60 protein-coding genes and 1 tRNA gene (2 of these 61 running past the window's edge) are annotated in these 54,756 nt (G+C 45.5%); 31 read left to right on the forward strand and 30 right to left on the reverse strand.

What is annotated here, in order from left to right:
* Positions 1–381, forward strand: the 3' portion of a protein-coding gene (locus tag ACZ5XY_RS06455; RefSeq protein ID WP_464740032.1) for a putative RNA methyltransferase. It extends 603 nt beyond the left edge of the window; only the last 381 of its 984 coding nucleotides appear in the window; its start codon lies beyond the left edge, outside the window; the stop codon is at positions 379–381.
* A gap of 33 nt (positions 382–414) precedes the next feature.
* On the opposite strand, the gene ACZ5XY_RS06460 is transcribed toward ACZ5XY_RS06455, so the two are convergent.
* From ACZ5XY_RS06460 to trhP, 7 genes are all read right to left on the reverse strand, one after another.
* Positions 415–1,530: an RNA-guided endonuclease InsQ/TnpB family protein gene (locus tag ACZ5XY_RS06460; protein ID WP_464740034.1), complete on the reverse strand. Its 1,116-nt coding sequence runs from the start codon at positions 1,528–1,530 to the stop codon at positions 415–417.
* Positions 1,531–1,654: 124 nt separating this feature from the next.
* Complete coding sequence (cls, locus tag ACZ5XY_RS06465) at positions 1,655–3,109, reverse strand: cardiolipin synthase (RefSeq protein WP_464740036.1); 1,455 nt, start codon at positions 3,107–3,109, stop codon at positions 1,655–1,657.
* A gap of 424 nt (positions 3,110–3,533) precedes the next feature.
* A complete protein-coding gene (locus ACZ5XY_RS06470) occupies positions 3,534–4,667 on the reverse strand; it encodes a GTPase (protein WP_464740038.1) in 1,134 nt (377 codons plus the stop codon).
* Positions 4,668–4,772: 105 nt separating this feature from the next.
* On the reverse strand, positions 4,773–5,675 hold the full coding sequence (locus ACZ5XY_RS06475) for a helix-turn-helix transcriptional regulator (RefSeq protein ID WP_464740040.1): 903 nt from the start codon (positions 5,673–5,675) through the stop codon (positions 4,773–4,775).
* A 178-nt stretch (positions 5,676–5,853) separates the two neighbouring features.
* On the reverse strand, positions 5,854–6,168 hold the full coding sequence (locus ACZ5XY_RS06480) for a hypothetical protein (protein ID WP_464740042.1): 315 nt from the start codon (positions 6,166–6,168) through the stop codon (positions 5,854–5,856).
* Between the two features lie 167 nt (positions 6,169–6,335).
* Entirely contained in the window at positions 6,336–6,605 is a 270-nt protein-coding gene (locus ACZ5XY_RS06485) for a YfhL family 4Fe-4S dicluster ferredoxin (protein ID WP_464740044.1), read from the reverse strand.
* A gap of 45 nt (positions 6,606–6,650) precedes the next feature.
* The gene (gene trhP, locus ACZ5XY_RS06490; protein ID WP_464740046.1) at positions 6,651–8,036 is read right to left on the reverse strand and encodes a prephenate-dependent tRNA uridine(34) hydroxylase TrhP; all 1,386 of its coding nucleotides are present in this window, start codon (positions 8,034–8,036) and stop codon (positions 6,651–6,653) included.
* Positions 8,037–8,224: 188 nt separating this feature from the next.
* Here trhP and ACZ5XY_RS06495 point away from each other — a divergent pair, with 188 nt between their 5' ends.
* Complete coding sequence (locus ACZ5XY_RS06495; protein WP_464740048.1) at positions 8,225–9,157, forward strand: DMT family transporter; 933 nt, start codon at positions 8,225–8,227, stop codon at positions 9,155–9,157.
* A gap of 104 nt (positions 9,158–9,261) precedes the next feature.
* Here ACZ5XY_RS06495 and ACZ5XY_RS06500 read toward each other — a convergent pair whose 3' ends face one another.
* Positions 9,262–9,960: a hypothetical protein gene (locus tag ACZ5XY_RS06500; protein ID WP_464740050.1), complete on the reverse strand. Its 699-nt coding sequence runs from the start codon at positions 9,958–9,960 to the stop codon at positions 9,262–9,264.
* A gap of 234 nt (positions 9,961–10,194) precedes the next feature.
* Between ACZ5XY_RS06500 and ACZ5XY_RS06505 the strand changes: the two genes are divergently transcribed.
* Both ACZ5XY_RS06505 and ACZ5XY_RS06510 read left to right on the forward strand, forming a co-directional pair.
* Positions 10,195–10,890, forward strand: a complete 696-nt coding sequence (locus tag ACZ5XY_RS06505) for a M15 family metallopeptidase (protein WP_464740052.1) — start codon at positions 10,195–10,197, stop codon at positions 10,888–10,890.
* A gap of 239 nt (positions 10,891–11,129) precedes the next feature.
* The gene (locus ACZ5XY_RS06510) at positions 11,130–11,393 is read left to right on the forward strand and encodes a hypothetical protein (protein WP_464740054.1); all 264 of its coding nucleotides are present in this window, start codon (positions 11,130–11,132) and stop codon (positions 11,391–11,393) included.
* Positions 11,394–11,632: 239 nt separating this feature from the next.
* Here the strand turns inward: ACZ5XY_RS06510 and ACZ5XY_RS06515 are convergent.
* Positions 11,633–11,723, reverse strand: a tRNA-Ser gene (locus tag ACZ5XY_RS06515).
* Positions 11,724–11,967: 244 nt separating this feature from the next.
* Here ACZ5XY_RS06515 and ACZ5XY_RS06520 point away from each other — a divergent pair.
* From ACZ5XY_RS06520 to ACZ5XY_RS06530, 3 genes are all read left to right on the forward strand, one after another.
* Entirely contained in the window at positions 11,968–12,804 is an 837-nt protein-coding gene (locus tag ACZ5XY_RS06520) for a DNA/RNA non-specific endonuclease (RefSeq protein WP_464740056.1), read from the forward strand.
* Between the two features lie 27 nt (positions 12,805–12,831).
* Positions 12,832–13,095, forward strand: a complete 264-nt coding sequence (locus ACZ5XY_RS06525) for a hypothetical protein (protein ID WP_464740058.1) — start codon at positions 12,832–12,834, stop codon at positions 13,093–13,095.
* Between the two features lie 159 nt (positions 13,096–13,254).
* Positions 13,255–13,638 carry a DUF2147 domain-containing protein gene (locus ACZ5XY_RS06530; RefSeq protein WP_464740060.1) on the forward strand — a complete coding sequence of 128 codons (384 nt, stop codon included), beginning with the start codon at positions 13,255–13,257 and terminating at the stop codon, positions 13,636–13,638.
* A gap of 86 nt (positions 13,639–13,724) precedes the next feature.
* Here ACZ5XY_RS06530 and glnK read toward each other — a convergent pair whose 3' ends face one another.
* The 3 genes from glnK to ACZ5XY_RS06545 all read right to left on the reverse strand — a co-directional run bounded on the left by glnK (position 13,725) and on the right by ACZ5XY_RS06545 (position 16,605).
* The gene (gene glnK, locus ACZ5XY_RS06535; protein WP_464740062.1) at positions 13,725–14,063 is read right to left on the reverse strand and encodes a P-II family nitrogen regulator; all 339 of its coding nucleotides are present in this window, start codon (positions 14,061–14,063) and stop codon (positions 13,725–13,727) included.
* Positions 14,064–14,208: 145 nt separating this feature from the next.
* Positions 14,209–15,081, reverse strand: a complete 873-nt coding sequence (locus ACZ5XY_RS06540) for a universal stress protein (protein ID WP_464740064.1) — start codon at positions 15,079–15,081, stop codon at positions 14,209–14,211.
* Positions 15,082–15,105: 24 nt separating this feature from the next.
* Positions 15,106–16,605: a SulP family inorganic anion transporter gene (locus ACZ5XY_RS06545; protein WP_464740066.1), complete on the reverse strand. Its 1,500-nt coding sequence runs from the start codon at positions 16,603–16,605 to the stop codon at positions 15,106–15,108.
* A 241-nt stretch (positions 16,606–16,846) separates the two neighbouring features.
* Here ACZ5XY_RS06545 and murD point away from each other — a divergent pair, with 241 nt between their 5' ends.
* Both murD and ftsW read left to right on the forward strand, forming a co-directional pair.
* The gene (murD, locus tag ACZ5XY_RS06550) at positions 16,847–18,238 is read left to right on the forward strand and encodes a UDP-N-acetylmuramoyl-L-alanine--D-glutamate ligase (RefSeq protein ID WP_464740068.1); all 1,392 of its coding nucleotides are present in this window, start codon (positions 16,847–16,849) and stop codon (positions 18,236–18,238) included.
* A gap of 170 nt (positions 18,239–18,408) precedes the next feature.
* On the forward strand, positions 18,409–19,608 hold the full coding sequence (gene ftsW, locus ACZ5XY_RS06555; protein ID WP_464740070.1) for a putative lipid II flippase FtsW: 1,200 nt from the start codon (positions 18,409–18,411) through the stop codon (positions 19,606–19,608).
* Between the two features lie 8 nt (positions 19,609–19,616).
* Here ftsW and gluQRS read toward each other — a convergent pair whose 3' ends face one another.
* The 6 genes from gluQRS to ACZ5XY_RS06585 all read right to left on the reverse strand — a co-directional run bounded on the left by gluQRS (position 19,617) and on the right by ACZ5XY_RS06585 (position 24,667).
* Positions 19,617–20,663, reverse strand: a complete 1,047-nt coding sequence (gene gluQRS / locus ACZ5XY_RS06560) for a tRNA glutamyl-Q(34) synthetase GluQRS (protein ID WP_464740072.1) — start codon at positions 20,661–20,663, stop codon at positions 19,617–19,619.
* Between the two features lie 115 nt (positions 20,664–20,778).
* Positions 20,779–21,219 (reverse strand): RNA polymerase-binding protein DksA, encoded by a 441-nt coding sequence (dksA, locus tag ACZ5XY_RS06565; protein ID WP_464740074.1) that lies wholly within the window; start codon positions 21,217–21,219, stop codon positions 20,779–20,781.
* A gap of 246 nt (positions 21,220–21,465) precedes the next feature.
* Complete coding sequence (locus ACZ5XY_RS06570; protein ID WP_464740076.1) at positions 21,466–22,311, reverse strand: metallophosphoesterase; 846 nt, start codon at positions 22,309–22,311, stop codon at positions 21,466–21,468.
* Between the two features lie 168 nt (positions 22,312–22,479).
* Positions 22,480–23,286, reverse strand: a complete 807-nt coding sequence (locus tag ACZ5XY_RS06575; protein ID WP_464740078.1) for a metal ABC transporter permease — start codon at positions 23,284–23,286, stop codon at positions 22,480–22,482.
* Positions 23,283–24,089, reverse strand: coding sequence for a metal ABC transporter ATP-binding protein (locus tag ACZ5XY_RS06580; protein ID WP_464740080.1), 807 nt, complete (start codon positions 24,087–24,089; stop codon positions 23,283–23,285). Before ACZ5XY_RS06580 ends, ACZ5XY_RS06575 begins: the two co-directional genes overlap by 4 nt.
* 56 nt (positions 24,090–24,145) lie before the next feature.
* Entirely contained in the window at positions 24,146–24,667 is a 522-nt protein-coding gene (locus ACZ5XY_RS06585) for a transcriptional repressor (RefSeq protein ID WP_464740082.1), read from the reverse strand.
* Between the two features lie 392 nt (positions 24,668–25,059).
* Here ACZ5XY_RS06585 and ACZ5XY_RS06590 point away from each other — a divergent pair, with 392 nt between their 5' ends.
* From ACZ5XY_RS06590 to ACZ5XY_RS06650, 13 genes are all read left to right on the forward strand, one after another.
* The gene (locus tag ACZ5XY_RS06590; RefSeq protein ID WP_464740084.1) at positions 25,060–25,857 is read left to right on the forward strand and encodes a metal ABC transporter solute-binding protein, Zn/Mn family; all 798 of its coding nucleotides are present in this window, start codon (positions 25,060–25,062) and stop codon (positions 25,855–25,857) included.
* Positions 25,858–26,112: 255 nt separating this feature from the next.
* Positions 26,113–26,535, forward strand: a complete 423-nt coding sequence (locus ACZ5XY_RS06595) for an ATP synthase subunit I (protein ID WP_464740086.1) — start codon at positions 26,113–26,115, stop codon at positions 26,533–26,535.
* A gap of 441 nt (positions 26,536–26,976) precedes the next feature.
* Positions 26,977–27,843, forward strand: coding sequence for a F0F1 ATP synthase subunit A (atpB, locus tag ACZ5XY_RS06600; RefSeq protein WP_464740088.1), 867 nt, complete (start codon positions 26,977–26,979; stop codon positions 27,841–27,843).
* Between the two features lie 33 nt (positions 27,844–27,876).
* Positions 27,877–28,125 carry a F0F1 ATP synthase subunit C gene (atpE, locus tag ACZ5XY_RS06605; RefSeq protein WP_464740090.1) on the forward strand — a complete coding sequence of 83 codons (249 nt, stop codon included), beginning with the start codon at positions 27,877–27,879 and terminating at the stop codon, positions 28,123–28,125.
* Positions 28,126–28,286: 161 nt separating this feature from the next.
* Complete coding sequence (locus ACZ5XY_RS06610) at positions 28,287–28,757, forward strand: F0F1 ATP synthase subunit B (RefSeq protein ID WP_464740092.1); 471 nt, start codon at positions 28,287–28,289, stop codon at positions 28,755–28,757.
* 12 nt (positions 28,758–28,769) lie between these two features.
* On the forward strand, positions 28,770–29,390 hold the full coding sequence (locus tag ACZ5XY_RS06615) for a F0F1 ATP synthase subunit delta (protein WP_464740094.1): 621 nt from the start codon (positions 28,770–28,772) through the stop codon (positions 29,388–29,390).
* Between the two features lie 75 nt (positions 29,391–29,465).
* Entirely contained in the window at positions 29,466–31,010 is a 1,545-nt protein-coding gene (atpA, locus tag ACZ5XY_RS06620) for a F0F1 ATP synthase subunit alpha (protein WP_464740096.1), read from the forward strand.
* A 154-nt stretch (positions 31,011–31,164) separates the two neighbouring features.
* Complete coding sequence (gene atpG, locus ACZ5XY_RS06625) at positions 31,165–32,046, forward strand: F0F1 ATP synthase subunit gamma (protein WP_464740098.1); 882 nt, start codon at positions 31,165–31,167, stop codon at positions 32,044–32,046.
* A 36-nt stretch (positions 32,047–32,082) separates the two neighbouring features.
* Positions 32,083–33,516 (forward strand): F0F1 ATP synthase subunit beta, encoded by a 1,434-nt coding sequence (atpD, locus tag ACZ5XY_RS06630; protein ID WP_464740100.1) that lies wholly within the window; start codon positions 32,083–32,085, stop codon positions 33,514–33,516.
* Between the two features lie 90 nt (positions 33,517–33,606).
* On the forward strand, positions 33,607–34,023 hold the full coding sequence (locus ACZ5XY_RS06635; RefSeq protein WP_464740102.1) for a F0F1 ATP synthase subunit epsilon: 417 nt from the start codon (positions 33,607–33,609) through the stop codon (positions 34,021–34,023).
* A 309-nt stretch (positions 34,024–34,332) separates the two neighbouring features.
* On the forward strand, positions 34,333–35,043 hold the full coding sequence (locus ACZ5XY_RS06640) for a response regulator (RefSeq protein WP_169393333.1): 711 nt from the start codon (positions 34,333–34,335) through the stop codon (positions 35,041–35,043).
* A gap of 205 nt (positions 35,044–35,248) precedes the next feature.
* Positions 35,249–36,937 (forward strand): ATP-binding protein, encoded by a 1,689-nt coding sequence (locus tag ACZ5XY_RS06645; protein WP_464740104.1) that lies wholly within the window; start codon positions 35,249–35,251, stop codon positions 36,935–36,937.
* A gap of 37 nt (positions 36,938–36,974) precedes the next feature.
* The gene (locus ACZ5XY_RS06650; protein ID WP_464740106.1) at positions 36,975–37,154 is read left to right on the forward strand and encodes a hypothetical protein; all 180 of its coding nucleotides are present in this window, start codon (positions 36,975–36,977) and stop codon (positions 37,152–37,154) included.
* A gap of 12 nt (positions 37,155–37,166) precedes the next feature.
* Here ACZ5XY_RS06650 and ACZ5XY_RS06655 read toward each other — a convergent pair whose 3' ends face one another.
* A complete protein-coding gene (locus ACZ5XY_RS06655; RefSeq protein WP_464740108.1) occupies positions 37,167–38,657 on the reverse strand; it encodes an ATP-binding protein in 1,491 nt (496 codons plus the stop codon).
* A 227-nt stretch (positions 38,658–38,884) separates the two neighbouring features.
* Between ACZ5XY_RS06655 and rpsP the strand changes: the two genes are divergently transcribed.
* The 4 genes from rpsP to rplS all read left to right on the forward strand — a co-directional run bounded on the left by rpsP (position 38,885) and on the right by rplS (position 41,072).
* Positions 38,885–39,148 carry a 30S ribosomal protein S16 gene (gene rpsP, locus ACZ5XY_RS06660; protein ID WP_464740110.1) on the forward strand — a complete coding sequence of 88 codons (264 nt, stop codon included), beginning with the start codon at positions 38,885–38,887 and terminating at the stop codon, positions 39,146–39,148.
* A 57-nt stretch (positions 39,149–39,205) separates the two neighbouring features.
* Positions 39,206–39,739 carry a ribosome maturation factor RimM gene (gene rimM, locus ACZ5XY_RS06665; RefSeq protein WP_464740112.1) on the forward strand — a complete coding sequence of 178 codons (534 nt, stop codon included), beginning with the start codon at positions 39,206–39,208 and terminating at the stop codon, positions 39,737–39,739.
* A gap of 24 nt (positions 39,740–39,763) precedes the next feature.
* On the forward strand, positions 39,764–40,516 hold the full coding sequence (gene trmD, locus ACZ5XY_RS06670) for a tRNA (guanosine(37)-N1)-methyltransferase TrmD (RefSeq protein ID WP_464740114.1): 753 nt from the start codon (positions 39,764–39,766) through the stop codon (positions 40,514–40,516).
* A gap of 151 nt (positions 40,517–40,667) precedes the next feature.
* Positions 40,668–41,072 (forward strand): 50S ribosomal protein L19, encoded by a 405-nt coding sequence (gene rplS / locus ACZ5XY_RS06675; RefSeq protein WP_464740116.1) that lies wholly within the window; start codon positions 40,668–40,670, stop codon positions 41,070–41,072.
* Positions 41,073–41,197: 125 nt separating this feature from the next.
* On the opposite strand, the gene ACZ5XY_RS06680 is transcribed toward rplS, so the two are convergent.
* Positions 41,198–41,758, reverse strand: a complete 561-nt coding sequence (locus tag ACZ5XY_RS06680; protein ID WP_464740118.1) for a DUF4442 domain-containing protein — start codon at positions 41,756–41,758, stop codon at positions 41,198–41,200.
* A gap of 218 nt (positions 41,759–41,976) precedes the next feature.
* Between ACZ5XY_RS06680 and ACZ5XY_RS06685 the strand changes: the two genes are divergently transcribed.
* Together ACZ5XY_RS06685 and uvrC are read left to right on the forward strand one after the other, a co-directional pair.
* Positions 41,977–42,327 carry an HNH endonuclease gene (locus ACZ5XY_RS06685; RefSeq protein ID WP_464740120.1) on the forward strand — a complete coding sequence of 117 codons (351 nt, stop codon included), beginning with the start codon at positions 41,977–41,979 and terminating at the stop codon, positions 42,325–42,327.
* 139 nt (positions 42,328–42,466) lie between these two features.
* Positions 42,467–44,302: an excinuclease ABC subunit UvrC gene (gene uvrC, locus ACZ5XY_RS06690; RefSeq protein ID WP_464740121.1), complete on the forward strand. Its 1,836-nt coding sequence runs from the start codon at positions 42,467–42,469 to the stop codon at positions 44,300–44,302.
* A gap of 36 nt (positions 44,303–44,338) precedes the next feature.
* Here uvrC and ACZ5XY_RS06695 read toward each other — a convergent pair whose 3' ends face one another.
* Genes ACZ5XY_RS06695 through lgt form a run of 3 tightly spaced genes read right to left on the reverse strand, consistent with a single transcriptional unit; the run spans position 44,339 to position 46,735 of the window.
* Entirely contained in the window at positions 44,339–44,914 is a 576-nt protein-coding gene (locus ACZ5XY_RS06695; protein ID WP_464740123.1) for a dihydrofolate reductase, read from the reverse strand.
* A 32-nt stretch (positions 44,915–44,946) separates the two neighbouring features.
* Positions 44,947–45,807 carry a thymidylate synthase gene (locus ACZ5XY_RS06700; protein WP_464740125.1) on the reverse strand — a complete coding sequence of 287 codons (861 nt, stop codon included), beginning with the start codon at positions 45,805–45,807 and terminating at the stop codon, positions 44,947–44,949.
* Between the two features lie 43 nt (positions 45,808–45,850).
* Positions 45,851–46,735 (reverse strand): prolipoprotein diacylglyceryl transferase, encoded by an 885-nt coding sequence (lgt, locus tag ACZ5XY_RS06705; protein ID WP_464740127.1) that lies wholly within the window; start codon positions 46,733–46,735, stop codon positions 45,851–45,853.
* Between the two features lie 123 nt (positions 46,736–46,858).
* Here lgt and ACZ5XY_RS06710 point away from each other — a divergent pair, with 123 nt between their 5' ends.
* On the forward strand, positions 46,859–47,671 hold the full coding sequence (locus tag ACZ5XY_RS06710) for an NRDE family protein (RefSeq protein WP_464740129.1): 813 nt from the start codon (positions 46,859–46,861) through the stop codon (positions 47,669–47,671).
* Positions 47,672–47,784: 113 nt separating this feature from the next.
* Here the strand turns inward: ACZ5XY_RS06710 and ACZ5XY_RS06715 are convergent, their stop codons facing one another.
* The gene (locus ACZ5XY_RS06715; RefSeq protein ID WP_464740131.1) at positions 47,785–48,306 is read right to left on the reverse strand and encodes an RNA pyrophosphohydrolase; all 522 of its coding nucleotides are present in this window, start codon (positions 48,304–48,306) and stop codon (positions 47,785–47,787) included.
* Between the two features lie 282 nt (positions 48,307–48,588).
* Here ACZ5XY_RS06715 and ACZ5XY_RS06720 point away from each other — a divergent pair, with 282 nt between their 5' ends.
* Both ACZ5XY_RS06720 and ACZ5XY_RS06725 read left to right on the forward strand, forming a co-directional pair.
* Positions 48,589–49,002 carry an OsmC family protein gene (locus tag ACZ5XY_RS06720; protein ID WP_464740133.1) on the forward strand — a complete coding sequence of 138 codons (414 nt, stop codon included), beginning with the start codon at positions 48,589–48,591 and terminating at the stop codon, positions 49,000–49,002.
* Between the two features lie 9 nt (positions 49,003–49,011).
* Positions 49,012–49,437, forward strand: a complete 426-nt coding sequence (locus ACZ5XY_RS06725; RefSeq protein WP_464740135.1) for an MAPEG family protein — start codon at positions 49,012–49,014, stop codon at positions 49,435–49,437.
* Between the two features lie 13 nt (positions 49,438–49,450).
* Here the strand turns inward: ACZ5XY_RS06725 and ACZ5XY_RS06730 are convergent, their stop codons facing one another.
* The 6 genes from ACZ5XY_RS06730 to hisI all read right to left on the reverse strand — a co-directional run.
* A complete protein-coding gene (locus ACZ5XY_RS06730; RefSeq protein ID WP_464740137.1) occupies positions 49,451–50,461 on the reverse strand; it encodes a tRNA dihydrouridine synthase in 1,011 nt (336 codons plus the stop codon).
* Between the two features lie 56 nt (positions 50,462–50,517).
* Entirely contained in the window at positions 50,518–52,014 is a 1,497-nt protein-coding gene (locus tag ACZ5XY_RS06735; protein WP_464743801.1) for a UvrD-helicase domain-containing protein, read from the reverse strand.
* Positions 52,015–52,163: 149 nt separating this feature from the next.
* Positions 52,164–52,946, reverse strand: coding sequence for a twin-arginine translocase subunit TatC (gene tatC, locus ACZ5XY_RS06740; RefSeq protein ID WP_464740139.1), 783 nt, complete (start codon positions 52,944–52,946; stop codon positions 52,164–52,166).
* Entirely contained in the window at positions 52,943–53,584 is a 642-nt protein-coding gene (tatB, locus tag ACZ5XY_RS06745; RefSeq protein ID WP_464740141.1) for a Sec-independent protein translocase protein TatB, read from the reverse strand. Before tatB ends, tatC begins: the two co-directional genes overlap by 4 nt.
* A 28-nt stretch (positions 53,585–53,612) precedes the next feature.
* Entirely contained in the window at positions 53,613–53,867 is a 255-nt protein-coding gene (tatA, locus tag ACZ5XY_RS06750) for a Sec-independent protein translocase subunit TatA (RefSeq protein WP_464740143.1), read from the reverse strand.
* Positions 53,868–54,020: 153 nt separating this feature from the next.
* Positions 54,021–54,756 carry the 3' portion of a phosphoribosyl-AMP cyclohydrolase gene (hisI, locus tag ACZ5XY_RS06755; RefSeq protein ID WP_464740145.1) on the reverse strand. Its footprint extends 110 nt past the window's final position, so 736 of the gene's 846 nt are visible here — the last part of the coding sequence; its start codon lies off the right edge, out of view; it ends in the stop codon at positions 54,021–54,023.

Consider the following 54,756-nt stretch of genomic DNA (forward strand, 5'->3'; position numbering starts at 1 on the left):
ATCAGCAGTATTTTTAGCCCCATTTTGCCCAAAGCTTTTTTTGAGGTGCTAGAAATGGGCGGCTATTTGGTCATTGCCAAACCGGCTCAAGGACATCTTGAAAGCCTTCGGCAAGCGCTTTTTGAGGACGTTCGCGAGCACGATTCGGACAAGTTTTTACAAGACTTAGCGCCGTATTTTGAGCTTATTAAGCGCTTTGAAGTTGCCACCCCTCTTGAATTATCAGCAGATGCCCTTGCTGACTTATTAACCATGACGCCGTATAGCTACCGCGCTAAGCCTGAGCGCCGGCAAAAATTGCTAACGTTGGCAGCAAATTCAGCCTTTCTTACGCAGGCGCGATTTGTAATTTTTGTGCTGAAAAAAACAGCGGCTAACTGATAAAAGACCGCTGTTTTTGACTTCTTCCCCTCTCTAAAGTGAGGGGATTCCTTCTGCAAGACGGTCAAGCCCGACCGCAAGAATGTTCCTTGCCGCGTTGATATCGCGGTCATGAGTGACACCGCACTCACAAGTCCATTCTCTTATTCCAAGACCTTTACGCCCTTTAGGGCTACTGTCACTGATTTGGCAACAGCTGGAACAGGTTTGGGTAGTGTAACGCTCATTCACAATCTCAAAACGGCAACCTGCATGCTTGCATTTATAGTCCAATTGCCGTTTGAGCTCAAACCAACCCGCATCGTAAGTCGATTTGGCAAGATTGGTTTTCCTAGAAGTGAATGATTTTGATTTTACGTCACCAACCACAATCAGCGAATTATCTTTAACTAATTGGGTGGTGAATTTATGAATTAAGTCTCTACGGGTATTTTTAATCTTGGCATGAATGGCTTTAACGCACTTTTTGTTGTTAGCACGTTGGGCGGTAGCCAATTTCGCCGCCCATTTTTGGGTTTGTTTGATGGTCAGGGTATCGCCATCTGAGGTAGTCGCCGCGTCTTTGAGTCCTAAATCAATGCCAACTTTGCCGCTACCGCTTTGGGCTTTGGCGTCAGTTTGAGCTTTGGCTTTAACCGTGATACAGGCGTACCATCTACCCCTCGCGTCTTGAACCAGCTCAAGAATATTGATTTGATATAAGCTTAGATTGTAGCTGTCAAACAATTCAATAATCAGCTTTTGACCTTTAGCCAGTGACAGCTGAATGGTTGATTTAAGCGCCTTTTTACCGCTTTGTCGTGTGGCGAGGTGTTTGATGGCACTCTTTTTAAACGGTATCCAACCTAAGCTTTTTTTGCCTGTCTTAGGCTTATTGGTTCGCCATCGAAGCTTGGCTTTTTTAAACTGCTTTCGGCTTTTGGCGTGGGTTTCACTAATCGCTTGAATGGTTTGCGAGTGCAATCCTAAAAACTCGCCGCTACCTTTGGTATATTCGGCTAAATCGTAAGCACTAAAAAACTTTCCAGTTTTTTGTAAGTGCTTTAAACTCAACTCATTGACATAGTTCCAAACAAAGTTGACCGAACCACTTATGGCGGTCAGTTGTTTGGCGTGTTTGTCTTTAAGCCGGAGTTTAAGGGTTTTCATAATTTGATTTTGATAGATTTGGTGAGTCTTAGCAAGCTTAAAGCCGCTTTAAACGTCAACGACTGTCGCCTGATATCCATGCTTAGAGAGGCATGGTTTTACGGCGACTTTAGATAAAAGACAGTTATAAAATAGGTCCCATAGTCGCCACAACGTTGTTCCAAATTCGGTGCGGTAGCGACCAGTTTTTAACTTCTTCAAAGGTGATTGCGTCAGAGTCGGCAAGGTAGTCTGCTTGGCGCTCGATGATATCTTGGGTGACTTTTTGGTCGTAAATCAAAATATTATTTTCATAGTTTAAATCAAAACTGCGCAAGTCAAGGTTGGTTGAGCCAATCAGGCTGATTTGACCATCAACGGTTAAGGTTTTGGCATGAAGCAGCCCCAAATTGTATTCAAAAATCCGAACGCCGGCATCAAGCAGCTGAAAATAATGGCTGCGACTGGTGGCGGCAACGACAAATGAGTCGTTGTTTTTGGGGAAAATCATGGTGACTTTCACGCCGCGCTGAGCGGTGGCGCACAAAATGCTCACCAGTGAATAATCGGGAACAAAATACGGCGTTGAGATGGTTAATGTCTCTTGCGCCTGACTGATGAGCGCCCCTAAAAACTGCGGCGAGGTGGCGCGTTTTTGCGTCGGACCGTCGGCAAAGACTTGCGCGACAAAGCCGCCATGAATCTTGGTGGTGTCGTAATCAAAGCTGTCAAGCGGGGTGTCAGGATTGTGCATGAGCCAGTCGCTGGCAAACAGCAGCTGATTTTGCGCGACAATAGGACCTTCAACCCGAAGCATAATGTCAATCCACGGCGCGTATCTGGGCTTTTCGCGAAACTCAGGGTCAGCGCAGTTGCGGCTGCCACAATAAGCAATGCGACCATCAATCACGGTGATTTTTCGGTGATTGCGCAAATCAATCCGGCTAAACAAAATCACTTTAATAAAATTGGTAAAGGGTAGGGCAACGCTGACTTGAACGCCGGCGTCTTTCATCTCTTGCCAAAGCTTTGAATGCACAAACTTTCGCGACCCCAAGCCATCGACCATCGCCCGACAAGTCACGCCGCGCTTTGCCGCCCGAATGAGCGCTTTTGCCGTCGCCGTTCCCATCTCATCTTCAAGCCAAATATAATACAGCACGTGAATGTGGTCGGTTGCCGCGTCAAAATCGGCAATCATGTGTCGGCGCGTGTCGTCAGCGTCTTTCATGAGGGTAGCTGCATTCCCTGTCACCGGAAAATAACCGGTCACCAGCCCTGAATAGGCAAACGCCGCTTGATATTCAGGTTTGATGGCGTGGTGCAACACCTCGTCATGCTTGCCCAATACGTCAGGGTGCTGACCGTGAAGCGAGTCGATAATTTGCTGATGCTTTTTAGCAAATTCAGGACCTAAATGCACCTCGCCAAACAGCCAATAAACCACCACCCCAAGATAAGGCAATAAAAACAGCACCACAAGCCATGAAAGCCGAGCCGGAGACGTCAAATCATCCCGCGCCAAAATCCGCAGCGCAATGATGATGAGCAAAATAAAGTGAATAAATAAAACAATATTAATAAATAAAGAGTAATCCATGTCGCAAGCGATAATCCGTTAAATAACGAAATTATAGCCTAGGCGGCGTAAATTCTTGCTGACTTTTGAGGGGATAATTGTAGAGATTGGTTTAACAATCGCTTTGATAAGGCTAATCAATGGCTAATTGACGACTGGATAAAACGGCTTTCCCCAATCCATTTTGTCGTGATGGCTCATCATGAGTTGCAAAACCAGTGGCAACAGACTGGCTAGAATGGCGCCGCTGTCTTTAATTTGGGCGCGGTTGACTTGACTGCCGTGGGTAGCGCCACCGTGAATAAGCTGATTGCGAAGGGTATAAAGGCGGTCAAAAACGATGGCTATTATAAGTTTTCTTTTTAATGGAATTTGTTTGCATTACTAAAAAGATAAAAAACGATACTTAATCGCTTTTTATCTTTCTGAGATCTAAGTATTAATTTTATACAAACCGAGAGATAAGAGCCATTAGGCTAGATTTGTCGCGTGAGCTTACTATAGTCCAAACCTCTTTTAAACCTAGATCTTTCAGGACGCCAAATATCTTATTATACTGGTCTTTTATTTCAGTTTTATCATCTAAGTTATATCCATTTTCGTAAATCCAGTTTACCGTGCTTAACATTGCAATAGTAACACCTACTGCAACACCTGCCGCTGCAACATCAACAATACCTGTAGGCGGTAATAGAGATTTTGCTACTAAAAATAAACTAGAACCAATGCTTTGACTGGCAAATAAAGGAATGATAGCAATAGCTGATTTTTTACTGAGGATTTCACCTGTATAAACATAATGAATAGACATAATAGCAGTTGCTTGAATGCCAGTAATATAGACAGCGCTTCCAGGAATAAACGCTGCACCAGCAGCAGCTACTAATGATGAATATATAATTCGTTTGGCAATGACGGATTTCTTTTCCATTTCTCGAGCTAATATCAAGTCTTTGCCATATTTTTTCAAGAAATCTAATATATCTTCTTTTAAGTTATCTACACCGCGAATATCTAAATCCATATCTTCATCATAATCAGGGTCATAGCCTTCAGTACATGTCGGATATATTTTAGCATCTGTATCTAAATCTAATGCTTTGTACCATTGATTTATAACTTTATCTAAAGCTGATTTCTTTTTGTCAAACTCATCAATTTTATTCAAAACCACGAATACTTTTTTACAGTATAATTTTAACTCTTCATAATGATCTTTTTGAGACTCGTCAGCAGATCCAGAAACTACAAGAATTCCAACATCGATATCATTCAATGCAAACCTAGTTTCCTCACTATTTTCTTTTTTAATATCACCTAATCCTGGCGAATCCATAATTTCAACATTTTTTCCCAACCTGAATTTTCTCGTTTTAACTGTGACACCCGATTCGGCTCCTACTTCTGCTAATACATTTTCTCGTCCTCTATTAAAAATAGCATTAAGTAGAGAGCTTTTCCCTGTGCTCACTTGTCCTACAATAGCAACAATGACTTTTTTATCTAAATCATTTTCTAATTTATCAAAAAGCTCATCTGTATCCTCTTGGCTATAAGACTCTTTTTTATTTAAGCTCATAAAGCAATTCCTTAGTATAAATTAAAGTTAAAAAATTATTAATTTTTGAAAATTAAATTAATAATAGGATATATAGCTGAGTGTTAAAAATAGTTGGATAAAATTTCATGTAGCTAAATACTCTCTCAACCGACTTTCCATCTCCCCCTGAACCTCCGCCGGACTAATAACCCTGACATGCGGGATCCAGTATTGAACAATCGGGATGACTTCGCGCGGATGCACATTTCTGCAAGCAAGCAGCAAATCGCCACTATCAAGCTTGCGAACCAGCTCTTGATTGGGAAGCAAATCGCGGCGCTCAAAATATCCGGCGACTTTACTTTCAACTTGGATGACAATTTCGCTGATATGATTGTCAAAAAACAAACTGTCCGTTTCCACAATGCTGTCTTTAACTGCCAAATCGCAGTCAAAATGTTCATCGGTGACGGTCAATTGGCTAATTCGGGTAAAGCAAAACGTCCGCGTCTGCTCATGCTGGCGACCGACCACATACCAGATGCCATTTTTATTGAGCAGATGATACGGCTCAAGGCGATAGCGCTTGGCTTGAGTGTTTTTGGCGCTGTCGGTAACTTTTCGGTAGCTAAATTCCATGGTTTGGCATTGCTGAATGGCGGCGGTGATGGCAGTAAAGTCGTCTGTATGCTGCTGAATGTTTTCATAAGCAAAGCCTTTGACCACTACGCTTTGATTAAGCTTGTCATGAAAAAATTGCCGGTCTATTTTTGGCAGCAAATCTTGAACGCTGGCAAAGCGCGCAAAGCGTTTGATTTCAGTTAAGTTTAAATAACCCACCTTATTGCTATTGAGGCGATAAAATCTTGCGCCCCACTCTTCAAAGTCCAAATGGGCAAGGCGCTCTTTAAAATCACGTCTCAGCGTTCGCATGGAAACGCCATAATCCACAGCCAACTGCTCTAAATCTAAACGTTCGCCATTGTTGAGCCGGACGATAATATCAGTCAGTCTTATGGCAAGTCGTTCGTGGTTCTTTTGGCTCATGGGAGTTCTCTATACGTTTGCTTACCTTTAGTTGCAAATCGTTTCTAAATTGATACACAAACATAATTATACACTTTTTTTTATAATTATTAATCTTATTAATAAAATAATTTCTAATCTTTAACTGATGACAGGGGGGAATTGATTTTATAAGTTCTTATCGCTTTTGAACTTAAGCTTAGTAAACGAGCCGTTTATTTTGCCAGTGCCGGTAGTCTTTTTCATAAAAAATTACGGGCGCAATTCGGCGCTGACCAGTAAGTTTTGAGAGACTTTGCCGCTGCTTAATGATGGCGCGACCCTTAAAACGTAAGAATTTAATAAGCCCTGTTGGGTCTTCAATAATAGCCGTGCCATTGATGTCAAGCTGATAGCCCGAATCATAAATCAGCCAAATCGGTGTTTGAACGTCAAAATGGGGTTGACGATCACTGACAGCTATTTTGGCTAATTCATTGTTTTTGTTTGCAAAAATATCTTTGAATAGGGACATAAAACGCCTCGGCTTTAATCATTTATCGGCAAGGTTTAGGAACTTATTGCTAACTTTTCAACGATTGTAAGTCAGCTTAGTGACAAGTGGTGTCCTAAAAAAAACGTAGCTGAAAAAAAGCCCTCAATATTGAGGGCGATAGCTTGACTTAAAAAATATATAAAAATTTAGACGTTAATAGCCTTCCCCCAAATCCTTTGATATTTCGCTAACAGCGCATCTGGCGTTTCAAAATGCGCCTCATCTTTAACAATACAATCAATCGGGCAGACCTTATCGCAAGTTGGCTCGTCATAAAAGCCGACGCATTCGGTGCAAAGCTCAGGATTTATCACATACGTTTTTTGACCTTTTTGGTCGTAAAAAATGGCATCGTTTGGGCATTCGGGTTCGCAAATGTCGCAGTTGATGCAATCTTTGGTTATTTTTAACGCCATGATGAGTCCGCCTTTTTGACCGAGTTTGAGAAAATCTTCTAAAAATTAAGAATAAATTGGCGCGTTAATATTTTTCATGATTAAGGAAAACTGTAAATCGTCAGCGCTTAAGTCCTGAAACGGATTGCGGATTGTTGCTTGCCAGCCTGAGCCAAGCGCGGCGTCAATCGCGTTGCCTTTGTTATCCCAAAGTTCGCTTAAAATGGTGGTCAAATTGCCTTTTGGGGTCATAATTTCAATCGTATCACCAATGCTTAATTTATTTTTAATCTCAAGGGTTAATTTGTCTTGACTGACTTCAATGACTTCAGCAACGAATTGTTGTTGGTCAGTTTTGGATGCGCCAAAGTCATAATTTTGGTAGCTGCTATGGACGTGGCGGCGCAAAAAGCCTTCGGTATAGCCGCGATTGGCAAGACCATCAAGGGCGGTAATCAAGCTTTGGTCAAAGGGCTTTCCTGCCACCGCATCATCAATCGCTTGGCGGTAAACTTGAGCCGTTCGGGCAACATAATAGTGCGATTTGGTTCGACCTTCGATTTTAAGCGAATGAACGCCCATGTTAACAAGATCGGGAACCAGCTCGACCGCGCGTAAGTCTTTGGAATTCATGATATAGGTGCCGTGCTCGTCTTCAAACATTGCCATCAGCTCGCCTTTGCGGTTTTGCTCCTCTAAAAGGACAACTTGGTCAGATGGCGTATTGATTGGCGCAAATTGTTGAACGCTTGAATTTTTAAGCTCATTTTGAGCGCTTGTTAGCGGAACAATATCGCCAGTTTCATTTTCAACCGCTTGATAAGTATTGTAATTCCAGCGGCAAGCGTTGGTGCAAGTACCTTGGTTGGCATCGCGTTTGTTGATGTAGCCGGACAGCAAGCAGCGACCCGAGTACGCCATACAAAGCGCGCCGTGAACGAAAACTTCGATTTCCATGTCGGGAACATGATCGATAATTTGCCCAATTTCTTTGATGGACAGCTCTCGCGAGACAATCACGCGGCTGATTCCCATGGATTGCCAAAATTTGACCGTTGCCCAATTCACCGCGTTGGCTTGAACCGATAAATGAATGTCAATGTCAGGAAAGTTTTCGCGAACCATCATGATCATTCCGGCGTCCGACATGATGAGCGCATCCGGCTTCATCTCAACAATTGGGCGAATGTCCTCGATAAAGGTAGCAAGCTTGGCGTTATGAGCTTGAATGTTAACGACGACGTAAAACTTTTTGCCTAGATTGTGAGCATACTCTATCCCGCGGCGCAAATTGTCCTCGTCAAAATCGTTATTGCGAACCCGAAGGCTATATCGCGCCTGACCCGCGTAAACGGCGTCCGCACCATAAGCAAAGGCATACTGCATATTTTTAAAGGTTCCGGCAGGGCAAAGCAGCTCAGGTAAACGAGGGGAAGTTGGCGATGGGCTCATGCAGTTTCCTGATAATCAAAAAAGAACAGCCAAAAGATAATAAGCGCTATTATAAAAGATGTTCAGGGCGGATAACATCAAATCATTAAAATAATTGTGGTTTTATTGAAAATAAATCACAAGCTTATCATGCTTGCCGCGATAGAGCATGGTACGCTGTTAACTTTGCTCATATTAAGGACATTGGCATGGGGAATCATCAATCAAGGAAGTTTTCGCGACAACATTGGTGGCTGATTCCTTTTGGCTGTTTGTTGTCAGGCGGTATGCTGCTTGGGATTTCGACCAACTTAGCCAAATTTGCCATTACCATTGGGCTCACGCCGCTTGCCTTTTTATTCTGGGCACTGTTAGGCGCGGCGGTGCTGCTAACGCTGCTGTCTATCCTTCGCCGTGAGCGCTTGCCAACGAGCGCCCGCGCCATTGAATATTATATCGTTGCTGCTTTGGTCGGCGTTTCGGGGTCAAATCTGATATTTTTTTCTGCCATTCCGCACGTTGGCGCAGGATTTGTGGCGATGATGATAGCCTTGCCGCCGCTGCTGACTTACCTTGGCGCGTTGGCGCTTGGCATTGAGCGCTTTAATAGCTTGCGCGCGTTTGGCGTTGCAGCCGCCCTTTTTGGCGCAGGGGTTTTGGCGGCGCATAAATTTTCGGCGCCAAATACCAGTGCGATTTGGGTTATTATTGCGCTTTGTGGTCCTGTGCTGCTTGCCATTGGTAATATTTATCGGACATTGCGCTGGCCGGATAACGCCCGACCCAGTTCGCTTGTGCCGGGGATGCTCATTTCAGCGGCGTTACTTTTAGCCCTCATGGCACTGTTGCCAAACTTTTCTTTGGCAGTTAATTATCATAATGCAAAAACGCTTGCCATTATCGCAGTGCAATCGTTTATTTTTGCCGGTCAGTTTTTATTATTATTTTTATTACAAAAAACGGGTGGTCCTGTTTTATTAAGCTTGCTCGGGGCAGTTGGCGCGGTGGTTGGCGTTCCGGTGGCGGTATTTTTACAAGGCGAGCGACCGCCAGAAGGTTTGCTACTTGGTGCAACTTTAATTGCGATAGGCGTAGCTGCCGTGACTTGGGGCGGAATTCAAGCGGCAAAATCAAAAAAATAAGCGGATAACAAATCACTTTGTTGATGAAAAAAATTGCCACCCAAAGATTTTTTGAATGGCAAGGCTAAAATAAGTTTGGATAATAAGGTTAAAAGTTTTAACCATTAATTACTGGTAAACGTAATCACCTGATTGCCGCTACCGGCAGGCGGGGTTAATGTCACTTTACTGGCAAGAATATCGCCGCGAGCGTTGATTTTGTAGCACTCGCTTGATGTGCCCTCGCGCGGTTGACTGGCGATTAAATTGTCCGTGGTATCGATGCAAAACCAAGCGGTGTTGTTGCTATCGCGAGCAAGCGACCAGCTTTGATTGTAGGTGCCGATTTTGCTTCGCATGCTGCTGTCGCGATAAACGTCCTCTTTAATCAGCATGTTTGAGGCGCCAACGCTTGCCAGTTTCGGAATTGCGCTCTTTTGCGTGGCGATGGAGTATTGACCTTGATTGTCGGTAAAGCCGTAAAAGGTCAGCGGGCTTAGGGTAAAATAGTTGGTTGCTGCTGAGCGGTTGATCACTTGACCGTTCATTTTGTTAATCGTGCTGATTTCTGCTGCTTGAACCGTGCGGTTGTTAAAGCGCATGTTGCCTTTTGGGGTCACGCGAATGTCAGCGGTCATCGTTTTATTGCCAACGTTTGCGGTTAACGTTTCGCTTCTTGATTGGGTATAAATGTTTAAAATCGCCGTTTCAACAGGGAATTGGCTGACCATATTCTGACCTGAGTTTGGCATTCCGGCGCAAGCGCTTAGCCCGACAACTGCTGCGCTAACGCCAAAGACTTTTACCAGTGACCATGATTTCATAATGTACTCCTCAAATAGTAATTGGGGTTAATTGTCCTACTATAATCCAATTTTAGCGGCATATCAGCCCTGCCGTTTCTATAATGCCGTGATGCTTACATCTTAATAACATCTTGTACAAATTCAGTATATTGCGCTCGCTGGCTTAGTAAGTTAGGGTGTTGAAAATGGCTTTTTTAGTGTTATTTTTAAAATAAATTTTGTTAATTTTTGTTTGTTAATATAAGGGATAATATGATTTTACCAAAGATTCCAAATTTGCCGCAGTTCAGTTGGCAAGCTACCCAGCAAGTTCCTATTGTCGATAATAAAGAAACGCTTATTCCTATTCCTAATCACGAGCGCTTAAAGTCTTATCCGATTTACTTTGCAAAACAAATTCCAGATGCTATTGATAGTTGCGTGGCAAGGTTGTCGGTGGTGCAAAAGTTGCAGCAAGCCGCCGAATTGTTGCCCGAGCAGTTAGGAATTGTGGTTCTTGACGGTTGGCGTTCGCGCGAAGTTCAACGCGGCGTTCAAGAGGAAATCAGGCAGATGATAAAACGCGATTACGCCCATTTAAGTTTGGCTGAGCAAGAGCAATTGCTGCTTGATTTTGTCGCACCCATTATTCCAAATTTTATCAGCCCGCATTTAACCGGCGGCGCGGTTGATGTCACTTTATTTGATACCAAAACTGGCGATTGGATTGATTTGGGATCGGGCTTTGATGAGCCTAGCTCACGCTCGCACACGGCGTATTATGAAAGCTTTCCTGATAGTGAGGCGTGTTATTACCGCCGATTGTTATATCAGGTCATGACCCAAGTTGGCTTTACCAATTTACCGACCGAGTGGTGGCATTTTGATTTTGGCAATGCGCTTTGGGCGCTTTATACGCAAAACGATCATGCAATTTATGGCGCGGCGGATTGGGAAGTTAGCCGCTAATAATCAATAAAAACTCAGGTTTTTGGTTTTATGAGGGCGAGTCGTTAGAAAATATCACCCAAATTATGCTAACCGTAGCATTCTAGACAACTATCAAGATTATCTTTACCTTTCTTTAGCTTTTATGAAGCTACTTAACGTTGATATTGATTATTATTAACAGGTCGATAGCGACGTTTGTATTATAAAAGCGCCATTAATTACGATCACTACGGTGATCACGCCAAAGGATAATGATAATGAAAAATATCTTATTAAGTTCAGTAGTAGCCGCCACCGCTTGTTTTGCCATGTTGGGTCAAGCCAATGCCGCCCCGCAGCCTATCAAGCCGCATGCACCTCAAATTCATCATCAAAAAGAACATATTAAGGTTAATAATAAGCATAAACCAGTCTATCATGGCAAGCAAAAAGTGGTAGCGCCAAAGCATCAGCCAAAAAAAGCTGCCCATGCACCTCATGCAAAAATTAAACACCAACAGCCCAATCACCACCGAGGTTAATCGGCAATAATCCAAATCAGCAATTAATCTTTAAAAATGGCGCTTTAATTGGGCGTCATTTTTCTGGCTTGGATTAATTCCCCTGATCGTAGTATTAATTTTAAGAATATATTTAGCTATTGCCTAATAAAGCAAAAACCCACGATTACCGCGGAACAGCTATATAAAATAGAAGTTTAAAGGAAGCTTAAGGTAGGAATTTTTCGGAAAACTTATAATTTATTGAGATTTCATAAGATTGGCGGTGAAGGAGGGATTCGAACCCTCGATACGCTATTAACGTATACACACTTTCCAGGCGTGCGCTTTCGACCACTCAGCCACTTCACCAAATCAAAAGCCGGTCGGCTTTTTTGAGCGCCCAGTTTTTTGAGAACTTAGTATAGCGAAATCTTCAAGCGTTGTCACGTAAAGCCAAGCTGAATCCTACAATTTTATCAAATCAGCGCTTTGCAGCAGGCGCGTTGGCTGCTAGGATAACCGTTAGTTATTGACAGATAATGAGTTAACAAGCGCGGCTATGAAGATATTTTATCAACGGTTTTTGCACTTTTTCACGACGGTTTTTATAACTGTGCTTTTGCTTGCCAGCAGCAATTCAGCTTTGGCTGAAGATTTAGCCAAGTGCAGCGCGTCGTTTTATCAAGGTATTTACCCAAATATTACCAATAAAAAACTGACCCGCGACACCAAACCTTTATGCTTTAACGGTTTTGCGGTGATGTATTCTGGCGTTACCAAAACGCCCTTATGGTCGGCTGAGCACTTGACCAAAAAGCGCATCAATGACGCCAAAAAAATCAGCCGCGAGGACAACTTTCACGAAGAAAGCCGCCTGCCCAAAGCCATGCGCGCAACCTTAAGCGACTACTCTAAATCTGGCTTTGACCGCGGTCATTTAGCGCCCAATGGCAATATGGCAACCCGCGCTCAGCAATATGACAGCTTTAGCCTTGCCAATATTGCGCCGCAATCGCCGCGAAATAACCGCTACATTTGGCGCAATATCGAGACGGCAACGCGGCAGTTGGCGCTGCAATACGGCGAGGTTTACACCGTGACCGGCGTCACCTTTTTAGACCAAAATGTCAAAACGCTCAAAGGTCGCGTTCTTGTGCCAAGCCATTTTTACAAAGCCGTTTATATCCCCTCCCTCAATCAAGCCGGCGTTTATTTTGCGCCCAATGACGAATCTGAGCGCATTGAGGTGATTAGCGTTGACAGCTTGGCGAAAAAAACCGGCGTTGACGTCCTGCCCAGTCTTGATCATTCAGTAAAAGCTTCCGAGCTTGACTTGCCGCTTGATGGCAGCCACTCCCCATCGCCTAGTCCCAGCAAAAACGAAGCGCCGACTTGGCTGATGTTTTTGACCGCGATTGTGGATTGGGTTTTGGCACAGCTGAACGCTTAAATAGGATAAGTTTTACAAGGAGCTTTTATGATTGACCCTTTTGCCAATGACTCCCAAAGTATGCAAATCGGGGATTTGGTCATTGAAAACCAAACCGATAAAGTCATCATTTATGGCGATATTGACGTCACTTTTGATGTGGCGGGGTTTGAAGCGGCAAAACAGCTGCATGAGTTGACCGGTAAGCTGATTAAAGCGTTTGAAAATGATGAGCGTTACCTAAGCAACAGTTTTAAGTCAAAAACTAATGATGACTTACCAGACCATGAAATTAAAAACCCTTTTTTATAAATTTGGGCTAGAGTATTGATTTTATAGTAAAAATTTTCTATAAAAAATTACTAGGTAAAGTTTAAAAATTGCTTATAATGGAGTTAAGCCAAAAAATTGTGCATGATTTGCCAATTTTAGCCGGCATTATTGATGTCATGTGATGACAGGAGTCAAATTATGAAATTCGTTATCAAAAGTGCGTTAGCTGTTGTAGGAATGGGGCTTGCAAGCGTGGCCTTTGCCGCTGACCCGCTTGCCAACACCACGTGGCAAACTTACGAGGACGGTCAGCCAAAAGCCGTGGTAAAAATCACCGAAAGCGGCGGCGTCTTTACCGGAAAAATCATTGCAGGGTCAACGACCAAAGCCAAACAGTACGTTGGTCAAACCGTCATTAGCGGCTTAAAAGCTGATGGCAATGGCAAATATAGCGGCGGCACCATCACCGACCCTGTCAAAAACAAAACTTACCGATTAACGGCAAACTTAAACGGCTCAACCTTAAATTTAAAAGGTCATTTAGGACCGTTTTCAAGGTCGCAAACGTGGCAAAAAAAGTAAGACCGTGAGTTAACCGTTAACTCCTATCCTGAATGACGTTAGGTGATTCAGGATTTTTTTATGGACAAAGCAAAAAAGCTGACCGTTTAAATGGCGTCCGCGCCGGTTTCCCCAGTGCGAATGCGAATGACTTGCTCAAGGTTGGTGATAAAAATTTTGCCGTCGCCAATTTTGCCGGTGCTTGCCACGCGGGTGATGGCTTCGATGGCAGCATCCATCATCTCGTCAGTGACGGCAACTTCAATTTTTACTTTTGGCAAAAAATCAACCACGTATTCCGCGCCGCGATACAATTCCGTGTGACCTTTTTGTCGACCAAAACCTTTAACCTCAGTGACGGTAACCCCTTGAACCCCAACTTCGGACAAGGCTTCTCTGACATCATCAAGTTTAAAGGGTTTTAAAATAGCCGTAACCAGCTTCATAATCATATCCTTATAAGTTTTAGGCAAGCAATCAAAGCCAAGGCGCGATAAGCAAAGCAGAACTAAAATAACGTCTTATTATAACCAACTTTGCCATGAACAAGGCGGGCACTTTTTTTAAGAATTATTATCACCGCCACAAGGTTTAAAGCGGCTCATCGAGTGAGACTTTAGGAAATAATAAATAAGGAATCAAGGTGGCTTCAAGCATTTTTTTGGTGTTGCTGCCTTGAATCAGCTCAAACAGCCTCGATTGCCCAAAGGCGCCACTCATCAGTAGCCCGATGTTATTGTCCATTTGGTAGCGCTGTAGGGTTTGGGTGACGTCGCGACCATCAAGCAAGGCTTTTTTGCAGGTAATTCCGGACTGCTTTAATTTGGCATAAGCTTCGCGAAGGGCATCGACATTTTCGGGGGTGTCTTTGCCAACCATGACGATATGAACGGTTAAGGCGCGAATTAAAGGCGTTTTACAAAGCCAATTGAGCATCCGCTGCGCGGTGGCGCGGTTGTCAAAGGCAAATAGGGCTTGGGTTGGCGCGACAAACGGCGCGTGAGTGACCAAAATGGGGCAATGGCTCATGCGAATTAATTGCGCAAGCGGCGTTTTACAAGTCAGCTTATGACCGATGACCACAAGCTTTGAGTAATTATCGACATAATCAAGGCTGTCTGCCAAACTGTCGTGGCGATGCAGGGCATAAACTTTGCGCTTGTGCTGCTGCTCCTCGCAATAAGCTTCGGCGTGCGCCAGCAGCACTTTGGCTTTGGATTTTAGCTCAGCGTTACTCAACTGCTCATGATTGGTAAACGCGTCTAAAAGATGACTTTCATCATTCACATTTAAGCAGCCTGAATAATCAACCGCTGCTTTTTGCTGCAGACTGGGAACCGCGTGCAAGAGCGCAATCGGCGCTTGCATTCTTGCTGCCGCCCAAAGACTGGCATCAAGAACCGCTTGAACGTGGTTGGGATTATCTAAACAAGCAATCACGCTATCAGGCTTTAACTGACTCACCATCGCACCTTTTTTCACCTTCAATCAATCAAGAAGACCAATATCCCGCTTATCGTGGATAGAAAACTTATCAATCAGCGTCCGGCTGGCGTGATTTAGCCCCACCACTTTGACCTCAGTGCCCTCGCGCTGCAAGCGAATCACCAATTTATCAAGGGTATCCACGGCGCTGACGTCCCAAAAATGGGCAAGGCTTACGTCAACCTCCACGCGGTCAAGCGCTTCTTTGGTGTCAAAGCTTGCCAAAAACTGCGACGTTGAGGCAAAAAACACCTGACCTTGAACGTAATAATAGCGCGTGTTGCCATCCTCGCTATATTCGCTCATTACCGTTAAAAACTGACCGATTTTATTGGCAAAAAACAGCGCCGAGAGCAGCACCCCAACCAAAACGCCATAAGCTAAGTTATGGGTGACAATGGTGGTGATTACCGTTGACAGCATGACGAGGTTAAATGAGGTCGGGTGGGTTTTAAACTCGCGAATCGATTGCCAATTAAACGTGCCAACCGACACCATAATCATCACCGCAACCAAAGCTGCCATCGGAATTTGGCGCACCCAATCGCTTAAAAACACCACCAAAATCAGCAGCACCACACCGGCAATCAGCGTTGAGAGCCGCGTTCTGCCGCCGGATTTGACATTAATCATCGACTGACCAATCATCGCGCAGCCTGCCATTCCGCCAAAAAAACTGGTGACAATATTGGCAATGCCTTGACCGCGGCACTCGCGATTTTTACTGCTTGGCGTGTCAGTCAGCTCATCAACAATGGTGGCGGTCATCATCGATTCAAGAAGTCCGACCACGGCAAGGGCAAATGAGTAAGGCGCGATAATCAATAGCGTTTGCAAATTGAGCGGAATATCGGGCAATAAAAACACCGGCAGCGAGTTGGGCAAATCACCCATATTGCCGACATTGCGAATGTCTAAATTGAGCATCATAGCAACCGCTGTCAGCCCAACGATGCAAACCAGCGGCGAGGGGATAATTTTACCGATTTTTGGAAGCTGTGGAAACAGATAAATAATCGCAAGCCCTGCAATCGTCATCAAATAAACGTTTAAACCAACGCCTGCGGTTTGCGGGTTTAATTCAGGCAATTGCGCCAAAAATATCAAAATAGCAAGCGCATTTACAAAGCCAATCACCACCGAGCGCGCCACAAAGCGCATCAGATTGCCAAGCCTTAAGATTCCCATGACCACTTGAATGACGCCGCAAAGCAGCGTTGCCGCCAGCAAATATTGCAAGCCATGCTCCGCCACCAAATCGACCATAACCAGTGCCATGGCACCGGTTGCCGCCGAAATCATTGCCGGTCTGCCACCCACAAAGCTGATGACCACCGCAATACAAAATGACGCATAAAGCCCCACTTTTGGGTCAACTCCGGCAATGATGGAAAAGGCAATCGCTTCAGGAATCAGCGCGAGCGCCACCACCAGACCTGACAGCACATCACCGCGAACATTGGAAAACCACTCATCGCGAATGGTATCAAAAAAAGAGGTCATACTCAGCTTATCGAATCAAAAGCAAATTGGCAAAACTTAACTTATAATAAGCCTTGCCAAGCGGCTTTATCACAAAAAATTAGGCGCATCATAGCATAAAGCGCCCAAAAACAAGTACCGAAAATTGAACGCTGCCGTTATGCCGATCAGCTTTTTGCCTGAAGCTTGCGCCAATCATAGCTTTTGCAGCGTTTACCAACATATTTGCTAACAACTTTGCCCAAAATAAGGATTTGCAACCATGACTGATGTTAACCTCACTTTAAACAACCCTGAAAACCTGCAAGTGGTGGTCGGTCTTGGTCAATCTGGACTTTCTGCTGCCAATTATTTAGCCCAGCAAGGCTTTCAGGTGGCAGTCACGGACCAAAGCGCTGCCCCAAGTCTTGCCTCACAGTTAGCAAGCAATATTGCGCCGCAAAAATTTGGCGGCATTGACCAAGATTTGTTGTTAGCTGCAAGCCGAATTATCATCAGCCCTGGTATTTCGCTTGAGCAGCCGGCAATTCAAGCGGCAAAAGCAAAAAACATTCCGGTGGTCAGCGACATTCAGCTGTTTTGTGATGCCAACCGCGTGCCGATGGTTGCCATCACCGGCTCAAACGCCAAAAGTACCGTCACCACTTTGGTTGGGCAAATGGCAAAAGATGCTGGTGTTAACGTCGGTGTTGGCGGCAATATTGGTATTCCGGCACTTAATTTACTTGAGAATAAAAATATGCAGCTTGCCGTTCTTGAATTGTCCAGTTTTCAATTAGAAACCGTGACCGATTTAAACGCGCAAGTAGCGACCGTTCTTAACATGTCGCCCGACCATTTAGACCGCCATCATGATATGCTTGGCTATCATCAAGCCAAGCACCGCATTTTTCAAGGAGCAAAGTCCGTGGTGGTCAATCGCAATGACCCAATGACCAAGCCGCTATTGGCAACAGACTTGCCTTGCTTAAGCTTTGGCATTGATGCGCCAACGGGGGATGACTTTGGACTGATGATTGACAATGGTCAGACCTTTTTGGTCAAAGGTCATAAAAAACTGCTTTCTGCGGATGAGCTGATTATCAAAGGTCGTCACAATTTATTAAACGCCCAAGCCGCGTTGGCACTTGGCACGCTTGCTGGATTGCCGCTTGAGGGTATGCTAACGACGCTAAAAAGCTTTTCAGGGCTTGAGCATCGTTGTCAGTTTATTGCCCATCATCAAGGGGTAGATTATTTTAACGACTCAAAAGGCACCAATATCGGCTCGACCATGGCGGCAATCGAAGGTCTTGGCGCGGTTTATGCCCCAAAAGAAGGTAAGCTGCTGCTCATTTTGGGCGGTCAAGGTAAAGGTCAAGATTTCAGCGAGCTTGTGCCCTTAATTAATGAGTATGTCAGTCACGTGATATTGATTGGTGAAGATGCCAAAAAAATCGCCGCCGACTTAGCTGCGCTGCATTCCGAAATCAGTTTGCAATCTTGTCAAACCCTTGACAATGCCATGCAAGCCATTCCCCAAATCATTCAAAGCAGCTTATCGCAGGTGCAAGCGGTACTGTTGTCGCCGGCTTGCGCAAGCCTTGACCAGTTTAAAAACTTTTCCGATCGCGGTGAGTGTTTTGTTCAACAGGTTCATAAGATGATGGCGTAAGCGGAAAATGTGAGCCGCGCAAGTGTTGGTTTGGCGCTTTGGGGATTAAAAAAATAGCGTTAATGCCTTGTTTTGATTGAGTTTGATAGCGGTTGTCAGTCATAATAGCAGCTTTCCTGATTATCAACTCTTATAATCAATAAGCTTTTTGTTTTAGTGTAATCAATATTATGGCAACTTCTTTTTTATCGCGGTTGGTGCAAAAAACTACCGACAATGACGCAAGCGACCGCTGGCAATCTTGGCCCTCTGCCCAGTCTCTGCTTTTGGCAAGTTTGGGCTGCATTTTGGTCTTAAGCTTATTGATGGTCGCCTCAGCGTCGATTCCATTTGCGCTGACCCGTGATTTATCGGAGCTGTATTTTTTTAACCGACAGCTGACTTATATTACCGCTGGGCTATTTTTTGCGGCGCTGGTTTATTTTTTGGTGCCGCTGCGCTGGTTGTACGAAACCGGAGCGCAGTTTATTTTATTGGGGGTGACAGGGTTTTTATTACTGGCGGTGCTTATTTTTGGAACGCCGATTAATGGCGCCAAACGCTGGCTGGATTTAGGAATTCTTAACTTTCAGGTGGCTGAACTTGCAAAAATCGTGGTGATTTTATTTGTCGCTGATTTTGTAGTTCGGCGCTCGTTTGAGGTGCGTAACGGTTGGGACGGCTTTTTACGAATCTCAGTGGTAATGGGAATTTTAACCGTATTACTGCTTGCTCAGCCGGATTTTGGCTCGTTGGTGGTGATTTTAGGAACGGTATTTACCATTTTTTATATTGCCGGAACGCCTTACAAGCTGTTTTTTGCCTTAGGGGCAATTTTAAGCTCGCTTGCGGCAATGGCGATTTTGTTTGCGCAATATCGATTAACGCGGGTGCTGTCGTTTATTGACCCTTTTGATGACATTCAAGATACCGATTATCAGCTGGCGCGAAGTCTGATTGCCTTTGGTCGCGGCGAGTTTACGGGCGTGGGTTACGGCGAAAGCGTTCAAAAGTTGTCGCATTTGCCGGAGGCGCATACCGACTTTTTATTGGCAATCACCGGTGAGGAGCTTGGGTTTTTAGGGGTGTTAACGGTGCTGCTGCTTGAGGCGGTCATTATTGGCAGTGCTTTACGAATCAGCTATAACGCGCTAAAACATAAGCAAATGCGAATGAGTTACACCGCCTTTGGTATTGCGATTATTTTTATTGCGCAAACAACGATTAACGCGGCGATGAATATGGGCGCGATGCCGACCAAAGGCTTAACCATGCCATTTTTTAGTTATGGCGGCTCATCGATGGTGATCAGCTTGATTATGGCAGCGGTGCTGCTGAAAATTTGGAAAGAAATTCCCAAAATTGATGCCAGTCAGTGCCGCTATTATTAGCTTGTTTTTTAGCCATCAACGCTTGGCGGCGCGTTTAACACGTGCAGCTGCTGCAAAGGTTTATTATCCCATTGCGCGACCGCTTGAGCCAACATGCGCTCTGGGGTATCGCTATCAACGGCAGGCTGTTTTAATAACCCAAGGGCGGTTTGCAGCAACGCGCTTGGGTTACGGGTGTCAATCGGGGTGGCAAGATTTTGTTTGGACAGCTTTTGACCGTCAGGGTGACAAATCAGCGGTAAATGATACCAGCAATCGATACTTGGCAAATTTGCTGCCGCTAAAATGGCGATTTGCGCGCTTGTCATTGGCAAAATATCTAAGCCGCGCATGATGTGGCTGATGTTTTGCAGACCATCATCAATGCTTGCGGCTAAAATATAATTAATCATGCCATCAGCGCGTTTGACCACCATGTCACCAAGCGTCTGCTGCGGATTTTGCCATTGAATACCTTGAATGCCATCTAAAAAGCCGATGCTAAAATCAGGAAGCTGAAGGCGCAGTTTTTGATGGGGTTTATCAAGGTGACGAGCTAAGCAAAGCCGTGGGTAGCGTTGACTGCGAACCAAAGCCTCTTGAATGCTTTTTGGTTCGTGATTGTAAAGTAGCGTTTGCGCTTGAGCTTGAGCGCTTTTAGACTGTCTCTGCTTGGCTTGCTTTTCTTGCTTTTGCCAATAGTCCGCCAACTGCTTTCTTGAGCAGGAGCAGGCATAGGTCAATGGCGCAAGCTGATCATTTAAAAACTCATTATAAATGTCGGTGCGCTCAGACTGGTAAATCACATCGCCATCCCAAAATAGCCCAAGCGCTTCTAAATCTATTAAGATCTGCTCACTGAACTGAGGATCACAGCGCGCAAAGTCAGTATCCTCGATTCGCAGTCGCCAAAGCCCGCCGATAGCTTTAATTTGGCAGTAGCTGGCAAGAGCGGTGGTCAGCGATCCTAAATGCAGTTCACCGGTCGGCGAGGGCGCAAAGCGACCAATCGGCAGTCTAGTCTGCGCTTTAGGGCTTGCGGAATGAAGTTTTGGTTTTTGGTGAGAGTTTGGCATAAAAGCCACCATTGAGGGTTAATATAACGATAAAAAGTTTAGCAGAAATTTTTGCAAAAAAATAAGCGACCTTAACTTAGGTCGCTTATGGTAACTGAGCTCAAGGCGTTAGATCTTAAATATGACCTTGGTTTTGGCGCTCTTTGATTTCTGATAAGGTTTTGCAGTCAATACACTGAGTTGCAGTTGGTCTGGCTTCTAAGCGGCGAAGCCCAATTTCAACGCCACAAGTTTCGCAAAAGCCATACTCTTCATTGTCAATTTCGGCAATGGACTTGTCGATTTTGCGGATTAACTTACGCTCGCGGTCACGGGTGCGCAAGGCGAGGGCAAACTCTTCTTCTTGGGTGGCGCGGTCATTGATGTCAGGCATGGCGCTTGATTCATCTTGAATATAAGTTTTGGTGCGGTCGGCCTCGCCAATCAATTGCTCCTTCCAATCCAGCAAAATGGCGCGAAAATGCTCAAGCTGAGCTTCAGACATGTACTCTTCATCTTCAGCTGGCGTGTAAGGGGCAAATCTCATCTCATTTGGGTTGGTGGTCAAGGTGCTCATATCGGTATCCTAATTTTTCAAATAATGGCAATAAAACGAGTTGCTAACGCAACGCTCCTCACAATCACTACGAACTGGCGGGTTATAACAATCCTTGCCCAAAATAACAAGGCAGACTTTTGGTAAAATGATAACTTGTCCTAACCGTTACTCATCATCCTGCCGGTATTTTTTTTGCGCCTTATTTTTATATGATCACTATACTGGCAGTGATTGCTGCGCTTGTCGGTCAGGGTGATGATAAGTCTAAGTATCCATTCTTTTGACCCAGCTTGCAACCTGTCCATTGTTGCCTAATTGCAACCATCGGTAGCCGGGGCGAGCGTCCTCATCAACCGCAAAGTTGTCCTCAAGCGGCTTAAACTGATAGCACGTTGAGGGGGTGGTATAGATCGTCACTCCATTTTGATGCTTGACGTGCTCTTGGTGGGTATGACCGCTAACAATGACCCGAAGGTTAGCAAAACTGCCAAGCTTTTGCCAAAACATCTCCGCATTGTCCGCGATATGCTCATCAATCCAATCTGAGTCCATGGGCGTAACGTGATGATGAAGGGCAATGACGGCAGGCTTTTGGCAGCGAGTTAACTGCTGACTGAGCCAATCAATATCGCTTGCGCTGACCTCCCCTGACACTTTTCCAGGGATTGCCGAATCGATCAATAACAGTTGCCAGTGCTCGCTTTCAATGACGTGACGGCTGAGTAGGCGCTCATCGGCAGCCGTAGGCAAAAAGGTGCGCTGATGAAACGGTAAGTGAGCGCCAACTTCATCGGTGACATCATGATTGCCGGCGACACAAGCAAAAGGCAACTTGGTGTTTTCTAATACTTTAAAGATATGGTTGTAAATATCAGGGCAAATCTTACTGACCAAATCGCCCGTCACTAAGATTAAATCACAGCGAACCGGCTCTTGTAAGGCTTGATTGAGCAGCGATTCAAAACTTTGACAGCAGTTTAAACTATGCCAATCCGCAGTCGGTTTGGCAGCCGCCGACAGCGTCTCAATATGCAAATCTGATAATTGCAAGACGTTCAGCTGACCGTCTGGCGTCGCAATAAAGTCGGCAGGGTAGGTGCGTAATGACATAAGCTAAGTCCTAAAGTTCAAAGCCAAAATTACCACAAAACCGTGATAAGTTAATACAATCTTATATTAAGTAAATATTAACATTTAGCGCCAAAACAACAGCAATTTTTAATAACAATAAAGAGCGTTTAGCAGGGTTATAGCACGAAATCTCTGTTAATTCTAGCTTTAAGCGGCTGATTTTTTTAAAATTATTTTGACAGTGATAAAGGTTGTTAAAAATATCAGCGCTAAAATTAATACAATGGCAAGACCGGTTTGAATATCAAGCCAAACGCTGCTCCAAACGCCAAAGGTGACCCCAATTTGAGCTGCAATCATCGCAAAAATTACCATCTGTTTGGGATTGTTGGCAAAAAGCCTTGCCGTTAATGCCGGAAGCACCAACAAACCACTGATCAGTAAGCTGCCGACCGCTTGCAACGCAATCGCACAAAATCCTGCCAAAAGCCCCATAAAAAATAGCCGCTGCTTTAACGGATGAATGCCTTGGATTTTTGCCAACGGCTCATAAGTGGCAATTTTGATTTGTGCGGACCAAATATAAACCAGCGTAATCAATCCAATGACGGTCGTTGCCGCCAAAATGATCAAATCCGACCAATCAACTTCCAATAAACTGCCAAATAAAAACCCCAACACATTGGCTTGCTGATTGGTCAATTGGGTTAAGGTCAAAAGTCCCAAACACAGCAAAGTCACTGCCACCACCGACAGCACGGCATCACTTGGCAAGCGCTCATCATCCAAAAATACCAGCCCTGATACCACCAAAATGCTGACCAGTGCCACCCCAAGCCCTAACGGCAGCTGAAATAAAATCGCCATGCCAACCCCAAACAGCGTACCATGAGCTAAGGCATCAGCAAAAAATGCCATCCGCCGCCAAAGTACCAAGCAGCCAAGCGGCGCTGACAGCAGCGCCAAAATACTTCCTGCGATCCAAGCCGGAGCGATGATTGAAAGCCAGCTCATAAATGATGTTCCGTTTTTGGGAGTAGCGACTCTTGCGGGGCGTGATGCTCACAGTGGTGCGCTTTATGGACGTAGGGCTGCTCATAATGATGACCAAACAGCTTTTGAAATTCAGGAGCAATGGCAAGCTCACTGGGCTGACCTTGACAGCAAATGTGCTTATTTAAGCAAATCACCCGGCGCGAGCCTTTCATCACCCAATGCAAATCGTGCGATACCACCACCATCGCGCAGCGCAAAAACTCCGGCAACTCGTCAATAAACTGATACAGCCAAACTTCCGAATCAGGATCAAGACCCTGCATCGGCTCGTCCAAAATCAGCAAATTGGGCTTTTCAAGCAGCGCCCTTGCCAAAAGTACCCGTTGCATCTCACCGCCTGACAAGTGCCGCAGCTGCTGATTGAGCAGCGGGGTCATGTCAAGATGGGTAAAGACAAACGCCTTTTCGCTTTGGCTTAAACAACCTTTTTTTGCTTGGTTGAGTAAATCTTGAACCCGAAGCGGCAAAATTGGCGGCACGCTAAAGCGCTGCGGAACATAGCCCAATTGCAGCGGCAAATGAGCCTGAATTTGCCCAGAGGTTGGCGCAATTAGTCCTAAAATCAATTTAATCAGCGTTGATTTTCCCGCACCGTTTGGACCAATAATGCTGATGGTTTCATGTTGCGCAAGGTCTAAGCTGATTTGGTTCAGTAACACCTGATGATCAATTTGATAGCTGACGTTATCAAGGCTTAACAATTTAGGCGACGCCATGCTATCGAGTGGCTCAGCAAAATTATTATCAGAAAAAGTAGGCATAAAAAGCTGACTTAAAAATAATCGACAAATAGGTGAATAAGACTTATCAAGCCGCCTTACTGACACGCTTTGCAGCGACCGCCAAGCTCAATCACGCTCCGGTCTACCAAAAATCCGGCATCGTTTTTGGCAAAGCTCATGATCTCTTGAACTGGCAAGCTGCTACATTCTTGAACGCGTTGACACAATTCACAAATTAAAAATGCCGCCGTATGTTTATCGCGCGGATGACAGCAGGGCACGTAAGCATTTAAAGACGTGAGCTGATGGATCAAGCCTTCGCTCAATAAAAACTCCAAACTGCGATAAACCGTTGGTGGTGCCACGTTTTTATTAGCTTTATCCTGAGCCTCAGCGGTTTGGTTGAGCCGTAACTGCTGCAACTGAGTGATCAAATCATAAGCGCCAATTGGCGTGGTTGACTCCAAAATCAGCTGATAAATTTGCTGACGCAGCGGGGTAAAACGAACGCCGCGGCGAGCGCAATCGGTTTTTGCTGCCAAAATTCGTGCGCTTATCTCATCATGGCTAAATTGTTGGACATCATGAATGTGATTACAGCATGGCTTTTGACTCATGGCGCACTCCTTGAAACGAGGAAATCTTCAGCAATCTTTTAAGCAAAACTTATCCTATGGCAGTTATCAACCTGAGCTGGCGATTAAAAACTGCCATGTCATAACTTTGAATTTGACCGCTATTGTAACAATCCGGCGTGGCTTTACCATCTTTTTAAAAAATTAATCCTACCCTTTTTTATTGTTATAGTATAACATAATATCTTTGATCATGTTGGCTTGGTGATAATTTTTTAACTACTTGCCGCCATGATCCAAGTTATGGTTCTTAACCCTTCAAAATTTATCAAGTAGGAGTGCTCGCCGCTATGTTAGGTCATCATCAAATCAAGCCCAAGTTTAAAAAACGAGGAGGCGCACTCCTTGTAGGTTTGATCGCGATAAGTTGTAGCATGGCTCATGCCGCCAACACCTCACCGGTAAGCGTCAGTAACTATCCGCTTTACTTATTAAGTAAAGCCGTCACGGAAGGCGTTGCGCCGCCAGCAACCCAGATTTTGCAGTCAGGAGAGGTCGGTCACCACGGTGCCATCAGCCCAAGGGACATCAAAACCATTCAAGACAGCAAATTTGTGGTTTGGTTTGGCAAGCCGTTAGAAGCCAATTTAGCACCAACGCTTAATAAAGCGCCCAATAGCATTTCACTATTTAAATTTCGCGCCTTTAACCGCTTCCCCCTTCGTGATATTAAAGGCGCGCCAATTAAAAACAGCTTAGACCCGCATATTTGGCTTGACCCACAAAATGCCAAAGCCATTGCAGCGGCGCTTGCCGTCATTCACAGCCACGCCGATCCTAAAAATAAAGGGCAATATGAAAGCAATGCGCGAAAATTTGCCAAAAATATGGATCAAGCAATCAAAGACGTTCAACGCTCTCAAGCATCAAGCGCCTACTGGGCATATCACGATGCCTATCATTATTTAGAACCCACGCTTAAGCTTAAGCTTGCAGGAAGTTTAAGCACTGACCATCATTTAGAGCCCACGGCGACTCAAATTAAATGGTTGAGTGATCACCGACCACAAAAACAGATGTGCTTAATCAGTGAAGGCGCGCCCAAAAAAGGCTTACTGGCAAAATTGCAACCGGTCAACGTCACGGTTCAAGAAGAAGACCTAAGCGCGGCTCAAGATTTTGTAAGCGGTTGGAAAACCATGGCGATGCAAATTTCTGATTGTGCGTCTTAATCAAGCTTAAATTCACGGGCACAACCTTAGCAGGATTTATTAAATCTTGACCGGTAAGCAAATCTTTTAGTAAAAAGTTAAGTGGATAACTGATTGAAATTGATCACTATCTATTGCGCTTGCAAACTGGTTTTTTTATTGGTTGACAAACGTCACATTTTACTTGCTTAAGCGCGGCGCCCTCCTTATAATGGGGGCGTTTTATTTTGGGCAAAGCCAGATCCAAGTGCGCCCTAACAAGCTTTAGGATCGCTTATGACAAAGCCGGCGCGGCGTCAGTCAACGCTGAACCTTCAAGCTTATAGCAAGCAGCAGTCTTGGCTATTGTTAGCAGTGATTTTAAGTGTTGGGTTGCTAGAAACGCTTTTTTTTAACAGTCACGGCATCGTGACCAAAAGCGCCGCTTTAGGGGCTTTATTAAGCTTTGTGGCTCAGTGGGTGTTTACACGATTTGTGTTTTGGCATTCAGGATACCGCGCGCGCCGGCAAATTGTCAGCCAATTGTACCGAGGTCAGATGGCAAAGTGGCTTATTATTATTTTGGGGTTTGTACTGATTTTCACCCTCATTAAGCCCTTATCCGCAGCAGCCCTTATTTTTGGTTTTATCACCATGCAATTGGCTCATAATATTTTGTCGGCTGTTTTAGGAAATCATCAAGGCTCAACCAAAAATTAAATAAATTACAATTTTTTTATCCGTGTAAAGTGCGATAACTAAACGCTAACAGCAGAATCCTTAGTGTCACAAAGGATAAAAAGTAAATAATTGACTTTACACAATAACAACGCTGCATTAATATGTACAGCTAAATATTTTGTTTAAACGCGACATATTGACTCATTATCTTGCTAAAAGGATATTAGCAAAGAAACACAAAGCATTTATGTGTGAATACCAAAGGGCTGGTTGATGATTATTCAAAAGCCCTTTTTTGATAACTAAAATTTGTTAAAGCCGAAAAATTACCTTTAAAAATAGGTATTTATAAAAGCAAGATGGGTTGGTGGTTAGCAGTGGTTTAATAAGTAAAACGGCAGTAGCAACCGTTTTAACATCGCTGTAACAACCAAGATTTTGGTAGTTGATTGAATCGTTGATTAATAAGAAGCTTACATTATGGCAGCCGAGCAGACATCATCAGAGTATATCTCTCATCACTTAACTAACTGGACGTTTGGTTATTTGCCAGGCGAGGGTTGGACTGTTGCCCATACTGCTGAGGAAGCAGGACGGATGGGCTTTAATGCCATTCATCTTGATTCCATGCTTTGGTCAATCGGTCTTGGGGTGGTATTTTGCGCCATCTTTTGGTCAGTTGCCAAAAAAGTGACTTCAGGCGTTCCAAGCAAAACCCAAGCTGCGGTTGAAATGATTGTTGAATTTATCGACAGCAACGTTCGCGACTCTTATAGTGGCAAATCAAAGCTGGTTGCGCCGCTTGCGTTGACCATTTTTGTTTGGATTTTTTTAATGAACCTGATGGATTTGATGCCGATTGACTTTATTCCAAGTCTGGCAGGTCAAGTCGGCGCGATGATGGGTCATGACCCGCATCATGTGTTCTTTAAAATTGTGCCAACCACAGATCCGAACATCACCCTTGGTATGTCGTTTTCAGTATTTGCGCTGATCATCTTTTATAGCATCAAAGAAAAAGGTTTGGGCGGCTTTGTGGGCGAGCTGACCTTGCATCCATTTAGCGCCAAAAACCCAATTGCTAAAATTGTACTCATTCCCGTCAACTTTATCTTAGAGTTTGTGACGTTAATTGCAAAACCTATCTCACTTGGACTACGACTGTTCGGTAACATGTATGCCGGTGAGCTGATTTTTGTGTTGATTGCCCTAATGCCATTTTGGATTCAATGGGCGTTGTCTGTACCGTGGGCTATCTTCCACATTTTAATTATTACCCTTCAAGCGTTCGTCTTTATGATGCTCACGATAGTTTATCTGTCTCTTGCGTCATCAACCGAACATTAATTAGACTTTCAATAGGTAAATGAGGATACATCAATGGATCCAGTATTAGGTGGTTACACAGTTATCGCAGTGGCGTTGCTTATCGGTTTTGGTGCTCTTGGCACTGGCATCGGCTTTGCGATCTTGGGCGGCAAGTTCTTAGAAGGGGTTGCGCGTCAGCCTGAGCTTGGCTCACAGTTGCAAACTCGTATGTTCATCGTCGCAGGTCTACTGGATGCCGTTCCAATGATTGGTGTTGGTATTGCGATGCTGTTGTTATTTGCAAACCCTCTCGCCGGTTAATTTGAAGGCTCAGTTGACGGTGTTTGGTTTTTATAACTCATAACAAACCGTGGGAACTTATTGCCTAATCATAGGTTTGAGTCTGGCATCACGACAATTATCGTTATAAAGATCAAGCACGGTCAATAACACTGATTTTTCATTAACAAAGAGGTGATCACGTGAATATCAATTTTACCATCGTCGGTCAAGCCATTGCTTTTGCAATATTTGTGGTGTTTTGCATGAAATTCGTGTGGCCACCCTTAATTAATGCCATCAATGAGCGCCAACGTAAAATTGCTGATGGCTTAAGCGCGGCTGAAAAAGCAAAAGCAGATTTGGCAAGTGCCGAGCAAAGTGTTGAGCAAGAGCTTAACTTGGCAAAATCAAAAGCCGCCGCTTTGATTGAGCAAGCCAACAAAAGCGCCAACCAGTTGGTTGAGGACGCAAAAATTCAAGCCCAAGCTGAAGGCGAGCGCATTCGTCAGCAAGCAAAGGCAGCGATTGATCAAGAAATCAATCAAGCTCGTGAAGCGCTTCGTGCTCAAGTGGCTGAGTTGTCTGTTCTTGGCGCTGAAAAGATTTTGCAAGACCAAGTCGATGCGCAAAAACACGCCAGCATGTTAGACCAACTAGCGGCAAAGCTGTAATAGTGAGGATATATGGCTGACTTATCAACCTTAGCAAGACCCTACGCAAAAGCGGCGTTTGACTATGCCCATGAGCATGGCGTGGTCAATGAGTGGGAAAACTTCTTATTCATTGCCAGCACCATTGTCAATGATCACGATTTTTTGTTGTGGCTTGACAATCCTGCTGTTTCTGCTGAGCTGAAATCAGCCGCCTTAATCGATCTTTATAACAGCAACGTTGCAGGCGACAATGCTTCGGCGCTAAAGCAGCTGCTTGATGCCACCCAAGGTCATGGCGAAAACACTGAGCACTATCAAAACGTGAGTGCTGAGCTTGCAAACTTTATCCAACAACTGGCAGAGCAAGAGCGCTTAGCGCTGCTTCCTGCCGTTTATGAACATTTTCGCCGCCATAAAGCCTCAAACTTAAAGCAGCTTGATGCTTATGTGACTTCTGCGTATCCCTTGACCGACGCTCAGCGTGAGATGTTTCAGTCAAGACTTGCCGCCTCAATGAACGCAAGTGTGGTGATCCATGAAGCCGTAGACCCAAGTCTTTTGGCAGGAGCGACCATCAAGATTGGCGACAAAGTCATTGATGATTCGGTTCGCGGCAAGTTACAACAGTTAAAATCACAACTCATGGCTTAATTTGCAGCGCAGAGGTTCTGCGGGCTGTGACGCAAAGTCAATGGTCGGGTTATCATTATTAAAGGAAACAAGGCAATGCAACAATTGAATCCAGCGGAAATCAGTAATCTGATCAAGCAGCGAATTCAAGACCTTGATGCGGGTGCAACTGCAAAAAATGAAGGCACGATTGTCAAAGTATCGGACGGTATCGTGCAGATTCATGGTCTTGAAGATGCCATGTACGGCGAAATGATTGAGTTTGAAGGCGACATCTATGGTATGGCGCTTAACTTAGAGCGTGACTCAGTAGGCGCGGTAGTTCTTGGCGATTATCTGCCACTTCAAGAAGGTCAAAAAGCCTATTGTACCGGTCGTATTTTAGAAGTTCCAGTCGGCCCTGAACTTCTTGGCCGCGTTGTTGATGCGCTAGGAAACCCAATTGATGGTAAAGGTCCGATCAATGCCAAATTGACCGACAAAGTTGAAAAAATTGCCCCAGGCGTTATTGACCGTCAATCGGTTGACCAGCCGGTAATGACCGGTTATAAAGCCGTTGATACCATGATTCCTATTGGTCGTGGTCAGCGTGAGCTTATCATTGGTGACCGCCAAACGGGTAAAACTGCCATGGCGATTGACGCCATCATTGCGCAAAAAGCTTCTGGCATTAAGTGCGTTTACGTGGCCGTTGGTCAAAAGCGCTCAACGATTGCTAACGTCGTTCGCAAGCTTGAAGAAACTGGCGCCCTTGAATACACCACCGTTGTGGTGGCATCAGCATCAGAGCCTGCTGCGCTGCAATATATCGCGCCGTACTCTGGCTGCACCATGGGCGAATATTTCCGCGACCGCGGCGAAGATGCCTTGATTGTGTTTGATGACTTATCAAAACAAGCGGTAGCTTATCGTCAGATTTCACTACTGTTACGTCGTCCGCCAGGTCGTGAAGCCTATCCCGGTGACGTGTTTTACTTGCACTCACGCCTGCTTGAGCGCGCCTCTCGCGTAAACGCCGCTTACGTTGAAAAATTCACCAATGGTGAAGTGACGGGTAAAACGGGTTCATTGACCGCATTGCCAATTATTGAAACCCAAGCGGGCGACGTTTCAGCATTCGTTCCAACCAACGTGATTTCAATTACTGACGGTCAGATTTTCTTAGAATCAAGCCTGTTTAGTGCTGGTATCCGTCCTGCGGTGAACGCTGGTATTTCGGTATCGCGAGTTGGTGGTTCAGCGCAAACCAAAATCATTAAAAAGCTGTCTGGTGGTATTCGTACCGCTTTGGCTCAGTACCGTGAACTTGCGGCGTTTGCTCAGTTTGCCTCCGACCTTGATGATGCCACCCGAGCTCAGCTTGACCACGGTGAGCGCGTCACTGAACTTATGAAGCAAAAACAATATCAGCCGATGTCAATTGCTGAGCAAGCAGCGGTAATTTTTGCCTCAAACGAAGGTTACTTATCAGACATTCCGGTTGAAAAAATCGGCGCGTTTGAAGCTGCTTATCTTCGCTATATGTTTGATGAGCAAAACGACTTGATGACTGAAATTAATGAGACGGCAAATTATAACGATGACATTGCCAATCGTTTAAAGCACGCTATTGAAACCTTTAAACAAAACCACAGTTATTAAGATACTGTTAAGAACGTAAGATAACCGGTTGCTTTTATTGACTCATCGTAGCACCGCAGTTTGTGCTACGATGAGCAAAACGCAATCCGGATTGCGAAGTGCCAGCAAGCGCAGCCTCGCCAATGCTTTTTAATCCTCTTATATTGGAATCATTATGGCAAGCTTAAAAGAAATTCGTGCCAAAGTCACCAGTATTAAAAGCACCCAAAAAATCACCCGCGCCATGCAGATGGTTGCGGCAAGTAAGATGCGCCGAGCTCAGGATCGCATGGAATTGGGGCGCCCGTATGCAGACAGTATGCGCCGGGTTATCTCGCATTTGGTGAATGCGTCATCCGATTACAAACACCCGTATATGGTGTCGCGAGCGGTCAACAAGGTTGGCTATATCGTGATTACCTCAGACCGCGGTTTGGCAGGCGGCTTAAATATTAACTTATTTAAAGCCTTAACCCAAAATATCCAAAGCTATGAAGGTCAGTCGGTTCAGGCAGAGTTTGCGGTCATTGGTTCAAAAGGCGTCAGTTTTTTTAAAAACTTTGGCGGTCGCGTGACCTCAGCGGTGACCGATTATGGCGACAACCCAACCTTTGAGCAGTTAAATGCACCCGTTCAAGCGATGCTTGATGACTATGCTAATGGTAAACTTGACCGCATTTATGTGGTTTATAACCAGTTTATCAATGCCATGACCCAAAAGCCGACGGTTACCCAATTGGTGCCGCTGCCTGAAAATGCCTTTGGTGGCGAAGAAAGCGCCATTCAAACCGAGTTGAGCTGGGATTATATTTACGAGCCGGACATCAAAACCTTAATTGATGGCTTGCTTGGCCGCTATATTGAGTCGATTGTTTATCAAGCGGTGATGGAAAATATCGCCTCTGAGCAGTCCTCACGAATGGTCGCCATGAAAGCGGCAACCGATAACGCCGGTGAGCTGATTAACGATTTACAGTTGGTTTATAACAAGCTTCGACAAGCGGCGATTACCCGAGAAATCTCGGAAATCGTTGGCGGCGCGGCAGCCGTTTCTTAACTGACTACCTAATTTTAGAATTTCAAGGAGAACGCGATGAGTAGCGGTCGTATTGTACAGATCATCGGCGCGGTAATTGATGTTGAATTCAACCGTGACGACGTCCCCCAAATCTATGATGCCCTGCAAGTTGACGGCACCGACACCACGCTTGAAGTTCAGCAGCAGCTTGGCGACGGTATCGTGCGAACTATTGCGATGGGATCTACCGAAGGCTTAAAACGTAACCTTCCGGTGAGCAACACTGGCGCGCCGATTTCTGTTCCTGTTGGAACCGGAACGCTTGGTCGAATTATGGACGTGCTTGGTCGCCCGATTGACGAAGCAGGCCCCGTTCCTACCGAAGAAAAATGGTCAATCCACCGTGAAGCACCAACATACGCTGAACAGTCAAACAGCACTGAGCTTTTAGAAACGGGAATTAAGGTTATCGACCTACTTTGCCCGTTTGCCAAAGGTGGTAAAGTTGGCTTGTTTGGTGGTGCAGGGGTTGGTAAGACCGTCAACATGATGGAATTGATTAACAACATTGCACTTAAGCACTCAGGATTGTCGGTATTTGCAGGGGTGGGCGAGCGTACCCGTGAAGGTAACGACTTCTACCACGAAATGCAAGAAGCCGGCGTTGTCAACACTGAAGACTTTAGCAAATCAAAAGTGGCGATGGTTTACGGTCAGATGAATGAGCCGCCAGGAAACCGTTTGCGCGTGGCGTTAACTGGTCTTACTATGGCAGAATACTTCCGCGATTCAAAAGACCCAGCTACTGGCAAAGGTCGTGACGTGTTGTTGTTCGTTGATAACATTTACCGTTATACGTTGGCAGGAACCGAAGTGTCCGCACTGCTTGGTCGAATGCCATCGGCAGTAGGCTATCAGCCAACGCTAGCTGAAGAAATGGGCGTTTTGCAAGAGCGAATCACCTCAACGCAATCAGGATCGATTACTTCGGTTCAAGCCGTTTACGTTCCTGCCGATGACTTGACAGATCCGTCGCCGGCAACGACGTTTGCTCACTTGGATGCGACCGTTGTTTTGAGCCGTGATATTGCCTCACAAGGGATTTATCCTGCGGTTGACCCGCTTGATTCAACCTCACGTCAGCTTGACCCACAAGTCATTGGCGAAGAGCACTACAACGTAGCTCGCGGCGTTCAAGAAGTGCTTCAGCGCTATAAAGAATTAAAAGACATCATTGCCATTTTGGGAATGGATGAATTGTCCGAAGAAGATAAGCTTGTGGTTTACCGCGCTCGTAAGATTCAGCGCTTCTTATCACAGCCGTTCCACGTCGCGGAAGTGTTTACCGGCGCTCCTGGAAAATACGTTGCCCTTCGTGACACCATTGCCAGCTTTAAAGCCATCATTGCCGGTGAATACGACGACTTGCCAGAACAAGCGTTTTACATGGCAGGTGGCATCGATGAAGTGGTTGCCAAAGCGGAAGAAATGAAGTCAGCGGCGGCTTAAGTTAATAATCAACCATTGCGCCAGTTTGCGAATTGACGCAATGGTTAATCTTAATTCATTCACCATTTGTGTTAAGCTCAGGAGTTAATCATGGCCACATTCCAATGCCGAATCGTGAGCGCTCGTGAAGAGCTGTTTTCAGGTGAGATTAATATGCTCATCGCTACCGGCAGCGAAGGCGAAGTTGGGGTTCTTGCCGGTCATACCCCGCTCATCACCTTATTAAAGCCCGGTGCCATGCGTGTTCAAACGGCTAATGGTGATGAAGAAGTCATTTATGTGTCAGGTGGCGTGTTAGAAGTTCAGCCAAAAATGGTCACCGTTCTTGCTGATACGGCCGTTCGCGCGCATAACCTTGATGAAAGTAAAATTATTGAGGCGCGTAAAAAAGCCGAGCAGATGCTGGTCAATCAATCAGATACTTTGCAAACCAATGCTGCGCTTGCCTCACTTGCTGAATCGGTGGCGCAATTGCAAACCTTGCGCAAATTTAAAAACCGCGCTTAATCGTTGGTTAAGAAAAAAACAGTCCATTTTGGGCTGTTTTTTTATGGCAAAGAATGATGAAAATCCATTCCTTAATTCTTGGACGCAAACTAAAGCTTTTGCCAATATTGTTTATAGGTTTTGTTAACACAAATAAGCTATAGTATAAGAATCGCTAGATTTGATAGTATACTGTGTGACCAAGACAACACTGCGTAACCAGTGAATTGTGCCATTTTAGGTGAGGCCAGTGTAAGTAGGCAATCAGCGATCAGAAGCATTTGCCTAGCTTTTTTTTGACCCAACTCATTAGAGGACATAACAATGACAATGAATGAAGAAGATACCACCCCCCGAATTTTAATCGTTGAAGATGATGAGCGCTTAGCGATGTTGACCCAAGATTACTTGGTGAAAAACGGTCTGGAAGTGGCCATTGAAACCGATGGCAACCGTGCTATTCGCCGAATTGTCAACGAGCAGCCAGATTTGGTGGTTCTTGATGTGATGCTTCCTGGTAGCGATGGCTTGACCGTTTGCCGTGAAGTGCGACCGCATTTTCAAAACCCTATTTTGATGCTGACCGCGCGAACCGAAGATATGGATCAGGTGCTTGGTCTTGAAATGGGCGCTGACGATTATGTGGCAAAGCCGGCTCAGCCGCGCGTGCTTTTAGCCAGAATCCGCGCCTTATTGCGCCGCTCAGAAAACGCACCATCAGAAGACGTTCCGCAGCGCCTTGAGTTTGGCGATTTGATCATTGATAATGGCGGTCGCTCGGTGATGCTTGGTGATGAGTTGGTGGACTTTACCAGCGCTGAATATGATTTATTGTGGCTTTTGGCGTCAAACGCCGGTCGTATTTTATCGCGGGAGGACATTTTTGAGCGCCTTCGCGGCATCGAATACGACGGTCAAGACCGCTCTATTGACGTTCGCATCTCCAGAATTCGTCCAAAAATCGGCGATGATCCTGAAAATCCAAAACGCATCAAAACCGTTCGTAGTAAAGGTTATTTGTTTGTCAAAGAAGGCAATTGAGATAATCGCTTAACAATTTCTTGATGATTTAAAAAAACCAGCGCCGCGCTGGTTTTTTCTTGGCAAATTGGTAAGATTTTGACCGAAGTTGGTTTTTATGTGCTTTAATGAGCGCTGATATTCTAAGCACGCCTTTGGGTTGCTTAAGCGTTGATAATTTAATGATAAAACTCTTGATTGATTTTGGTATTGGTTTTAGTAGCGTATGTCTTTAGCTTCTTCCTTAAAACACAGCATTTTTGTCCGCATTTATGGCGGGCTTCTTATCGTTTGTTTGTGCGTGGCACTGTTCGCCCAATTGCTCCTTGATACCATTAATAAAGAGCGCATTCAGTCGTACCGCGAGCGTATGGCAACCGGAGCGTTTTATTTGGTGAGTGAAGGCATTGTACATCAAGACACCAAAACTCAGCGCGAGTATTGGTTGTCTGATGCCAGCAGCTTGTTTGGCTCGACCTTTCGAATGTTGCCAATCAAAGAGGTTGACTTTACCTCAAGTGAGCTGCGCCGGCTTGATCGCGGGGATACGGTGGTTCGCTACAAATCCAAACTCAGCTATGCCGATGTTTACCATAAGCTTCCTGATGAGGACACGGTGATTAGTGTTCGCATTTTACAAGTGACCGAGCAGCAAGTTCGGGCGATGGCGGTGTTTTTGCTCGATGACTTGTCCTATTATCCAACACTTTCGGCAAAGCGCAACCGTTTGGCAGAGCTTGAGGAAAAATTTTCCTTTCCGCTTGAGATCAAATCGGTTAATGCGCTCAATCTTGACAGTGATCAGCTATCGCGAATTCGCCGCGATGAGGTGGTGATTATGTTTCAAGATACCAATAACAGCCAAGGTGATTCCTCAATCAGCATTATTGTGCCCTCAGAAATCAATGACATGGCGATTTTAATGGGACCGATTCCGCTATTTAACCCGTTTCCGCTGAATCTGATTGTCAGTATGGTACTAATCAGTATGTTTTTAATCAGTCTTGGGGTTTATGCGCTGATTTTCCCACTTGAGCGCAAGTTGCAATTGATTCAGCTTGGGGTCAATGAGGTCAGTAAAGGCAATATTGACACCAAAGTTCAAGTGATTGGTCAAGATGAAATTGCAAGGCTTGCTGCAACCTTTAACGCCATGACCGCGCATATTAAGCGCTTAATTGAGTCGCAGCGCGAGCTGACCCGAGCCGTGTCCCATGAGCTTAGAACGCCGGTGGCGCGGATTCGCTTTGCGGTCGATATGCTTGCTGATACCGATGATGAAGAGTCACGCTTTATGCAGCGCGATTATATTGACGAGGATATTGAGTCGTTAAATGGTTTGATTGATGAAATTTTAACCTATGCCAAACTTGAAGAAGGTTCACCTAAGCTGGATTGGGAAGCGGTCAACTTGCGCGAATTGCTTGAGCAAATTGAGCGCGAAACCAATGCCTTAGGAAAACCAATCAAGATTGTTGCCAAGCTTCCTGCGGCAAAAGTGACCGCTGTTGCGGATCGGCGTTACCTGCATCGGGTGATTCAGAACTTAGCGGGAAATGCGCTACGCTATGCCGATAGCACCATCATCATCAGCGCTGATGTGAAAAAAGGCAACGCGTTTGTTAGTGTGGAAGATGATGGTCACGGTATTCCTGAAGCTGACCGCGAGCGGGTGTTTATTCCATTTTCGCGCCTTGATGACAGCCGGACGCGAGCATCAGGCGGCTATGGTTTGGGGCTGTCGATTGTCTCAAGGATTGCCTTTTGGTTTAGCGGCAGCATGAAAGTGGATGAAAGCCCAACCCTTGGCGGCGCGCGCTTTATCATGACCTGGCCTGCCAAGCCATTAACCCAAACCATTGCTGCTGATGAGCTGACCCAAGAGCAAAGCGAGCGCTCATTTAATGAAGATTAAGCAGCGTCTAAAATAATGAAGGAACTTAGGAGGAAATATGCCCTATTTGTTTGGTGGCTTGGTGGTGTTAAATGCCGTCATGCTCAGCTATTATTTATTTTTAAAGCCCCCTGAGCGCAGTAAAAGCGTTCAACAAGTCCATAAGTCGCTCACTCAGCCGATTGAGTTTAGCAACAGTGCCGCATACCTTCCGCCGCCTATTGGTACAAAAAAGTAATCAAGGAAATATTCACTCACTTTTAATTACATTGGTCGGCGGCGGTAATGGCTCTGTTTTTTGGTCACCATCATTGCCCGTAACTTTGGAAATCAGCGGAATACGAACGCAAACTTGTAGCCCGCCATGCGGATGATTAATTGCCTCAACCGTTCCGTGATGTAGCCTTGCAATTCGGTTCACGATAGCAAGCCCCAGACCGCTGCCTTGGGTCGTTCGCGCCGTCTCGCCGCGCTCAAAGGGCTGCATGATGCGCTCTAATTGGTCATCAGCCACGCCATCGCCGCAGTCACGGACACAAATCAGCAGCTCCTCTTGCGCCTCTTTAGTAACTTCATTTTCACTGATAACGTCATCTGCCAAATCCTCTTGCTCGATAAAGGTGGGAATGATGGTCGCAGACAGATAAATGGGCGGTTTGCCGTAGCGATTGGCGTTATTGACAAGGTTGATAATTAAGCGCTTAATCGATAACGGTCGCACCGGAACCGCTTTTTGGCAATCAGATTGGTAAATAAACTCAAGCGGCGCAAACTGAATCATCACCTCATTAAAAATGGTGTCTAAATTGGTCAAGCGCACCGGCTCATCTGAGCCATCTTTCATAAATGAAATAAACTGCTCTAAAATGGCGTCCATGTCTTCAATGTCATAAATCAGCCCTTCACGAAAAAACTCATCAGGGAGCATCTCAGCGGTGAGGCGCATTCGAGTTAGCGGCGTTCGCAAATCGTGAGAAATTCCTGCCAGCATGATGGTACGCTCTTTTTGCGCTTGATTTAGGGTGGTAAATAGCCGGTTAAACGCGGTGTTCACTTGTCTGATTTCAGTAGGACCTTCATGCGTCGGTAAGGTTGTCGCGTGACCTAGGCGGATATAATTGGTAGCCGCGCGCTGAAGATGGCGCAGCGGTCGGTTTAACTGCTGAACCAGTAAAATAATGGTCATCAGGGTCAAAATTGGCAGCCCTAATAAGAACAGCACCAAAAGCACGGGGCTATATTGCGAATAATAAACCACCGGCTCACGAATCCAAAAGCTGACATCTCGGCTGTCTTGAACCCAAAGCTGCGGCGTGGGCTTAAATTTAAAATACACCTCAACGGGTCTGCCAAGCTGATTACCAATCTCATCTTGCAGAACATCGGTGAACATGCCGACAAATACTTTATCTTCAACTTCTGGAAACTCATTGGGGTTTTCAACCACTTTCACATGGGAGTTTTGATAAATCCAAAGGCGCATTTTTGGATCATTTGCCCAGTCCTTTTTCACATTACTGATTAAATTCAGCTCACTGGTCAAATAGCGGGCATGGGTTTTTAGTTCTGGCAGATAAAGACTGCGCCAAAACAACCAAAGCGACAACCCAACGCTAATGAGCACCATAAAAGCCACCATCAAGGTGGTCAGCCAACTGTTTGACCAGCTCTTATTTGTCCCGATTTTAGGAGAAAAAAAGCGCCGCTTTTGCGGTCGTGATGACAAAACAGGTGAGGTCATAGTGAAACTCGTTAGGTTAGCAGGGGTTTAAAAAACCAAGCAGCAAGCGTCAAGTATAGTGCAATCTTCAAGTTCTTTCTAGAAGTGGGCAGGGCCTTTAAACCATTAAAAAAACAGATTAAGCCCTTGTTATGACATTAAAAATAAACAATTTGATGATGTTCAATAATTAAAAACTGTGCTATAATTATGCCCTTTTTGGTATACCTACGAAAGAGAGAAATCACATGGTAGTTATTCGTTTAGCACGGGGCGGTGCCAAAAAACGCCCATTTTATCAAGTTGTGGTTGCCGATCAGCGCAACTCACGCGACGGCCGCTACATTGAAAACATTGGCTTTTTTAACCCACTTGCCAAAGGTTCAGAAGAAGCCGTTCGCTTAAACATGGAAGCTTATAACGCTTGGGTCGCCAAAGGTGCTCAGCCTTCAGACCGCGTCGCGTCATTGGCAAAGTCTTATAAGCCTGCTCAAGAAGAAGCATCAGCGTAATTGCTGATGGATCTGCCACTGGGCAAATTTTAGTTTTAAAAAGCTAGGTTGAAGGTTATGGCAAACACGCCCGACATCGATTCGATGATTAATATCGCTCAACTCAAAAAGCCTTATGGCATCAAAGGTTGGCTTTGGGTGTTTAGCAATACTGACAATCGCAGTGACATTTTTGCTATGAGCCCTTGGTGGATGAAAACTGCGGTTGGCTTAAAGCCGCTGACGGTCGTCAATTGGCGACAACAAGGTTCCGGTCTGGTGGCGCAGTTTAAAGAAGTTCCTGACCGCAATGTTGCTGAAACCATGAACGGCGTCACCATTTGGGCTGCCAAAGACAGCTTGCCAATGCCTGAAGCAGACGAGTATTACTGGTCAGATTTGATTGGGCTTCGCGTGATCAATGAGCAAGGCGAAATATTAGGTGACATCACTGAAATGTTTGAAACTGGCGCTCACGATATCATGCAAGTGTCAGCAACAAAAGACAGTTTAGATGCCGAAGAGCGTTTGATTCCTTGGCATAAGCAAACCGTGATTCAGGTCGATTTGACGGCGAAAACGGTAACCGTTGATTGGCCAAGCGATTATTGATGGCGTAAGCAAAGGTTTAAGCGGATGTATTTTGCGGTAATTAGCATTTTTCCTGACATGTTTGCTGCCATTCGCAAGTTTGGTATCAGCGGTCGCGCGATTGCTAATCAGCAGGTGGTCATAGAGTGCTTAAATCCGCGTAACTTTGCCACCGACAATTACCGCCGCGTCGATGAGCGCCCTTTTGGGGGTGGCCCTGGCATGGTGATGATGGCAGAGCCATTGTTAAAAGCCATTAATGAAGCAAAACAGCGCGCGCAAGCGTTTGGTTGCCGAATAAATCGCGAGCATTGCCCCGTGGTTTACTTATCGCCCCAAGGTGAGACGTTATCCGAAGCAAAAGTGGTCGATTTTTCAGCGCTTGATGGCATGATTTTGCTTTGCGGTCGCTATGAAGGCATTGATGAGCGCTTATTACAAGCGTATGTTGATGTTGAAGTGTCGCTGGGTGATTATGTGCTAAGCGGTGGCGAGCTTGCCGCAATGGTGCTGATGGACAGCGTGATTCGGCGCTTGCCAAACGTGATGGGTGATGACAAATCAGCAGAGCAAGACTCGTTTGTTGATGGTTTGCTTGATTGTCCACATTTCACCAAGCCGGTTGAGTTTGAAGGCGTAAGGGTTCCTGAAGTTTTACTTTCAGGGCATCATGGCAACATTGCCAAATGGCGTTTTTATCAGCAGGTGGCGCGAACCAAAGCGCGGCGACCGGATTTGTGGGAAAAGTTTTGCCCAACGCCTGAGCAAGCCGCTTGGCTTAAAAAAATGCAAGACTGAAATATAGTAATTGAATTTGAATTAAATGGCTTATTTAATGATAAGCGTTTAACCCCTTTTTATGTCATGTTTTATCTCAAAATATGATGACTTATTAAAAACAGGTGATATGCGGTAAGCCTCTATCATCTAATGTGAGGAGAGTACTCTCATGAGCAACAAGCATCCATTGGTTCAAGTGATTGAAAATGCCCAATTGCGCGAGCACCCAAGCTTTGCCCCTGGTGACACCATCGTCGTTCAAGTAAAAGTTCGTGAAGGCGAGCGTGAGCGTTTGCAGGCGTTTGAAGGCGTGGTTATCGCTAAGCGTAACCGCGGTTTAAATTCAGCCTTTACCGTTCGTAAAATTTCAAGCGGTGTTGGTGTTGAGCGTGCGTTCCAATTGCATTCACCAATCGTTGAGAGCATTGAAGTGAAACGCCGTGGTGCTGTTCGCCGTGCTAAACTTTACTACCTTCGTGAGCGTTCTGGTAAATCAGCTCGTATCCGCGAAAAGCTTGGCGGTCGTTCTACTCAGCAAAAAGCTGCGGTTGCTGAAACTGCTTCTGAAGCTTAATTGCGAAGTTAAGCTTATTTTTAAGATCATTTAATAATAAGTAGCGTTACCAAAAAAGACAGAACCCCAATTAGGCATTGCTTAATTGGGGTTTTTGTTGGCTCAGCAGTTGCCAAAGCCGCTTATTAATTGTCGCTGTCTTGATAAATGCTGCGGGATTGGTCTTTTGAATGGCTAAACTTGCGCAGTCGAATATAGACGGTCTTTTTTACCGTGGCAATGACTTTTTGTTTGTCATCAACAATTTCGGTTTGATACTCGCGAAATACCGGATCGCCATTTTTGGCAAGCTCTTGGATTAAGGTCAGCTCCGAGCTTGGGATTTTCATTTTGGCGGTAACGCGACTTTTTGCCGGCGTAATAAAGTCAATCTGCGCGCTTTTGTCCCAAACCACGTAGCTGCTGCCAAGCTGATGCATCAAAATAAGCATATAAAACGGGTCAACCATGGCGTATAAACTGCCGCCAAACTGGGTGCCGACCACATTTTTATTCAGCGCGGTTAAATTAAGACTCGACACACAAAGCCCTTGGTCAAGGTCGATATGATCAATTTTAATTCCGGCACCAACATAGGGCGCGTAGGTGTTGATACGAAGTTTAAATAAATGGGGGGTGAGCAGCGGCATGATATTTTTTTTGGCTTTGCGCTTTAAGTTATCAAAATTTTTGGGAAGCAAACTCATAACCTATCCTGATGCCAACATGGTTGGGCAAGCTCAATGTAAGAAAATAAAAGCCATTATCATAATTAAAATTAAATCCACCCGCCAGTCTTAAAGCGTAACCAATGATCTTTAATGTTAAGTTACGAGCTTACTATCATCGGGGGCTTGATTAAGAAAGCTTTACTTTATACCGTTTTATTATAAAACCAATCTCAATCCAAATTGGAAAGACGGTTATGAGTAATCAGCAGCAGTTAACCGCAGCAAGCTCAAATGACGATGACCGCGCGCCAAGCGCTTGTGAGCTTTGCGCTCGAACCATGCCGTTGACGCGGCATCACTTAATTCCGCAGTCGCGGCACAATAAATCGCGAACTCGCCGCAATTTTAGCCGCGATACCATGAAATCAGACATTGCCATGATTTGTAGGCCGTGCCACAGCCAAATTCACCGCGTATTTTCCAATCATGAACTTGCTGATTATTACCATACCATTGAGCGAATCCGCGAGCATAGCGAGATGCAAAAATTTATTGCTTGGGTTAAAAAACGACCGGCAGGGCTTAAAATAAGGGTGAAATATTGATAATAACAACGCTTATTTGGCAGCATTTTTATCATTAACTGTCAGTTAATATCAAGGCAGTAAGCTTATGGCGAAAGCTTGCAATTTGCCGCAAAAGTCCTTATTAATAAGGCTCAAGCAATCATGGGCGCGATAAATTATGGTCGATGACATCTCAAACAATGACACGCAAAAACGGCTTAAACATTTAATCAAACGGCTGCCCAATTTGCCCGGCGTTTATAAAATGCTCGGTAAAAACGGCGATATTTTGTACGTCGGCAAAGCCAAATCGCTAAAAAGCCGCGTCAACAGCTACTTTGCTAAAACCATCGACCACCCAAAAACGCGGGCACTGGTGGCGCGGATTCATGATATTGAAACCATCATCACCCGCAGCGAAACCGAGGCGCTGCTGCTTGAGCAAAACCTAATTAAAGAGCACCGACCACCGTATAACGTGCTGCTTCGCGATGATAAATCCTACCTTTATGTGTTTATTTCCGCCGATAAGCCGTATCCGAGATTGGCGTTTGGTCGCGGTAAGGGCAACCATCAAAAAGGGCGTTTTTTTGGTCCTTTTCCATCGGCGCACGCAGCAAAAGAAACGCTCATTTTAATGCAAAAAATGTTTCAAATGCGCCAGTGCAGCAATACTTTTTTTCGCGCCAGAAAACGACCTTGCCTTGAGTATCAAATCAAACGCTGCCGCGCGCCTTGCGTGGGCTTTGTCAGCCCTGAGGAGTACAACGAGGACGTGAACAACACCATTCGCTTTTTAAAGGGCGACTCAAGCGATATCCATAATGCTTTAATTGAAAAGATGGAAGCGGCTGCCGAGGCTTTAGACTTTGAAAAGGCGGTGTTTTATCGCGACCAACTCTCCATGCTGCGCGAGGTTCAAGCTCGGCAAGCGGTTTATACCGTTCAAGGGGAGGCGGACGTGATTGCTATTACCAGTCAAGCCGGAATCACTTGCGTAAACGTGTTGACCGTTCGCGGCGGCCGCGTTTTGGGCGGTAAAAATTATTTTCCGGATGTGGACAGCAGCTTGCCTGTTGCTGAAAACCTATCCGAATTTATTAGCTCATTTTACTTTCAAGTGACCGATGATTTGCCAAGCGAAATCATTTTAAGTCATGAGTTGCCCGACCAAACCGCCATTAGTGAAGCACTAGCCGCGCATTTTGACAGCAAAGTGGTGATAAAAACCAGTGTCCGCGAGCAGCGCGCGGATTGGCTTGATTTGGCGGTACTCAATGCCAACAACGCCATTAAAACCAAATTGGGTGATTATTTAGAATTAAACGCGCGCTTTAATGCGCTCAAAGACGTTTTGGCGGACGTGACCGATCGCACCATCGACCGCATCGAATGCTTTGACATTTCGCACACCATGGGTGAGGCGACGATTGGCAGCTGCGTGGTGTTTGACCAAGGCGGCGCTCGCAAGCGCGACTATCGCCAATATGCCATTCACGGTATCCAAGGCGGTGATGATTATGCCGCGATGAAGCAGGTGCTTGAGCGACGCTATAAAAAGCAGCCACTGCCAGATTTGTTATTGATTGATGGCGGTAAAGGTCAATTGAATATGGCAAAAGAAGTGCTGGAATCGCTTGGAATTTTAAACGACACTTTGCTGATTGGGGTAGCTAAAGGCGAGGGTCGCAAAGCCGGTCTTGAGGTGCTGCATTTTATCGACCATCCGCCGCTTGATTTGCCGATGGACAGTAAAGCGCTGCATTTAATCATGAACATTCGCGATGAAGCGCACCGCTTTGCCATCACCGCTCACCGCAAAAAACGCGATAAACGCCGCTCGTCATCGGTGCTTGAGGTTATCCCAGGGCTTGGCGAAAAGCGCCGCCGCGATTTGCTCAACCATTTTGGCGGTATTCAGCAGCTGCTTGGGGCGTCCGAACAAGAGCTTTGCGGCGTTAACGGCATTGGCCCTGTGCTTGCCAAAACCATTTATAAAGTGCTTCATGAATAGCAGCTTATCAAGCGCTAATTTTTTAGAGGTTTTCAGTTAGCTTGACTGGCGCTGATAAGTGACAAATTGAAAGCTAAGACCGCTGTTATCGTCCTGCATTTGAGCTGATTTTTGACTTTGGGCAAAATCATCAGGCAATGTTGGATAAAACGCATCGCCGTTGTCAATTGTGGTTGCCACGTGGGTCAGCTCAATGCGGTCGGTCCTATCTAACGCTTCGGTAAATAAGCGCTCACCACCAATGACCCAAACCGTTGGCAACGCCACTTTTTTAGCCAAATTGGTTGCCCTTGTGAGCGCGTCATCTAGGCTATGCGCCACAATAATGTTTTTACAATCGGTTAAGCCATTTGCCTCGGCAAAATCCTGCTGCGAGGTGACAATGACGTTCATGCGTTTGGGCAGCGGCTTTGACCCCATGGATTCAAAGGTTTTACGCCCCATAATGACGATACCCTGAATATCTTGACCGACTTTTTCACTGTCCGCCGTCATTTTTTTAAAATGCTGCAAGTCAGCTTTGATATGCCATGGCAAATCGTTATTTTTACCGATGCAGTAATTTTCACTTACCGCCGCAATTTGCGCCACTTCGATATTTTGAACGCTCATAATTATTTTTCCAAGCTTGCTAAAATTTTGTGTTAAACCGCAACGTCCGCTTTAATTGCTGGATGCGACTCATAGTCCACAAGCGCAATATCGCTAAATTCAAAGGCAAAAATATCGTCAATTTCAGGGTTTAATTCAAGCGTTGGCGGCGGCAAAATAGCGCGCGACAGTTGCAATTTAACCTGCTCAATATGGTTTTGATAAATGTGGCAATCGCCGCCTGTCCAAATAAATTCGCCAACTTGCAGCTCACAAACTTGCGCCACCATTTGCGTGAGCAGCGCGTAGCTTGCAATGTTAAACGGCACGCCCAAAAACAAATCTGCCGAACGCTGATACAACTGGCAGGACAATTTGCCGTCGGCAACAAAAAACTGAAATAGCGTATGACACGGCGGTAAGGCGACTAAATCCGCTTCGCAAGGGTTCCAACCGGTGACAATCAAGCGGCGCGAGTTGGGATTGATTTTGATTTGCTCAACCACAGCTTTGATTTGGTCGATGCCATCGGCATTGTAATCGCCATTAGCGTTTTTAGTGGCGCCATAATTGCGCCATTGGTGACCGTAAATGGGACCTAAATCGCCCTCACGGCGGTTAAATTTTGCCGTTTGCGCCGCCGTTGCCCACTCATTCCAAATGCGAACGCCGCGCTCTTGCAAATATTTGACATCGGTATTGCCGCTTAAAAACCAAAGCAGCTCGTGAACGACCGATTTAAAATGCACCTTTTTGGTGGTAATTAAAGGAAAGCCTTTTGCCAAATCAAAGCGCAATTGGGCGCCAAAATGACTGAGCGTTCCGGTTCCGGTTCGGTCGCCTTTTTGGTGACCGTGGTCTAAAACTTGCTGTAATAGTTCTAAATATGCCGCTTCGTTGGTCGTTGTGATCATAAAATTAACTGTTCGTTTTTCAATTTAAAATATCTTTAGCAGCTTAATAAGCCGCTTGTTTGCCCCAATCATAAATGCCGCGCTTATAAGCATAAATCAGCATCAAAATGCCAATAACAATCATCGGCGCGGTCAAAATCTGACCTTTGGTCATCCAGCCAAATAAAATAAAGCCTTGGTCGGCGTCCGGCTGCCGGAAAAATTCGATGATAAATCGCGATAAGCCATAACCGAGTAAAAACAGCGCCGACACCGCCATTCTTGGTCGCGGTTTTGAGGAAAACCACCAAAGTACCAAAAATAAAACCAACCCTTCAGCAAACGCTTCATAAAGCTGCGACGGGTGGCGCGGCAATAAATAGTTGCCATTGACCTCAAGCATGAGGCTTTGCAAATTTGGATTGGCTTCAAGCAGTTGATAATCAAAATTTGCCGCTTGCGGAAAATAGGTCAGCCAGTTGTAGCCGCCGTCTGATACCCGACCCCAAAGCTCGCCGTTGATATAGTTGCCGATACGCCCAAAAAGTAGTCCCGTTGGCACACAAGGGACAATGAAATCAAAAACTTGAAACGGCGTTTTTTTGTATTTTCGCGCAAAAAAAAGCATCGCCAGCATCACGCCAATAAAGCCGCCATGAAAGGACATCCCGCCTTCCCAAACCTTGAGCAAATACGCCGGATTTTGCAAAAGCTCGCCGAGCTGATAAAACAGCACATAGCCGATTCGACCGCCCAAAATGACCCCAAGCGCGCCATAAAATACCAAATCTGACACCATCTCACTCGACCAGCCGTCACGGCGCGAACTGCGATACCACGCCAAGCCATAAGCGGCAGCAAAGGCAAGCAAATACATCAGCCCATACCAGTGGACTTCGAGTGACCCTAGTTTTAAGGCAACAGGGTTATAGTTGGGATGAATCATCATAGCGTCGGTTTCGGCAGTATAAAATGCTGACTATCATAGCAAAATTTAGGGCAAATAATAAGTGAAGATGATAGCATGACGTGATTACTTAGCATTTTGCTGATAACTTAAAAAGGCTGTGTTATGTGTATTGCCGCCATTGCTTGGCAGTTATTTGATGACTTACCGTTGGTACTATTATCCAACCGCGACGAGTTTTTTGAGCGACCAACGACGCCATTGCACGCTTGGTCAGACAAACCCATCGTTGCCGGTCGTGATGACAAAAGCGGTGGCACTTGGCTTGGCATTCACCAAGACAAAACTGGCGCTCAAAATGGTCGCTTTGCTGCCGTGCTTAACTTTCGCGATGGGGTTCAAGCAAACGAGTTTCAGCGCTCGCGCGGCGATTTGGTGAGCGATTTTTTGCAAAGTGAGTTAAGTCCGATGGCATTTGCCCGAGCCATTAATTTGACCGATTTTGCAGGGTTTAATTTAATTATCGGTGATAGCAAGCAAGCGGTGATGGTCAACAATCGTGGTTATCCGCCAACGCCGCTGCATTCAGGGCTTCATGTCATCTCTAACGGTCAAATCGATGACGCTTGGTTTAAAACCGAGCGCCTTCGCGGTCGAATCCGCCAAGAGTTGCTGCCGGTGATTGCAGAAAGCTTTAGTTTTAGTGAAATGAAAATAGAAAATAGCGCCCAAAACGCTTGGCAGGATATTGCCTTTAATATTTTAAGCGATGCTACTACTGCACCTGTTAATCAGCTTCCTGATACCGGAATTGATAAAACCATGGAAGCCGCGTTGTCGTCCATTTTTATTGCGCCAACGGTGTTTAATTTTGACAATAAACTACTCAATTACGGCACGCGATCGCAAAGCATTTTAACGCTAAAACTTATCAACGGTCAGCCAAAAGCGGAGTTAATCAGTAAAGATTTTAATTAATAACAAATAATAAGGCATTAAAAACAGGCAATAAAAAATGCTTGATAAAAAGTATCCTTTTATCAAGCATTTATTAGGTTATTAAATTTAAAGCGTTATCACCAAATTTAAGCTTAGCCCATCAATAAATGGTTATCTTGCTTTGGCAGTATCAGCTCCTTTTTTAAGGGCAGATCAATGGCAAGTTCTTGCAAAGCCCTGCGATACACCCCGCGTTTAAAATGAATAACTTGACCGAGTGGATACCAATAACTGACCCATTGCCAGTGGTCAAACTCAGGCTTTGCCGCATCAAAGCGGATGTGCTGAGCGTTTGCCTCATCAAGGCGCAGCAAAAACCATTTTTGTTTTTGCCCGATACACAAAGGATATTGCCCGTGGCGAACGTAGCGCTTAGGGAGGCGATAGCGCAGCCAGTCTTGAGTGACCGCCAAAAGCTCCACGTGGCGCGGATATAGTCCCACCTCTTCCCAAAGCTCGCGATACATCGCATCCATCGGCGTCTCCCCGTGGTCGATGCCACCTTGCGGAAACTGCCAAGCGTTGTGACCAAGACGTTTTGCCCACAGAACTTGTCCTTGTGTATTTGCCAAGATGATGCCGACATTGGCGCGAAAGCCGTCTGCATCTATCATGATTCAACCTTTTTCAATAGTGATTGAGCTTATTTTGCGCGCGGCGTTATCATAATTATTATTGAGTGCTAATCCCAAACTGACTATGATGAGATAACAATAACGCGATTGCGACAAAATAAGGTTTATTGCCGCTATTAAAGCAAGAATTGGGCAAAATGTGTAACAGTATTTTGCTATAAAATGTTTCACCAATTTTTGTTTTATCATTACCTTTTATATAAGGTCAAATTTCAATCATTAAACGCCAAACATTGGCAATCATAAAAAAGGACAACCGTTATGGCAGAACTCAAAGCATCAGTCACTTGGCAAGAAGAAAAATCATTTTTGGGCGTATCGCCATCCGGTCACGACGTTCAAATCGACGCCGACAAACAAAAAGGCGCAAGTCCAATGGAGCTGATTTTACTCGGGCTTGGCGGCTGTGCCAGCTATGACGTGGTGGCAATTTTGCAAAAGTCGCGCCAAGAGGTCACCGACGTGGTTTGTGAAATGACGGCCGAGCGCGCCGAAACGATTCCGGCAGTATTTACCGATATTCATTTGCATTTTGTGGTTACCGGAAAAAGTGTGAAACCGGCGCAAGTGGAAAAAGCCATCAAGCTTTCTGCTGAAAAATACTGCTCAGCCAGCCGAATGCTGTCGCAAGGCGGCGTCAATGTGACCCACGATTTTGACATCATCGAGGGCTAAGGGGCGCGTATGAATTCCCTATTTGGAATAATTCCAGACAGCATTGCTGGCGCGATTTGGGCGATGGTGGCGGCAAGTTTGCTGCCGGTGGTGATGGCAATGGTTGCTAAAATGGCAGGCGGCTTTGGCTTGGCGGACAACCAACAGCCGCGCGAGTTTTTAGAGCGAACCACCGGAATGGCAGCGCGAGCCAATGCTGCTCAAAAAAACAGCTTTGAAACCTTGCCGGTATTTTTGGCGGCGGTGGTCACCGCAATGCTGTTTTTTGTGCCGCAAATTATTGTCAATACGCTGGCTTGGCTTTACGTGCTGATTCGCATTGGTTACTGCTTTGCTTACGTCACCAATTTAGCGATGTTTCGCTCGATTTTATGGGCGTTGTCGCTTATTTGCTCGCTTATGCTGTTTTATTTGGCAATTCGGATTAGCGGTTAAGGCTTGAGCGTCGTTAATTGTTAATTTGCCTATTATTAATTTGCTTATTAATAATATCGATGATAACGGCTTTGTCTTTTTCGCGTTTAACCGCGTCCCAAAGCGGCTGCGCCTCAACATAGCCGCGCGTGAGCATACCAAGCCACTGCTTATAGCGACCGACAATGACCGTATCATTTTTAGCCGCGCCATTTAAAAAGGTCAATTGATGCGGTAATAATTCTTGCCAAGTTAGCAAATCAGGATTTTGCAAATTTTCCTTGTCAATTTGCGCCACCAAATCCGGTCGAGTGACCGCGCCGCGACCAAGCATCAAATGCGGCGTTTCGGCTTTTTTAGTGCAGTCCAACGCTTGCGCCGCTGACCAAATTTCACCATTGGCAATGATGGGAATATCAAGGCTGTTAAACGCGGCGATATTTTCCCAGTACGCCGGCGGCTTATAGCCTTGCGATTTGGTTCTTGCGTGAATGGTCAGCCAATCCGCGCCGCTGTCACCAATGGCATCCCGAATGGCCATCATATTTGAGGTGTCCGAATAGCCCAAGCGAATTTTTGCAGAAACGGGGATTGGCTTGGGAACGGCTGCGCGAACGGCGCTGATAATTTGTTTCATCAGCATTGGTTCATCAAGCAGCACCGAGCCGCCGCGGTGATTGTTGACCGTTTTTGCAGGGCAGCCAAAGTTAATATCAATGGCCGGAGCACCAAGACTGCAGGCAAAAGCGGCATTTTCTGCCATGAGTACAGGGTCACTTCCTAATAGCTGAACATGAAGCGGCGTTCCGGCGTTGGTTTTTGCCCCAAAGTTTAATTCAGGAACGTATTTATAAAACACATGCGCGGGTAAAACAGTTTGGGTTACGCGGATAAATTCGCTTACTGACCAGTCATAAGGTCGCCCCAAGTCCGCCGCGATTTGGGTTAAAATCTGGCGCATTAGCGGGTCAGTTAAGCCTTCCATCGGCGCAAGCAACCGAACAGGAGCGGCAAAGGCGCTAGCTATAAAATCTTGGGTACTCATCACATTCACGCCTGCTTATTTTTGAAAATTGGTGTTGATAACGATTTTACAAAAAGTTAATTGCCATAAATCACTTTTTTGCCCGATTGCAGCCCGACAATCAAATCTTGGATGTTTTGACAATCCAAATTGCTTTGCGCCCGCGTGCAGGCCACATAAAGCAGCCGAAGCTCCTCAGGGGTGATTTTTACGCTTTGAGCAGTAGTGTCATAATAAAAATCATCATCAAGCTTGACCCGCGACCATTCAAGACCTTTGGCTTTATGCGCGGTCGAAATCACATAATCGGCGTTCTCAATTCGCGTTAAGCTATTGACCGCTTGCGCAAGCACATTGGTGCCGTGGTCATCGACCAGTTTCACCAGCGTTTTTAAATCGCTGCCTTCGCTCGTTTCGGAATATTCTTGAACGTCCGACCAATTGTAAAAATAAGCAAGCTCAGGAACGCCATAAGCCGATTTGCCGTTTTTTAAGTTTTCGGCGGCTTGGCAAAACTTCAGCATTCTATCGGTATCGGCTTGTAGTGCGACGCGGTGACCAAGCTTTAGCCCAATCAATAACTGATTCATCGCCGCGGCGTTGGTTCGGCAAAGTATCGCGTCTTTTTTGGCGTTCATCAGTCCTGATTCGGTACTTGAATCACGGTTAGGATTGCCTTTTAACGGAACATCTTCTTGCAGCGCTTTTAGCAGCGTATTAGCAACATCAGCAATTGGCTCACCAAAACGAAACGATTGCGTTAATAGCGTTTGCGGTAGTGGCAGTTTTTTCATGGCATTCACCGCACCGCGCCATTCATAAATTTGCTGATGAGCATCACCCACGTAAATTACTTGCCGCGGCTGCTGCGTTAAAATCCCCATCATCAAGGGGTCAGCATCTTGAGCTTCATCAAATAAAATAAAATCGGCGGGGATGTTGGGTTTGGATAACGCCCAAAGTTTTAAATAAATATCATGACCAATCCCTGCCGGATGACGCGCGTCAATCGATTGCAGCCAGCGTTTTTCAACCGCCGGAAACAGCATCTCACGAAGTTGGTCAGCGTCCCCTTGGTCAATCCATTTGGGCAGCTCGATATGGCGCGGGGCAGGGTAGCTGGCGTGGGTGCTGCAAAAGTGACTGACCGAATCGCTGACGATTCGCGCAAGTTTGGCAGGCGTTAAGGTGACAAATTTATTCACCCCATCCATGTTTCGGCGGATTTGAACGGGCTGCAATCGCAAATCATCGCCCAAGCGTTTTGGGGAAAATCGTGGCAGCGCAAGCTTGGCGGTAATATCACGCGACACGTGACGGTAAGCCAGCGAGTGAAACGTTCGACAATCCACATGTGGCGGGAATTTTTGCTGAGCTTCACTGGCAATGGCTTTGTTAAATGCCAAATACAGCCCGCGACCGCGAAGCCGCTCGCCGATAAGTTTGAGCGTTGTGGTTTTTCCCGCGCCAGCATACGCCACAATCTTAAACGATTGCCTATCCATCGCCATATTCAGCGCCGCCAATTGCTCATCGGTCGGGTCGGTCATATACGCGGGCATCGAAGCGGTCATCATCAGATTTCACCTAGCATCTGCCAACGCTGCAATCAAGCAAAAAAGCCACTGATGAATCAATGGCTCATTGGCAATAAAAAATTAAAAGGAAAATTAAAAAGGGGCTTAATTAAATAATGGAATGGCTAAATAAGCTAAATACAAAATTAGCTTGCCGCCGTTTTATCTTTAATCAAAATTTTTGCGAGCAGCAGTCCAAGCTCAAACAACAGCCACATCGGAATGGCAAGCATCAGCATCGACACCCCATCAGGCGGCGTGGCAATCGCTGCCACCCCAAAGCAGCCAACGATAATATAGCGCCGCTTGTCCTCGAGGCTGTCAATGGTGACAATCCCTGCCAATATCAAGAGCAGGGTAATGACCGGAATCTCAAAGGTCAATCCAAACACCATAAATAGTTTGAGCGCAAAGCTTAAATAGCTGTCAATATCGGTCATTGGCAGCACATTTTTAGGAGCAAAGGTGATAAAAAAGCGCAAAACGCCTTTGAGCACCACAAAATAAGCAAACGCCACCCCCGAATAAAACAGCACGATGGACGACAGCAATACCGGAATGGCAACCTTTTTTTCTTTTTGGTAAAGACCAGGCGCAACAAACGACCAAATTTGCAGAAGCACATACGGCATCGCAATAAACGCCGCCACAAAAATGGTTAAGCGAATCGGTGCCATAAAGTTTGCGGTAATGTCGGTGGCAATCATTGTTGCGCCAACCGGCAACTGCGCCACAAGCGGCATCGATAAAATGTCGTAAAGGTCGCGCGAAAACCCCACCAGCGCCAAAAACACCACCAAAACTGCCACGCAAATTTTAATCAAATGGCGCCGAAGTTCAATCAAATGCTCGGTAATGGGCATATCGGCATCTAAAATATCTTCTTTGGGCGGCGATTTTTTTGGTTTGGGGCGTTTTATCAGGGTCATTTATCCCCCGATGATGATTGAGTTAATGGTTGGGCGTTCAGCAAAATATCGGCTTGATAATTGGGCAGCCTTGGCGGTGGTGGCAGTCGTCTTGCTTTGTCATAATCGCCAAGCTTAAACCACATATTTTCCCAAGGTTTGGTGGCTAGCCAATCGTCTGTTTCGGTAAGCGCTTCTTTATGGTTAGCGTTATCTTCGGCATTGCTATTTTTGAGAATGTCTTGATGATAAGCGTAATCAGCCGTTGCCGCGCTTTGGCTATGATTAATGTCATTATCGTTATTATCAGCAGCAGATTGCGGCGTCGTGCTTTTATTTTGGCTTTGATTTTGGCTGTTATTTTGATGTTGACGGCTGGCGGCTTCCATCTCGTGAATACTGCCGCGCATTCTTGCCATCTCGGAGCGCATTTCCGCTTCCGTTTGCCGGATTTTGGCAAGCTCGTCTTTTAATTGTTGCCGAGTTTCCGCCAAATCAAGCTCGGCTTCAATTTCTGATTGCAAGGTTGCTACCGTCCGGCGCAGTTTGCCATACCATTGCCCAGCAGTTCGCGCCGCTTTTGGCAGCTTTTCAGGACCTAAAACAACCAGCGCCACAATACCAAAAATCAGCAGCTCAGAAAATCCGATATCAAACATAGCTAAAGCACATTAGCAGTAGGGCAGCTTAAAGCTTGTCGTCATCAGACGTGGTTACCTTAATGTCATCAACCCGAGTGCCGTCTTTTGGTGACAGCGCTTCGCTGTCATGGTCAAGAACGCGGCGCTTTTGGTGCTCGCTTTCTTCCTCGCGGACGGCATCTTTAAAGCCTTTGACCGCGCCGCCCAAATCTTTTCCGGCGTTTTTCAGCTTGGAGGTGCCAAAGACCACCACCACGACCACAAGTAAAATCAGCCAATGGGTAATCGAAAAGCCGCCCATATTGTTATCCTTGTTTGCAACGTAAGTAACCTTAAGGTTTACTTATCAAAATATCATTGGGCTTATTATAACGCGCCAACGCGCTTTAGGGCAAAAAACTAATCGCAATCATTGTGTTATCAAAAGGCGTTAGTAAAAGACCACCTCAAACAGTTAAGACGTTCGGTTGGCTTTTTCCTCAAGCCCTGACAGCCCAAAGCGGCGACCAAGCTCGCAGGTAATTTCATCGGACGAAATATCAAACCAAGCTAAGCCTACAAGGGTATGAAACCAAACGTCGGCAACTTCATAAATCAATTCGTGACGGGCGGCTACAAAATCATCGCCATGGTCATTGTTGTTGTTGTTGTCTTTTTCTTGGCAAGTGGCTAAATCTTTTGCCGCAATGATGGCTTCAACGGATTCTTCACCGACTTTTTCAAGGATTTTATTCAGCCCACGAGCGTATAAGCTTGCCACATATGAGCTGTCGGCATCGGCGTGTTTGCGCTCGGACAATACGGCATCTAACTGCTGCAAAATACTGGCTTTTGAAGCGTTTTCTGGTGAAGTTCCTGAGGTTGATTGCAAGTTAGCGTGAGCTGTTTTTGGTTTATCTTGAGGGTTATAAATTTCTTTGGGGTCTTTTAACACCTCATCGACCGCTTGCCAAGTTGGCGTGTCGCTGCTTAAATCTAAGCGCTGATAAAAGCATGACTCACGACCGGTGTGACAAGCAATGCCGCCGATTTGGGTGATTTGCAGGACAATCACATCGGCATCGCAATCAAGGCGGATTTCATGAACGATTTGGGTGTGACCTGAAGTTTCACCTTTATGCCAAAGCTGTTGCCGAGAGCGTGAAAAATAAACCGCCGTTTTGGTATCAGCGGTCAATTGTAGCGCCTCG

The organism is Psychrobacter sp. GTC18467 (assembly GCF_055397455.1).

Excerpts from the sequence above, each read along its gene's own strand:
- ACZ5XY_RS06460 (WP_464740034.1), bottom strand. The coding sequence starts at position 1,530 with ATGAAAACCCTTAAACTCCGGCTTAAAGACAAACACGCCAAACAACTG.
- cls (WP_464740036.1), bottom strand. The coding sequence starts at position 3,109 with ATGGATTACTCTTTATTTATTAATATTGTTTTATTTATTCACTTTATT.
- ACZ5XY_RS06470 (WP_464740038.1), bottom strand. The coding sequence starts at position 4,667 with ATGAGCTTAAATAAAAAAGAGTCTTATAGCCAAGAGGATACAGATGAG.
- ACZ5XY_RS06475 (WP_464740040.1), bottom strand. The coding sequence starts at position 5,675 with ATGAGCCAAAAGAACCACGAACGACTTGCCATAAGACTGACTGATATT.
- ACZ5XY_RS06480 (WP_464740042.1), bottom strand. The coding sequence starts at position 6,168 with ATGTCCCTATTCAAAGATATTTTTGCAAACAAAAACAATGAATTAGCC.
- ACZ5XY_RS06485 (WP_464740044.1), bottom strand. The coding sequence starts at position 6,605 with ATGGCGTTAAAAATAACCAAAGATTGCATCAACTGCGACATTTGCGAA.
- trhP (WP_464740046.1), bottom strand. The coding sequence starts at position 8,036 with ATGAGCCCATCGCCAACTTCCCCTCGTTTACCTGAGCTGCTTTGCCCT.
- ACZ5XY_RS06495 (WP_464740048.1), top strand. The coding sequence starts at position 8,225 with ATGGGGAATCATCAATCAAGGAAGTTTTCGCGACAACATTGGTGGCTG.
- ACZ5XY_RS06500 (WP_464740050.1), bottom strand. The coding sequence starts at position 9,960 with ATGAAATCATGGTCACTGGTAAAAGTCTTTGGCGTTAGCGCAGCAGTT.
- ACZ5XY_RS06505 (WP_464740052.1), top strand. The coding sequence starts at position 10,195 with ATGATTTTACCAAAGATTCCAAATTTGCCGCAGTTCAGTTGGCAAGCT.
- ACZ5XY_RS06510 (WP_464740054.1), top strand. The coding sequence starts at position 11,130 with ATGAAAAATATCTTATTAAGTTCAGTAGTAGCCGCCACCGCTTGTTTT.
- ACZ5XY_RS06525 (WP_464740058.1), top strand. The coding sequence starts at position 12,832 with ATGATTGACCCTTTTGCCAATGACTCCCAAAGTATGCAAATCGGGGAT.
- ACZ5XY_RS06530 (WP_464740060.1), top strand. The coding sequence starts at position 13,255 with ATGAAATTCGTTATCAAAAGTGCGTTAGCTGTTGTAGGAATGGGGCTT.
- glnK (WP_464740062.1), bottom strand. The coding sequence starts at position 14,063 with ATGAAGCTGGTTACGGCTATTTTAAAACCCTTTAAACTTGATGATGTC.
- ACZ5XY_RS06545 (WP_464740066.1), bottom strand. The coding sequence starts at position 16,605 with ATGACCTCTTTTTTTGATACCATTCGCGATGAGTGGTTTTCCAATGTT.
- murD (WP_464740068.1), top strand. The coding sequence starts at position 16,847 with ATGACTGATGTTAACCTCACTTTAAACAACCCTGAAAACCTGCAAGTG.
- ftsW (WP_464740070.1), top strand. The coding sequence starts at position 18,409 with ATGGCAACTTCTTTTTTATCGCGGTTGGTGCAAAAAACTACCGACAAT.
- gluQRS (WP_464740072.1), bottom strand. The coding sequence starts at position 20,663 with ATGCCAAACTCTCACCAAAAACCAAAACTTCATTCCGCAAGCCCTAAA.
- dksA (WP_464740074.1), bottom strand. The coding sequence starts at position 21,219 with ATGAGCACCTTGACCACCAACCCAAATGAGATGAGATTTGCCCCTTAC.
- ACZ5XY_RS06570 (WP_464740076.1), bottom strand. The coding sequence starts at position 22,311 with ATGTCATTACGCACCTACCCTGCCGACTTTATTGCGACGCCAGACGGT.
- ACZ5XY_RS06575 (WP_464740078.1), bottom strand. The coding sequence starts at position 23,286 with ATGAGCTGGCTTTCAATCATCGCTCCGGCTTGGATCGCAGGAAGTATT.
- ACZ5XY_RS06580 (WP_464740080.1), bottom strand. The coding sequence starts at position 24,089 with ATGCCTACTTTTTCTGATAATAATTTTGCTGAGCCACTCGATAGCATG.
- ACZ5XY_RS06585 (WP_464740082.1), bottom strand. The coding sequence starts at position 24,667 with ATGAGTCAAAAGCCATGCTGTAATCACATTCATGATGTCCAACAATTT.
- ACZ5XY_RS06590 (WP_464740084.1), top strand. The coding sequence starts at position 25,060 with ATGGCTCATGCCGCCAACACCTCACCGGTAAGCGTCAGTAACTATCCG.
- ACZ5XY_RS06595 (WP_464740086.1), top strand. The coding sequence starts at position 26,113 with ATGACAAAGCCGGCGCGGCGTCAGTCAACGCTGAACCTTCAAGCTTAT.
- atpB (WP_464740088.1), top strand. The coding sequence starts at position 26,977 with ATGGCAGCCGAGCAGACATCATCAGAGTATATCTCTCATCACTTAACT.
- atpE (WP_464740090.1), top strand. The coding sequence starts at position 27,877 with ATGGATCCAGTATTAGGTGGTTACACAGTTATCGCAGTGGCGTTGCTT.
- ACZ5XY_RS06615 (WP_464740094.1), top strand. The coding sequence starts at position 28,770 with ATGGCTGACTTATCAACCTTAGCAAGACCCTACGCAAAAGCGGCGTTT.
- atpA (WP_464740096.1), top strand. The coding sequence starts at position 29,466 with ATGCAACAATTGAATCCAGCGGAAATCAGTAATCTGATCAAGCAGCGA.
- atpG (WP_464740098.1), top strand. The coding sequence starts at position 31,165 with ATGGCAAGCTTAAAAGAAATTCGTGCCAAAGTCACCAGTATTAAAAGC.
- atpD (WP_464740100.1), top strand. The coding sequence starts at position 32,083 with ATGAGTAGCGGTCGTATTGTACAGATCATCGGCGCGGTAATTGATGTT.
- ACZ5XY_RS06635 (WP_464740102.1), top strand. The coding sequence starts at position 33,607 with ATGGCCACATTCCAATGCCGAATCGTGAGCGCTCGTGAAGAGCTGTTT.
- ACZ5XY_RS06640 (WP_169393333.1), top strand. The coding sequence starts at position 34,333 with ATGAATGAAGAAGATACCACCCCCCGAATTTTAATCGTTGAAGATGAT.
- ACZ5XY_RS06645 (WP_464740104.1), top strand. The coding sequence starts at position 35,249 with ATGTCTTTAGCTTCTTCCTTAAAACACAGCATTTTTGTCCGCATTTAT.
- ACZ5XY_RS06650 (WP_464740106.1), top strand. The coding sequence starts at position 36,975 with ATGCCCTATTTGTTTGGTGGCTTGGTGGTGTTAAATGCCGTCATGCTC.
- ACZ5XY_RS06655 (WP_464740108.1), bottom strand. The coding sequence starts at position 38,657 with ATGACCTCACCTGTTTTGTCATCACGACCGCAAAAGCGGCGCTTTTTT.
- rpsP (WP_464740110.1), top strand. The coding sequence starts at position 38,885 with ATGGTAGTTATTCGTTTAGCACGGGGCGGTGCCAAAAAACGCCCATTT.
- rimM (WP_464740112.1), top strand. The coding sequence starts at position 39,206 with ATGGCAAACACGCCCGACATCGATTCGATGATTAATATCGCTCAACTC.
- trmD (WP_464740114.1), top strand. The coding sequence starts at position 39,764 with ATGTATTTTGCGGTAATTAGCATTTTTCCTGACATGTTTGCTGCCATT.
- rplS (WP_464740116.1), top strand. The coding sequence starts at position 40,668 with ATGAGCAACAAGCATCCATTGGTTCAAGTGATTGAAAATGCCCAATTG.
- ACZ5XY_RS06680 (WP_464740118.1), bottom strand. The coding sequence starts at position 41,758 with ATGAGTTTGCTTCCCAAAAATTTTGATAACTTAAAGCGCAAAGCCAAA.
- ACZ5XY_RS06685 (WP_464740120.1), top strand. The coding sequence starts at position 41,977 with ATGAGTAATCAGCAGCAGTTAACCGCAGCAAGCTCAAATGACGATGAC.
- uvrC (WP_464740121.1), top strand. The coding sequence starts at position 42,467 with ATGGTCGATGACATCTCAAACAATGACACGCAAAAACGGCTTAAACAT.
- ACZ5XY_RS06695 (WP_464740123.1), bottom strand. The coding sequence starts at position 44,914 with ATGAGCGTTCAAAATATCGAAGTGGCGCAAATTGCGGCGGTAAGTGAA.
- ACZ5XY_RS06700 (WP_464740125.1), bottom strand. The coding sequence starts at position 45,807 with ATGATCACAACGACCAACGAAGCGGCATATTTAGAACTATTACAGCAA.
- lgt (WP_464740127.1), bottom strand. The coding sequence starts at position 46,735 with ATGATGATTCATCCCAACTATAACCCTGTTGCCTTAAAACTAGGGTCA.
- ACZ5XY_RS06710 (WP_464740129.1), top strand. The coding sequence starts at position 46,859 with ATGTGTATTGCCGCCATTGCTTGGCAGTTATTTGATGACTTACCGTTG.
- ACZ5XY_RS06715 (WP_464740131.1), bottom strand. The coding sequence starts at position 48,306 with ATGATAGATGCAGACGGCTTTCGCGCCAATGTCGGCATCATCTTGGCA.
- ACZ5XY_RS06720 (WP_464740133.1), top strand. The coding sequence starts at position 48,589 with ATGGCAGAACTCAAAGCATCAGTCACTTGGCAAGAAGAAAAATCATTT.
- ACZ5XY_RS06725 (WP_464740135.1), top strand. The coding sequence starts at position 49,012 with ATGAATTCCCTATTTGGAATAATTCCAGACAGCATTGCTGGCGCGATT.
- ACZ5XY_RS06730 (WP_464740137.1), bottom strand. The coding sequence starts at position 50,461 with ATGAGTACCCAAGATTTTATAGCTAGCGCCTTTGCCGCTCCTGTTCGG.
- ACZ5XY_RS06735 (WP_464743801.1), bottom strand. The coding sequence starts at position 52,014 with ATGACCGCTTCGATGCCCGCGTATATGACCGACCCGACCGATGAGCAA.
- tatC (WP_464740139.1), bottom strand. The coding sequence starts at position 52,946 with ATGACCCTGATAAAACGCCCCAAACCAAAAAAATCGCCGCCCAAAGAA.
- tatB (WP_464740141.1), bottom strand. The coding sequence starts at position 53,584 with ATGTTTGATATCGGATTTTCTGAGCTGCTGATTTTTGGTATTGTGGCG.
- tatA (WP_464740143.1), bottom strand. The coding sequence starts at position 53,867 with ATGGGCGGCTTTTCGATTACCCATTGGCTGATTTTACTTGTGGTCGTG.